The organism is Varibaculum cambriense (assembly GCF_032557235.1).
GTDB lineage: Bacteria > Actinomycetota > Actinomycetes > Actinomycetales > Actinomycetaceae > Varibaculum > Varibaculum cambriense_C.
On sequence record NZ_JAWGMB010000008.1, the window covers coordinates 57,672 to 98,644 of the forward strand.

General features: G+C 53.6%; 33 protein-coding genes (1 of these 33 only partly in view). 10 read left to right on the forward strand and 23 right to left on the reverse strand.

Annotated elements, in window-relative coordinates; translation table 11 throughout:
• The 3 genes in view from E6072_RS07165 to E6072_RS07175 are tightly spaced (at most 59 nt apart) and all read right to left on the reverse strand, a layout consistent with a single transcriptional unit that may run on beyond the window.
• Positions 1-1,013: the 5' portion of an aldehyde dehydrogenase family protein gene (locus tag E6072_RS07165; RefSeq protein WP_316694750.1), read on the reverse strand. The gene continues 397 nt to the left of window position 1, outside the view; only the first 1,013 of its 1,410 coding nucleotides appear in the window; it begins with the start codon at positions 1,011-1,013; the stop codon falls past the left edge of the window.
• 59 nt (positions 1,014-1,072) lie between these two features.
• A complete protein-coding gene (locus E6072_RS07170; protein ID WP_307738001.1) occupies positions 1,073-2,119 on the reverse strand; it encodes a class II aldolase/adducin family protein in 1,047 nt (348 codons plus the stop codon).
• Positions 2,116-3,573: an aminotransferase class III-fold pyridoxal phosphate-dependent enzyme gene (locus E6072_RS07175; RefSeq protein ID WP_307738000.1), complete on the reverse strand. Its 1,458-nt coding sequence runs from the start codon at positions 3,571-3,573 to the stop codon at positions 2,116-2,118. The genes E6072_RS07170 and E6072_RS07175 overlap by 4 nt, the downstream gene beginning before the upstream one ends.
• 262 nt (positions 3,574-3,835) lie before the next feature.
• Here E6072_RS07175 and E6072_RS07180 point away from each other — a divergent pair, with 262 nt between their 5' ends.
• From E6072_RS07180 to E6072_RS07190, 3 genes are read left to right on the forward strand one after another with little or no spacing between them, the layout of a single operon-like run.
• Positions 3,836-4,474 (forward strand): TetR family transcriptional regulator, encoded by a 639-nt coding sequence (locus tag E6072_RS07180; RefSeq protein WP_307737999.1) that lies wholly within the window; start codon positions 3,836-3,838, stop codon positions 4,472-4,474.
• Entirely contained in the window at positions 4,474-6,069 is a 1,596-nt protein-coding gene (locus tag E6072_RS07185; RefSeq protein ID WP_307737998.1) for an FGGY family carbohydrate kinase, read from the forward strand. The genes E6072_RS07180 and E6072_RS07185 overlap by 1 nt, the downstream gene beginning before the upstream one ends.
• A complete protein-coding gene (locus E6072_RS07190) occupies positions 6,066-6,560 on the forward strand; it encodes a GtrA family protein (RefSeq protein ID WP_307737997.1) in 495 nt (164 codons plus the stop codon). The genes E6072_RS07185 and E6072_RS07190 overlap by 4 nt, the downstream gene beginning before the upstream one ends.
• 296 nt (positions 6,561-6,856) lie before the next feature.
• Here the strand turns inward: E6072_RS07190 and ilvD are convergent, their stop codons facing one another.
• From ilvD to E6072_RS07220, 6 genes are all read right to left on the reverse strand, one after another.
• Positions 6,857-8,728: a dihydroxy-acid dehydratase gene (gene ilvD / locus E6072_RS07195; protein ID WP_307737996.1), complete on the reverse strand. Its 1,872-nt coding sequence runs from the start codon at positions 8,726-8,728 to the stop codon at positions 6,857-6,859.
• 105 nt (positions 8,729-8,833) lie between these two features.
• Positions 8,834-9,994, reverse strand: a complete 1,161-nt coding sequence (locus E6072_RS07200) for a branched-chain amino acid aminotransferase (RefSeq protein WP_307737995.1) — start codon at positions 9,992-9,994, stop codon at positions 8,834-8,836.
• A 114-nt stretch (positions 9,995-10,108) separates the two neighbouring features.
• Positions 10,109-11,164 carry a 3-isopropylmalate dehydrogenase gene (locus E6072_RS07205; RefSeq protein ID WP_316694755.1) on the reverse strand — a complete coding sequence of 352 codons (1,056 nt, stop codon included), beginning with the start codon at positions 11,162-11,164 and terminating at the stop codon, positions 10,109-10,111.
• Positions 11,165-11,394: 230 nt separating this feature from the next.
• The gene (ilvC, locus tag E6072_RS07210) at positions 11,395-12,420 is read right to left on the reverse strand and encodes a ketol-acid reductoisomerase (RefSeq protein WP_278606150.1); all 1,026 of its coding nucleotides are present in this window, start codon (positions 12,418-12,420) and stop codon (positions 11,395-11,397) included.
• A 2-nt stretch (positions 12,421-12,422) separates the two neighbouring features.
• Positions 12,423-12,935, reverse strand: a complete 513-nt coding sequence (ilvN, locus tag E6072_RS07215; protein ID WP_307738006.1) for an acetolactate synthase small subunit — start codon at positions 12,933-12,935, stop codon at positions 12,423-12,425.
• 5 nt (positions 12,936-12,940) lie between these two features.
• Entirely contained in the window at positions 12,941-14,725 is a 1,785-nt protein-coding gene (locus tag E6072_RS07220; protein ID WP_307737993.1) for an acetolactate synthase large subunit, read from the reverse strand.
• Positions 14,726-15,105: 380 nt separating this feature from the next.
• Between E6072_RS07220 and E6072_RS07225 the strand changes: the two genes are divergently transcribed.
• On the forward strand, positions 15,106-16,704 hold the full coding sequence (locus tag E6072_RS07225; protein WP_307738005.1) for a TrkA C-terminal domain-containing protein: 1,599 nt from the start codon (positions 15,106-15,108) through the stop codon (positions 16,702-16,704).
• Between the two features lie 126 nt (positions 16,705-16,830).
• On the forward strand, positions 16,831-18,273 hold the full coding sequence (locus tag E6072_RS07230; RefSeq protein WP_307737992.1) for a threonine/serine exporter family protein: 1,443 nt from the start codon (positions 16,831-16,833) through the stop codon (positions 18,271-18,273).
• Between the two features lie 163 nt (positions 18,274-18,436).
• Here E6072_RS07230 and hpf read toward each other — a convergent pair whose 3' ends face one another.
• The 6 genes from hpf to E6072_RS07260 form a co-directional block, all read right to left on the reverse strand.
• Positions 18,437-19,105, reverse strand: coding sequence for a ribosome hibernation-promoting factor, HPF/YfiA family (gene hpf / locus E6072_RS07235; RefSeq protein WP_307737991.1), 669 nt, complete (start codon positions 19,103-19,105; stop codon positions 18,437-18,439).
• 150 nt (positions 19,106-19,255) lie between these two features.
• Complete coding sequence (locus tag E6072_RS07240) at positions 19,256-19,732, reverse strand: hypothetical protein (protein ID WP_316694760.1); 477 nt, start codon at positions 19,730-19,732, stop codon at positions 19,256-19,258.
• A gap of 418 nt (positions 19,733-20,150) precedes the next feature.
• The gene (locus tag E6072_RS07245) at positions 20,151-21,719 is read right to left on the reverse strand and encodes an LpqB family beta-propeller domain-containing protein (RefSeq protein WP_316694762.1); all 1,569 of its coding nucleotides are present in this window, start codon (positions 21,717-21,719) and stop codon (positions 20,151-20,153) included.
• 212 nt (positions 21,720-21,931) lie between these two features.
• Positions 21,932-23,908 (reverse strand): MtrAB system histidine kinase MtrB, encoded by a 1,977-nt coding sequence (mtrB, locus tag E6072_RS07250; RefSeq protein WP_316694764.1) that lies wholly within the window; start codon positions 23,906-23,908, stop codon positions 21,932-21,934.
• A 6-nt stretch (positions 23,909-23,914) separates the two neighbouring features.
• Positions 23,915-24,598 carry an MtrAB system response regulator MtrA gene (gene mtrA / locus E6072_RS07255; RefSeq protein WP_316694765.1) on the reverse strand — a complete coding sequence of 228 codons (684 nt, stop codon included), beginning with the start codon at positions 24,596-24,598 and terminating at the stop codon, positions 23,915-23,917.
• A 104-nt stretch (positions 24,599-24,702) separates the two neighbouring features.
• On the reverse strand, positions 24,703-25,170 hold the full coding sequence (locus tag E6072_RS07260; protein ID WP_307737986.1) for a DUF3499 family protein: 468 nt from the start codon (positions 25,168-25,170) through the stop codon (positions 24,703-24,705).
• A 131-nt stretch (positions 25,171-25,301) separates the two neighbouring features.
• Here E6072_RS07260 and E6072_RS07265 point away from each other — a divergent pair, with 131 nt between their 5' ends.
• The gene (locus tag E6072_RS07265; protein WP_307738004.1) at positions 25,302-25,652 is read left to right on the forward strand and encodes a metallopeptidase family protein; all 351 of its coding nucleotides are present in this window, start codon (positions 25,302-25,304) and stop codon (positions 25,650-25,652) included.
• An 84-nt stretch (positions 25,653-25,736) separates the two neighbouring features.
• Here E6072_RS07265 and E6072_RS07270 read toward each other — a convergent pair whose 3' ends face one another.
• The 8 genes from E6072_RS07270 to E6072_RS07305 all read right to left on the reverse strand — a co-directional run bounded on the left by E6072_RS07270 (position 25,737) and on the right by E6072_RS07305 (position 36,616).
• Complete coding sequence (locus tag E6072_RS07270; protein WP_316694768.1) at positions 25,737-27,065, reverse strand: DUF5719 family protein; 1,329 nt, start codon at positions 27,063-27,065, stop codon at positions 25,737-25,739.
• Entirely contained in the window at positions 27,062-30,502 is a 3,441-nt protein-coding gene (locus tag E6072_RS07275) for a glycosyltransferase (RefSeq protein ID WP_316694770.1), read from the reverse strand. The genes E6072_RS07270 and E6072_RS07275 overlap by 4 nt, the downstream gene beginning before the upstream one ends.
• Before the next feature lie 4 nt (positions 30,503-30,506).
• Positions 30,507-30,800, reverse strand: coding sequence for a WhiB family transcriptional regulator (locus tag E6072_RS07280; protein ID WP_022864340.1), 294 nt, complete (start codon positions 30,798-30,800; stop codon positions 30,507-30,509).
• Positions 30,801-30,929: 129 nt separating this feature from the next.
• Positions 30,930-31,706: a TIGR03089 family protein gene (locus tag E6072_RS07285; RefSeq protein ID WP_316694773.1), complete on the reverse strand. Its 777-nt coding sequence runs from the start codon at positions 31,704-31,706 to the stop codon at positions 30,930-30,932.
• Positions 31,706-32,890: a mannose-6-phosphate isomerase, class I gene (gene manA / locus E6072_RS07290; RefSeq protein ID WP_307738408.1), complete on the reverse strand. Its 1,185-nt coding sequence runs from the start codon at positions 32,888-32,890 to the stop codon at positions 31,706-31,708. Before manA ends, E6072_RS07285 begins: the two co-directional genes overlap by 1 nt.
• Positions 32,891-32,909: 19 nt before the next feature.
• A complete protein-coding gene (locus E6072_RS07295; RefSeq protein WP_307738409.1) occupies positions 32,910-34,097 on the reverse strand; it encodes a cobalamin-independent methionine synthase II family protein in 1,188 nt (395 codons plus the stop codon).
• Positions 34,098-34,172: 75 nt separating this feature from the next.
• A complete protein-coding gene (lysS, locus tag E6072_RS07300) occupies positions 34,173-35,714 on the reverse strand; it encodes a lysine--tRNA ligase (protein WP_316694776.1) in 1,542 nt (513 codons plus the stop codon).
• Positions 35,715-35,764: 50 nt separating this feature from the next.
• Complete coding sequence (locus E6072_RS07305) at positions 35,765-36,616, reverse strand: pantoate--beta-alanine ligase (protein WP_307738411.1); 852 nt, start codon at positions 36,614-36,616, stop codon at positions 35,765-35,767.
• Positions 36,617-36,764: 148 nt separating this feature from the next.
• Here E6072_RS07305 and E6072_RS07310 point away from each other — a divergent pair, with 148 nt between their 5' ends.
• The 4 genes from E6072_RS07310 to E6072_RS07325 all read left to right on the forward strand — a co-directional run bounded on the left by E6072_RS07310 (position 36,765) and on the right by E6072_RS07325 (position 40,849).
• A complete protein-coding gene (locus E6072_RS07310) occupies positions 36,765-37,469 on the forward strand; it encodes a response regulator (RefSeq protein WP_307738412.1) in 705 nt (234 codons plus the stop codon).
• Positions 37,469-39,109 (forward strand): HAMP domain-containing sensor histidine kinase, encoded by a 1,641-nt coding sequence (locus tag E6072_RS07315; protein ID WP_316694777.1) that lies wholly within the window; start codon positions 37,469-37,471, stop codon positions 39,107-39,109. The genes E6072_RS07310 and E6072_RS07315 overlap by 1 nt, the downstream gene beginning before the upstream one ends.
• 98 nt (positions 39,110-39,207) lie before the next feature.
• Positions 39,208-40,341, forward strand: a complete 1,134-nt coding sequence (locus E6072_RS07320; protein WP_316694778.1) for a hypothetical protein — start codon at positions 39,208-39,210, stop codon at positions 40,339-40,341.
• 217 nt (positions 40,342-40,558) lie between these two features.
• Positions 40,559-40,849, forward strand: coding sequence for a WXG100 family type VII secretion target (locus E6072_RS07325; protein WP_024059522.1), 291 nt, complete (start codon positions 40,559-40,561; stop codon positions 40,847-40,849).
• Positions 40,850-40,973 lie beyond the last annotated feature (124 nt).

The following is a 40,973-nucleotide window of genomic DNA, read 5'->3' on the forward strand; positions in this document are numbered from 1 at the left end:
CAGGAAGGATTGTCCACAATCACCGGTTTGATCTGCTGGGTTTGCCGGTCAAGGAAATCTTCCGCTCGGCCTCCCCCATTCGAGCCCAATAGTCTTTGTTCCGCGAGCAGCTCCGACAGACGGGAAAAATGTTTGGGAGAAATGATTTTTACAAACGCAGATTTTCGGTATTGTTCGCTCGGCAAAGCCCGGGCGATTCCCGCCTGCAAAGCGGCGATTAACCGCTCCCGCACGTCCTCGTGTACATAAACATAATCGATACTGACGCATGTTTGCCCTGCGTTAAGCAGTTTTCCGAACAGAATCCTGCGCGCCGCTTTTTCGATATTGGCTGTGCGATCCACAAAACAGGGAGATTTTCCGCCCAGCTCCAAAGTTACCGGGGTCAAGTAACGGGATGCTGCCTCCATTACCACGCGCCCCACCGCCGGAGAGCCAGTAAAGAAAATATGGTCAAAGCGCTGCTCTAACAGGGCGGTATTTTCAGCGCGTCCCCCACGGATAACGCTCACCATTCCGGGCGGGAGTGCGCGGCGCAAGATTTTTTCGATCACCTCACAGGTATGCGGGGTATAGGCAGAAGGCTTTACTACCACCGTATTTCCACCGGCGATAGCGGCAGCAATGGGTTCCATAGTGAGTTGGAAAGGATAATTCCACGGGCTCATCACCAACACCACCCCGTAGGGTTCGCGTTGTACCTGCAACCACCCGGGCAGTTGAGAAAGTGCAGGCATTTTAGGGCGAGGCATCGCCAGCCAAGGTAGACGACGCCGCAGATGTTTTATTTCCGCTTTCACCAGGGAAATTTCGCTCATATAGGCTTCGGCGCGACTCTTGTTCAAGTCATGCTTGAGGGCGCGATAAATCTCTGCCTGCGATTTTTCTATTTCCCGTAACAGAGCAGTGAGATTTTTCTGCCGCCCAGATATCGGGATCGTAGTTCCGCGGTTAAAACAGCTACGCGCGGTCTCGACCGCCCGCTTAATGGCTTGCTCTTGCGAACTGCTCATGCCTGTCCCTCTCTACCGGCGAGCACCTACTTCCTACCCGGTTCCCTATTATTTTGCTATCAACTAGCCTGTTTTGAATATTTACGGCGATAGATTTCCCGCATCAACAGTGCTTCCGCCTTTTTTAACGGCTTTGCTCCGCAAACGCGGGCGTAACGCGCCGCTAATGCGTTCTTCTCTAGCACTATCTGGGCGCTGTGGGCAGCATCCAGATCCGCGCCAAGACAATAGGCCGCCGTGTTGGTCAGCACCGCATTACCGCGAGTGGTTCCATCAGCTTTCAGCCCGATAATCTGGGCATAATCATCCAGGTAGGCAGGTAGTTTTCCTCCAAAAAAGTCCGCTACCTCTGCGTGGTGGCAGGTAATGATGGCGCCGACATCGGGGCGCTCCCCATAAATCCGCAAGTGATTCGTCTGCGTGGCCGCATCAGGGGTAGTGGGACGGCCTTGTTCATCAACCCAGACTAGGGTGTCATCCTCCCTCTCGCGCCGGGAAGTAAGCGAACGCGCAGGCAAAGGCGGCAAGCAGGAAAGCTCCCGCTGATATAAATCCTTGGCTACCTTTTCCAAAGCATTCGCCAGCCTCCGCGCCTGGTCAGCGCTTTCGGCCCAAATCATGGCGCCATGGGCTTTCATTAAAATCACCTGCGCCCCGGTACGCTGCAGGGTTTCTTCCACCCCGCGGTGCAGTTTCTTGGTCGAGGGCAACCCGTAGGGAGCCACCGGCAGCACCTCTTGCCCCAACGCCGCTTGCGCTTCCTCATCCAGTGGGAAATCCTTTTTCGCCAACGACAAAGCTGACGCATAGGGCTGGTGCGTATGAATCACCCAGCGCGCCTGCGGAAATAACCGATAGGTGAGGGCGTGCATCGGATACTCCGAGGAAGGTTTATAAGGGCCAGACCAATCTTTAGAGCCGGTACATAAAGGCAGCTCCTCCGCGGTCATGGTTTCGTAGCGGCGCCCCGAGGGGGTAATCAAAAATTCGTCCCCGCTGCCTCGTACCGAAAAGTTACCCCAGGTGCGCACCACTAGCCCATCGGAGAGCAGCTGATGCGAAAGCTCGACTAGTTTCGCGCGCTTCTTGTCTTCGTCGCAGTTCACAGCTTTACCACCTTTTGGAATACCCGCTCAAAGGCAGCAAGTGCCCGGTCGATATCCTCTTCGTTATAAGCGGCCGAGGTGTAAAGACGCGAACCCGCCAAAGTCACAATGCCTTCGGCCATATAGGCTGCACCCATATGCTCCATTTCTTTCTTCCGCTGACTGGTCGCCTTCAAGACATTCGGGATCTCCCAGGGTTTCTTCCAGTTAATCGCAAAATGCATAGTCCCCACGGTCTCCAGGTGACACACGCTGCGCTGGTTGAACGCTACAAACGGCAGGCGATACTGCTTAATGAGGGCACGCAACCCATCGGTTAAGCGATCCCCCATCTTGGCGGCACGGTCACACGCCGCGGTCTCGGCGATCTCTTTAATGGTGTAGTAGCCGGCCAGCGAGGACAGCGGATTTGCGGTCATCGTTCCCCCGACCAGAGCTTTCTTCACTTTATCTCCGGTTTGAATCCCCGCGGCGAGGTAGCGCATATATTCTTTGCGTCCTCCCAGACCCCCTGCAGAGGGATAGCCACCGGCGATCACTTTACCGAACACGGTTAGATCCGGCATTACTCCGAAGTAACCTTGAGCCCCATGCTCAGAAATCCGGAAGGCGGTCACGACCTCGTCAAAAATAAGTAGCGCCCCGTATTTGTTCGCCAGCGCCCGCGCCCCTCGTAAAAATTCTTGAGTAATCGGACGGGTACCGGACTCCGGGCCGATTGGCTCGATCATAATCGCCGCGGTGCCGCCAGTGAGTTTCTTATGTTTTAACTTGCGTTCTAGATCTTCTAGGTCGCCGGGGAAAAACTCGTCAGTCAGCGACATACAACGCAGGGGAATCCCGCTGGCCTGGGTAAACTTTGATCCTGGAATGCGGATACCGTAGGCAAGCTGATCTGACCAGCCATGGTAGGCACCGCCCATTTTTAGGACGTGGCGATGCTTAGTGGCTAAGCGCGCCACCCTAATGGACGCCATACAGGCCTCGGTACCGGATCCGAAAGCCCGGAACATATCTACGGAGGGAATCAGGTCGCGCACTAGCGCGCCCAGACGATACTCATATTCATGAAAAAGCCCGGTGGAGGGGCCGCAAGTATTAAGCAAGTCAATAACTTTTTCCCGCACCTGCGGGGGGTTTGACCCCAGGACGGTGGGCCCGCCCGCTTGCAAGAAATCGAGATACTCGTTACCGTCCAGATCAGTCAGCTTGTTACCGTTAGCGCCGGTAAACACCAGGGGGAAGGGATGGTTAAACGCCAGATTATGCTGCACCCCACCCGGGATAACCTCCTGCGCTTCCCGAATCATTGTCCGCGATTTAGTGCACTTTTTTGCAAAATACTCATCCTCATACTCACGCAAAGCAGACGGAGAAATCGAGTAAACAGGTTGTTTGATTAGCTCATCTAGCTCGCGCGTTACCTGCCGCGCTCCCGGACGATTAATATCCATTTTGACCCCCATTAGACAACGTGAGCGCTTACTCACAACAACGTGACCTAGGTTAACCTTTAGGGGCGTTACTGTCAATGATTGCCGCCTGTAACTACGCCTCATCAAACCAGCTTTTAACTGCAGTAACAGCCAGTTTTAGGAAGAGCAATTCTCCCGATGTTTCCCTCTAATATCCGAAAATGCGTCTGGAGGGAACGAAAACGTGTTACTATCACGCCAGATAAGTGAGAGCTCACTCACTGGAAAGAGGAATTCATAAATGGAATGGGCAACGCAGCGGTTCCAGCAGCTAGATCCGGAGAAAGCCAGGCGGATTATCGATGCCGCAGTCAGCGAGTTCGCAACAAAGGGCTATGAAGCGGCGAACACCAACCGGATTGCTAAAGCGGCCGAAGTCTCCGTGGGATCACTGTTTCAGTACTTCAAATCCAAGGAAAATCTGTTCCGGTATGTGATTCACCTGGGAGCCGGGCTTATCGAAACCGATATTGGCGCAATTCTAAAAGCAGAAGTCAGCGGGCGGGAAAAAATCCGTAAACTGATGCTATTAACTGTAAACGCTTGCGAGGAATATCCGGAATACCAGCGGCTTTACCATGAAATCACCGCGATTGGGAATCAGGAGTTAACCCTGGATATCGCCCGTGAATTAGAAAGCTATACCGCATCTGGGCTACTCAAACTGATTAAGCAGGGGCAGGAACGCGGAGACATCCGCACGGATTTACCCGCGGAAGTCCTGGCCTTCACCGTGGATAACACCATGGTGATGATGCAATACTCACTATCTACCCCCTATTTCAAAGGGCGTTCCCAGCTGTACCAGATGGCACCCGCAAAAGAATTCGCCGAACAGATGACGGAAATGCTTTGGTCCACCCTAGAAAAGAGGCAATAATGTACTGCTTAACCTACGACGTGGGAACTACCGGCGTTAAAACCTGCCTATTTGAAGTCAGCGACCAGATTCGCCCGGTGGCCAGCGCCAGTGAAGGCTACGGGTTGCAAGTAGTTCCCGGGGGAGGCATTGAGCAAAACCCCGATGACTGGTGGGCGGCAATGGCTAGCGCTACCGCACAAATAAAGGCCCAGGCAGAAGCGGAGCTGGCGCAAATAAAGGGAATTAGCTTCTGTTCCCAAATGCAGTCCCTGGTGCTGCTAGACGAAGAGGCTCGTCCGGTACATCCTTCAATGTCTTATATGGATCAGCGCGGTGGCCGCCAGCTGCGAAAAATTGCTGGCCAGGCTCCCCGGATAGCCGGGATTAACCTGGTGAAACTACTGCGCAGTCTCTACCATACCGGCGCCGTGTCTGCCTCGGCGAAAGATCCGGTCTGGAAATATCACTGGATGAAAGAAAACCGGCCAGAGGAACTAGCCAAGGCTCACAAGTGGTTAGACGTTAAAGATGCGATCATTGCCCGGATGACCGGCGAATTTACTATGAGTGAGGACAGCGCGTTTTCTACGCTGCTGTACGATATCCGCTCAAAAGAAAAACGTTTTAGCCCCGCGATGCTGAAGATGCTGAAGGTAGACCCGCAGCTGATGCCACCGATTGTGGCTTCTACCGATATTGTGGGGCAGCTTCGCCCTCAGCAAGCCCGCGAACTCGGACTAAAAGCAGGGGTGCCGGTCTTTTCCGGAGGAGGGGACGCTTCCCTGATCCCGGTAGGAGCCGGTGCCGCTAGGAAGGGCGACACTCACGTATACATGGGTACTTCCGGTTGGGTGGAAACCGTAACCGACAAGATCACGATTGATACTTCCGCCATGATTGCCACCGTGGTGGGAGCTATCAGCGGAAACTATAACTATTTCGCCGAGATGGAAACCGCCGGAAAATGCCTCGAGTGGGTACGTGATCACCTAGCTAAAGATGAAATCCATATTTACCTGGACCAGAGAGATGTGGCGGAAGATCCCGAATCCGAGTTCCATTCCCTCTATGAATACATGTCAACCGTAATCGAGTCCGCACCCGCCGGAGCCGGTGGGGTGCTATTCGCGCCTTGGCTACACGGCAACCGCTGCCCCTTCGAAGACCCCAATGCCCGAGGAGCCTTTATCGGGATTGGTCTAGAAACCGGGAAAACTGAGCTGCTGCGCGCAGTGGCAGAGGGCGTGTGTTACCACGTGCGCTGGTTCCTGGAAACTCAAGAAAAGAAAATCAAGACTGCTCCCCGGTTGCGGTTTGTTGGCGGCGGGGCACTCAGCCCGGTAACCTGCCAGATTCTGGCTGATATTACCGGCAAACCCGTGGACACAGTAGCCAATCCGCAAGATGTAGGAGCGGTAGGAGCCGCGCTGGTGATAGCCGCCGGACTAGGGGAAATACCTTCCTTAGCGGAAGCTTCTTCCCTGGTTCCGGTAACCGCCTCCTATCAGCCGAACCTTGAGCACAAAGACCGCTACGACCAAATGTTCGCGGCTTTTAAAGATATTTACCCGGCAAATAAAAAGATTTTCGCACAATTGGAGGCGATTCGATGAACTCGGAAGGAAATCTTCCCTCGGAAACCGAGGGCGAACCCACAGCTACCACAAAAGCTCCCTTGACCGGCGAGGCCGCTAAGGGTAAAGACGCTGCCATTCAAGCCCTTAAGTTCACTTTGTTATCTATCTCCGCCGGGTTGGTGGAGGCCGCCAGCTTCTCCCTTTTAGAGTGGTTAACTCCCCTGCCCTACGCTTGGACCCACTTTATTTCCATTACTTTGTCGGTGATCTATAACTTCACCCTCAACCGGCGTTACACCTTTAAGTCCGCCAATAACGTTCCGATCGCAATGGCCAAAGTTGCGGTTTTCTACGCCTTCTTTATCCCCATCACTATGTGGCTGGGGGCGCTGGCCGCCAACGCCGGCGTCAACGATTTCATTATCAAGGGCGTAACCATGATTCTTAACTTCATTGGCGAGTTCGCCTGGTGGAAGTGGGTAGTGTTCCGCGGCACCGAAAACACCAACGACCTAGCACTTAAGTAGCTCGCCGACACCCGGGCTGGGTACCGCCGGGGGATGAAAAGCACTCGGGGGACCCCAGTGAGCCTAGCTACGCTCGGCTCAAGCCCCCTCTCGCATCTTTTCATCCCCCAGCTCAGCTACTCAGCCGTTACTACTCGTCAAAACTGCTTATCTAAACGCACGCTGGTATCGTGACGCTGGCCGCCAAAAAGCGCTCTGGGGACCCCGGTGAGTCTTGCTTCGCTCGACTCAAGCCCCCATTCGCATCTTTTTGACAGCCAGCTCAGTAATACCGGAGGTTATTGGCATTCAGAACTTTAACCTGTCACCCGACTTACATCGCGCGCGCCACCTTGGTCGGCACTTAAAGCGCAGGCAGCGTAGAGTTTCAGAGCGGCAGAAACTGTGCGTTTGCGGCTACGCGGAGTGTACGGATGAGGACGCTGCTCCATTTGCTGACGGCGGCGACCCAGTTCTGCTTCCGGCACCTCTAGGGTCAAGGATTCAGTATTGATGTCAATCGTGATTTCGTCTTCGTCCTCGATTAGGGCAATTAAGCCCCCATCAGCGGCCTCGGGAGAAATATGCCCCACCGAAATCCCGGAAGTACCACCCGAAAACCGCCCATCGGTGATTAGGGCGCACTTTTTACCCAATCCTCTCCCCTTTAGGAAGGAGGTCGGGTAGAGCATTTCTTGCATTCCCGGCCCGCCCGCCGGCCCTTCGTAGCGAATCACTACTACGTGACCAGGCTTAACACTGTGATTTAGGATTTTCTCAATGGCCTCTTCTTGGGATTCCATCACGATCGCTTTACCGCGGAAATGGTACAGGTCGCTATCGATTCCAGCGGCTTTAATAATGGCACCTTTTTCTGCCAGATTCCCCCGCAAAACCGTCAATCCCCCGTTGGCCGAATAGGCGTGAGCGGTATCGCGGATACAACCACTGACCGTATCGGTATCCAGGTCTTTCCACTGGTTAGCAGTGAAGAACGGCTCGGTAGTACGCACTCCCCCAGGAGCTGCCTTAAACAATTCTTCCGCCTGTTCAGTCGCAGAGCCACCCCGTACGTCCCAATCGGCAAGCCATTTTTCTAGCGAGGGCGCGTGAATCGAGGTGACCTCACGGTTTAATAGCCCGGCGCGGTCAAGTTCTCCCAGCAGTGCCGGGATCCCGCCGGCGCGATGCACGTCCTCCATATGGTAATCATTGTGGTTAGGCGCCGCCTTGCACAGACAAGGCACGCTGCGCCCCAGTCGGGAAATATCTTCCAGGTCAAAGCGCACCCCCGCTTCGCGAGCAACTGCCAGCAGGTGCAACACCGTATTGGAGGAGCCTCCCATCGCCATATCTAGACTCATGGCGTTCAGGAATGCCTCCCGGGAAGCGATTGCCCGAGGCAAAACTGCGTCCTCCTCCTGGCCATAGTAACGCTCGCACAGCTGCACGATTACCTTGCCCGCCTGGGTAAATAAGTCGCGGCGCGCAGCATGCGTCGCCAAGGTAGAACCATTTCCGGGCAGTGCCAACCCCAGTGCCTCAGTCAGGCAATTCATGGAGTTAGCGGTGAACATTCCCGAACAGGACCCACAAGTAGGGCAGACCGCTTTTTCGATCTCGGTCAGCTGTTGATCAGAAATCTCCTGGTCAGCAGTGGCGTTCATTACGGTAATCAGGTTGCCGTGCCCGCTTTGGGACGGCCCCACAATCATTTTGGGGTCGATCCCTCGCCCAGCCTCCATGGGACCGCCGGAGACAAACACGGTGGGAATGTTCAGCCGCATAGCGGCAATCAGCATTCCCGGGGTGATTTTGTCGCAGTTGGAGATACAGACTAAGGCGTCCGCGCAATGGGCGTTCACCATATATTCCACGCTGTCGGCGATGATTTCCCGGCTGGGCAAAGAATAGAGCATCCCCTGGTGCCCCATGGCGATCCCGTCATCAATGGCGATGGTGTTGAACTCTTTCGCCACCCCACCTGCAGCTTCAATAGCCTGCGCTACCAGCGGGGATACCTGGTTTAGATGTACGTGACCCGGCACAAATTGGGTAAAGGAGTTGGCGATGGCGATAATCGGTTTCCCAAAATCACTGTCACTCATGCCGGTGGCTCGCCACAGCGAGCGGGCACCTGCCATATTGCGGCCGGCAGTGGAAATTCTTGAACGAAGCGGATAAGCCATTTTTCTCCTAAAAAATATTGTCTATTGTTGGCGGGGGTACGGGCTTACGAGGACGAGGGGTGATTCCGCTGTTAACAGCGGAACCGGCGCCCTTCTAAACGCTAGCTAGTCACAAAGCTGATACGTCCAGCCGTAAGGATCGGGAGCTTCCCCATTTTGGATGTCTACCAGGCGCTGATGAATACTGGCAGTGACTGATCCGCAAGGCACTTCCACCTCGAAATCATCGGAACCGAGCCGCCCAATCGGGGTTACTACCGCGGCAGTTCCACAGGCAAACACTTCGCTTACTTCACCCGAGCGGATATCTTCTACCAGCGATTTTAGGGAAATATCGCGTTCAAAAACCGGAGTGCCACTATCGCGCAGCAGCCGGCAAATCGCCGAGCGAGTCCCACCCTCCAGGATTACGCCAGTCAGGCGTGGGGTGTGTACTGAACCGTCTGCCCGCACTACGAACACGTTCATGCCGCCCAGTTCTTCCAGGTTTTCTCCTCGTTTGGTGTCCAAGAAACAGACCTGTTCATAACCCTTTTCAGCCGCCAGATTTTGAGGCAGCAGGGAAGCCGCATAGTTGCCACCACATTTAGCTTCCCCAGTCCCGCCTGGACCTGCCCGATGATAGTGGCGGTCAACCCAAATAGACACTCCTTTGGCTTCCCCGCCTGAGAAATAGGCGCCAGAAGGAGAACCAATCACCAGATATTTCGCTTCATTGGCAGAATGTACCCCCAGGTAGGGTTCAGTTGCAATGATAAAGGGACGAATATAGAGGGAAGTGTTAGGGGCAGTCGGCACCCAGCGTTTATCGGCACGCACCAGGTCAACTACCGAAGCGACGAAGTCTTCTTCCGGGATTTCCGGTAACGCCAGGCGCCGCGCCGATGCATTTATGCGGGCAGCATTGTAGCGGGGGCGGAAAGCCCAGATCGATCCATCTTTGTGACGGTAGGCTTTTAGCCCCTCAAAGACTTCTTGCCCGTAGTGGAACACTACGGCTCCTGGCGACAGACTCAAGTTTTCGAAGGCTTGCACGCGGTGTCCGCTCCACCCTTCACCTGCTTTCCAGTCGGCAACCGCCATGTGATCCCCGAAATGAGAACCGAAAGACAGGGAATCCATAATCTCGCGGTATTCTTTGTCGCTAGCTGGATGCTGGTTAGTTTGCAAAGCAAAGCGCCCCGCCAACTGATCCGCGGTCGGTAGTGGAACTTGCGATGCTGCCTCTAACTGGGTTGGCTCATGGGTTAAACCATTCTCACTCATCATTGTGTTCTTTCCGGCTCCGGGGAGCCTGTTTTTGTTCCTAAACTCTGTTCCTCGGTCACTCAGTGGCCACGTTTTACTTTTTTCGCCGTAAGTAGCGATTATCCGTTTCCGTTAGAGGCGGGCAGCAATCGCATCCCCGATCTGGCTGGTACTGCGCTGCAAGGGGTGACCTTGCGCGGAGGCTAGGGCGCGCTCTTCCATATCGGCGGCTATCGCGGCGCGGATATTTTCCGCCGGTTTCCTCGCACCCTCGTTTTCTAGCAGCATCGCTACTGAAGCAATCGTAGCCGTGGGGTCAGCGATTCCCTTTCCAGCAATATCGGGAGCCGAGCCGTGCACTGGCTCAAACATGGAGGGGAAGGTGCGGTCGGGATTAATATTTCCCGAGGCTGCCAGTCCAATCCCCCCGGTAATCGCTCCCGCTTCGTCAGTCAAAATATCGCCGAACAGGTTGTCGGTGACGATTACGTCGAAACGCCCCGGGTCTTGTACCAGGTAGATAGTGGCGGCATCGACATGGGCATAATCCCAGGTGACCTCGGGATATTCTTTAGCTACCTGCTCTACCGTTCGCCGCCACAGATGTCCGGCATGAACCAGCACATTGTGCTTATGCACTAGGGTTACGTGCTGACGCCGTTTGGCAGCCTGGGCAAACGCGAAGCGCACCACCCGTTCGACTCCAAAAGCAGTATTAACGGAGACTTCGGTGGCGATTTCTTGATCAGTTCCCACCCGAATCGCCCCACCGTTTCCACAGTACAAACCTTCGGTGCCCTCTCGAACTACCACGAAGTCAATCTCTCCTGGATTAGCCAGCGGAGTGGGGACTCCCCGGTAGTAGTGGGCGGGACGCAGATTCACATAGTGATCCAGACTGAAACGTAGCTTGAGCAGCAAGCCGCGTTCTAGCACTCCCGAGGGAACCGCCGGGTCTCCGACTGCCCCCAGCAAAATCGCGTCATGCCGCTTAATGCTTTCCAGCTCTGCCTCGGGCAGAATCTCTCCGGTCTCCCGGTAGCGGGCAGCCCCCAGGTTGAACTCGGTTTTATCGACGCTAATCCCGCTACCAGCCAAGGCAGCGTCCATAACCTTTAGTCCTTCAGCTACTACCTCTTTACCAATCCCGTCCCCGGGAATAACCGCGAGCTTAATGCTATTACCCATAGTCTTTACCTACCTTCCTCCACGCTACGCGGCGGACTATCCGTCTCATTGATTTTCCTTTACCTGTTGTTTATCCCCGTAAAGGAAGTTCCTCGCTTTGCCGTAGGCTGGTTCCCGAAAAGATGCGAGAGGGGGCTTGAGCCGAGCGAAGCAAGGCTCACCGGGGTCCCCCGAACACTTTTCGGGAACCGGCCACAACAGCAGCTATGGTCATCATGAGAAGTCCGCCCTTAGCGCTGCGCCTGCCCTTCCTGGTAGTCATCATCACTTTGATTCCACGAGAACATGGCACGTAGTTCGCGCCCAACTTTCTCAATCGGGTGGGCTTCTTCAGTGGCACGCATCTGTTTAAACTCCTGAGCTCCGTTGTCTTGATCATTGATGAAACGCTGCGCGAAAGAACCGTCGCGAATATCGGACAAAATGTCACGCATAGCCTGGCGGGTCTGATCAGTAATTACTCGCGGCCCCGACACGTAGTCGCCGTATTCGGCGGTGTCCGAACAAGACCAGCGTTGCTTGGTGATCCCGCCCTCGTTAATCAAATCCACGATCTGTTTCATTTCGTGGCAAACCTCGAAGTAGGCAATCTCCGGTTGATAACCGGCCGCGGTCAATGTCTCAAAACCGGCTTGAATCAGATGCGATACTCCGCCACAGAGCACTGCCTGTTCCCCGAACAAATCGGTTTCGGTTTCCTCGGTAAAAGTAGTCTTAATTACCCCTGCCCGGGTTGCTCCCAGAGCTTTCGCATAGGCCTTAGTTACTTGCCAAGCATTGCCGGATTCGTCCTGTTCCACCGCGATAACCGCCGGGGTTCCGTAACCGGCTTCATAGGAGGCACGAACCTTATGACCAGGGCCTTTCGGCGCCACCATACACACATCGTGGCCAGCACCGGGTTGAATATACCCGAAACGGATATTGAAGCCGTGGGCGAAGAAAATCGCGGCATCCGGTTTCAGATTCGGGGCAATCTGCTCGGCATAAACAGTCCGCTGTACCTGGTCAGGCGCAAGCACCATTACGATGTCACCCTCTGCGGTTGCCTGCTCAATCGATTTGACCTCTAGCCCCTGCTCTTTAGCTTTAGCTACCGAGGACGAGCCTTCCCGCAGCCCTACGACTACCTCTACCCCGCTATCGCGCAGGTTGAGGGCGTGGGCGTGACCTTGCGAACCGTATCCGATAATGGCAACTTTCTTACCGGAAAGTGCGGATGTATCCGCGTCATTGTCATAAAAAATCTCAGCCATTGCTATTTCTCCTTTAGTTGATCGGTGATTGAACGCGGACCGCGGCCGATGGCTACCGCCCCCGATTGCACGATTTCATTAATTCCGTAAGGCGCTAAGGTTTCCATTAATGCCTCTAGTTTTGATTGCACCCCGGCTGCCTGGATAACCAGCGATTCGCGGTGAACATCTACTACCGAAGCGCGAAATAGATCCACAATCTGTAGCACCTGGGAACGGTTATCTGCATTCGCCTGCACTTTAAACAGTACAAACTTGCGGGTAACCGAGTCCTGAGGATGTAGCTCCACCACTTTTAGCACGTTTATCAGTTTGTTTAACTGTTTAGTTACCTGCTCAAAAGGTAAATTTTCCGCATCTACCTGTACGGTTATCCGAGAAATCGATGGTTCTTCGGTTTCTCCGACCGCCAGGGAATGAATGTTGAAAGCTCGCCTGGTAAACAGGGCAGCTACCCTAGCGAGGACGCCGGGTTTATTCTCTACCAGGATGGAAAGGGTGTGGCGATTCTCCATCACGATCAGTCCTCACTTTCCCAGACCGGACCTTGCCCGCCTGCATAGATAATATTGCTATTCGACTCGCCCGCCGGAACCATCGGCCAGACCTGGGAATCGGTAGAGACTCGAAAATCAATCACCACCGGACGATCATTGGTTTGCATTGCCTGCGCGATTACCTCATCAACCTGTTCTTTGGTTCGAGCCCGCAACCCTAGCGCGCCATAGGCTTCCGCCAGTTTCACGAAGTCGGGAATGTCCTTTCCGCCTTCTCCGTCTTGTAATAAAGTGCCCGAAAAGCGCGAGTCAAAGAATAGTTCTTGCCACTGATGCACCATTCCCAGCACCGAATTGTTAATAATCGCCACTTTAATCGGCAGATTCTCTAAGGTAGCGACCGCGAGCTCCTGGTTGGTCATTTGGAAACACCCGTCCCCGTCAATCGCCCAGACTTGCGCATCCGGGTTAGCTACTTGCGCCCCGATTGCCTCGGGAATTGCTACCCCCATCGTCCCTAAGCCGGCGGAAGTGAGGAAGCCGCGCGGGTTCTCGTGGGGCAAAAACTGCTGCGACCACATTTGGTGTTGTCCCACGCCGGTGCAATAAATCGCGTCCTTACCCACCATTTCCCCGATCCGTTTAGCCACATATTGGGCGGGGAGGAGACCGTCATCTGGTTCATCATAGGAAAGCGGGTAACGCTCACAGATGTAATCCAAATGGTGCTTCCAACCGGAAATGTCTCGCGGGTTTCGCTGCATTTCCTCTTTAACTTTCGGCAGTAGTCCCTGTAGGGTTTGCCGCAGGTCTCCCACGATCGGTATGTCCGCTACCCGGTTTTTCGAGATTTCGGCGGGGTCAATATCGGCGTGAATCACTTTCGCATCCGGAGCAAAAGCATCCAGGCGACCAGTTACCCGATCATCGAAACGTGTCCCTAGCGCCACCATTACGTCCGCGCGTTGCAAGGCGGTCACCGCCGGCACCGAACCGTGCATCCCCGGCATTCCCAGGCAATGGGGATCCGAGGACGGGAACGCCCCTTGCGCGGTCAAGGTAAGCACTACCGGGAAATCGGTAACTTCCACCAGTTCCTTTAGCTCTGCCGTCGCTTCGGCCGCCAGCGCTCCTCCGCCAACATAGAGGACTGGCCGTTCTGCCTTCGCCATCAGTTTGGCAGCGGCTTTTATTTGCTTAGCGTGTGGTTTACTCGGCACTTTATATCCAGGTAAATCCACTGTTACCGGCCAAGAAAAAACAAGTTCGCCAACTTGGGCATTTTTGGCGATATCTACCAGCACCGGGCCTTTACGACCAGTAGAGGCCAAATGGAAAGCCTTCGCCAAAGTAACAGGAATATCTTCCGGCTCAGTTACCAAAAAATTGTGTTTGGTAATCGGCATCGACACTCCCACTACGTCAGATTCTTGGAAAGCGTCAGTACCGATCGCACTAGCAGCCACCTGCCCCGAGATTGCCACCAGCGGCACCGAATCCATATGGGCATCCGCCAAAGCGGTCATCAGGTTGGTGGCTCCCGGCCCAGAGGTTACGATTGCTACTCCGGTTTTCCCGCTCGAGAGTGCGTAACCTTCCGCCGCATGTCCCGCGGCTTGTTCGTGACGCACGATGATCTGGTTGATCTGCGAGTCATAGAGCGCATCGAAAACCGGCATGATTGCCCCTCCGGGTAAACCAAACACATCGGTCACTCCCAGGCGTTCCAGGGTAGCGACCACTGCCCGAGCGCCACTCATCCTTTTGGGAGGAGGAGCTTCGCCTGGTGATTGCTCCTTGTTGCTCATCGTCATCCCCGTTCTGGTAAATATTTCTTTGATTTTTATAAACAAAAAAGCCCTAGGTGCTGTTACCTAGGGCTTGCTACGTCTCGAAACGTTTTTAGACGTGTCTAGCCCTCTCTGGTACCAGCAGTACTAGGGCGACTAGCTCAATGATTCGTTTCGTCATAACAAGCTAAACTCTACGTTCCACACCATTTGCACTGGGCTTCGTCTCACGTTTTGATACACGAAGCTAAGTTCGCCTACCGGACAAGTATCGAATTTTCATCGTAATGGTGACACACTCCTCGCTATTTTCACCTCTTAAATGGACTTTGGTCTGACAGTCGTAGGAGAGGCTATGACAAGATAGATACTGTCGTATGGCTTTACAAGGAGGAACCGTGCAGACAGTCTTCCAATACCTGGCAGAACAGCCAGTACTTGTACTTTTCGGGTTAATCGGGATCGGGATGTACCTGGGGCATTTCCGGATCAAAGGAATCGGATTGGGGGCGGCTGCAGTCCTTTTCCTAGCTATCGGGATTTCCGCTTGGGGTACCGCCGAGGGCTTGGATATGGTTTCCAAATTCCCGCATGAGTTCGGAAAACTCGGTCTGGCTCTATTTGCTTTTGCTATCGGGATTAACTCGGGGAATTCTTTCTTTGCTTCTCTTAAAAAATCTTTAGGGATTATGGCCGCTACTTTCGCGGTTTTAGCCGGCGGGGGCGTAGTTGCCTGCGTGCTAGGCAAAATCGCGGGAATGGATGCGGCCACTATCGGCGGTACTTTTGCGGGCGCAATTACTAACACCCCGGCTCTAGCTGCTGCCGGCGCGGCCTCTGGTGATGAACAGTCGGCAACAGTTGCCTATTCCATTGCTTACTTGTTTGGCGTTTTCGGAATGCTAATCGTGGCTACCTTAGCTCTCAACTATGGCAAGAACGATAAAGACCGCCCCGCATCTTTGGTTTCTCGCACGGTGCGGGTTGAGCGGGACGACCGCCCCTCGGTGCGCGATATCCGTGCCCATGTTGGCGAAAACGTGCGTTTTTCCCGGCTTCGGGAAACCGAGGACGGGCCGATTGTGCGTCCCACTGCCGACACTAAACTCGCTAAAGGCTGCCTGGTGACCGTAGTTGGTCCGCAAAACTTGGTGGTCGAAGTGGTTTCTGAACTGGGACATGGTTCGTCGATTTCCCTTGCTGCCGACCGGCGGGATTGGGACTATCGCCGAATCACTATTTCTGATCCGAAGCTGGCTGGACGCACTTTAGGGGAGCTTGGCCTAGAGGAACGTTACCAAGCGACCGTGTCGCGGGTACGGCGTGGCGATACCGATATGCTAGGGCGCGCTGACCTGGTACTTCAGATGGGCGACCGGGTTCGGGTAGTGGCACCCACCAAAAACCTTAAAGAGCTATCCAAGTATTTTGGGGATTCCACTACCGGCTTGACTTCTATTAATCCGGTGGCTTTAGGTGTCGGCATGGTTTTGGGACTGCTAATCGGTGAGTTCCCCATTCTTACTCCTAGTGGCGAGTACTTCACGATTGGTTCTGCAGCTGGAACGCTGCTAGTAGGGCTTATTTTCGGCCGGGTAGGACGCATTGGCCCCTTCCCCACCGCTTTGCCTTATACCGCAAGTCAGGTGCTTGCCGAGTTCGGTCTGTTGGTGTTCTTGGCTCAAGCTGGCTATAACGCTGGTGGTCAGATTATGAAAGCCTTTACTTCCGGGGCGTGGCTAGGGATTCTACTGGTGGGTATGGCAGTTACCCTCACCGTAGGCTTCGGTTTGTATTTCGTGATGCGCTACGGCTTCAAGATGGGTGGAACCCGCCTATCTGGTCTGTTGGCTGGGGCGCAAACTCAGCCGGCCGTCCTCGCCTATGCAAATAACCGCACTAACTTTGATCCGCGAGTGGCGCTTGGTTACTCCCTGGTATACCCCTTGGCGATGGTGGGTAAGATCCTAATCGCACAAATCATCGGTGGCCTGTAAACCTATCGATACTTTAGTTTTACAATGCGTCATCCCTAAGTGGGCTGGCGCATTGTAATAATTATCGCCCCTGATTTACCTCTTTCGTCCTGGATAGCCGTGAAGTTTAGGGGAGATAATTGCCTTATGCAGCAAGAATTCTCCCAAAATAACATCAATACCGACAAACACGCTTCGTCCTCAGATGACGTTTTAGGCGAGTCCAAAGCGGATACTCTTAATCCCCACGGTAGCGAGCATGACGAGCTTCGCGCCTTACGTGACCGGCTAGCTGCCCAATCTGGGGTGGTAACCCACCTGGGACGCACCTTGCTAGCGGCTGGAGCTAGTGCTTATCTGGTTAAGTTTTCGATGGCGAGGCTAGCCAACGCTGTCGGAATTGATGCCCAACACTCGCAAGTAACTTTTTCAGAAATAGTCACTTCTGTTTATGCTCATGGAACTTTCCGAACTGAATCCCATGAGCAGCGTGCATTTGGCACTAATGCTGCACGATTAGATGATTTACGCCTGTTTGTGCGCTCTTTGAAACCGGGACTACTAGTTGAAGACGTCCAACAGCGGATCGATGAGATTATCAATCACAAGCCGCCGTATCCTGCCGTTATCAACTGCTTAGCCTCCGGGGTTGCCTGCGCAGGCTTTTGTTTTCTTAACCGGGGCGGACTGGTCGAATGCTTAGTGGTGGCGATTGCGGCTCTTTGCGGGCAGATATTGCGCCGCACGATGCTAAAACGGCATGCCAACCATTTTGGGGTGTGGATGCTTTGCGGTCTCCTTGCTTCCTTGATTTACATGGCTATTAGTTCAGCATTGGTGTTTACCGGGCTAGTTTCGGTTGGACACCCGCAAGGAATTATTTCCGCAGTATTGTTTCTGGTTCCCGGATTCCCGCTGGTAACTGCCATATTAGACTTGGTAAGAATGGATTTCCTTGCCGGAATTTCTCGCATGACCTACGTTATTATGTTGGTGATTTCGGGGGGGATTTCGGTTTGGATGGTTGCTACCTTATTTCAGTGGCATATTGACCCACCCACGGCTTTCCCGGTCACCGGAGTAGTTCTATACCTGCTGCAATTTATTTGTTCAGTAGTTGCTTCGTTCGGTTTCGCCGTGCTGTTTTCAATCCGCCCGCAAGTGGCAATTTGTGCTGCCCTGGTTGCGGGATTTGCCAATGTAGGACGACTTTTTCTGGTGGCACAAGGGATGCTACCGCAGGCAGCCGTGGGCCTGGCAGCTTTAACTATTGGGATCGTGGCACATTTTATTTCTCGCCTCAGTGGTTTCCGGTTCTCCCGTACCTCACTGACAGTGCCCGCAGTGGTGATTATGATTCCCGGAGTCCCCCTCTATGCCGCTATTACTCACCTTTCGAATGGCGATATTCCCCAAGCAACCGCTGCTCTTGTCCAAGTGTTTTTCGTGGTTTTATCCATTGGGGTGGGGCTAGCGATTTCTAGAATGCTCACTGATCCCGGCTGGCGGATTGACCGTGATACCGCACAGCCCCGACTGTTGGAAAAAACTGGGTGGAATGACGGCAATCGCCGTTTCCAGATGCGCTGACTATAAGTTGGAGGGGGTCGCTGACGTCCGTCAGCGACCCCCTCCTGATTTTTCTGGGTTTACCACCTGTTCCTAGGCATCTAGGCCACGGGCTATAGACTAAAAACTAACTGTTCCAACTAGTTGGAAGTCACTAGTGGCAAATAATCGGCAACTATGGCGACTATTTCTCCCGAGGAGTCGCGGTGGCATCCAGGCGAATAACCCCATAGGTCCAGCCACGACGGTGATAAACCGCGCACGGTTGCATGGTTTCGGAATCGATAAACACGAAGAAGGGATGTCCCACCAGTTCCATTTGGTAGAGCGCCTCACTAACAGTCATCACTGATGCTTCGTGCAGTTTTTGCCGCACAACCACTGGAGAATCCCCTAATTGGCTTTCATCAGGTACCCCGATTTTCCTCTCTCGCGCAATATCGGGGGAAAACTCATCATCTTTCGGGGTGACCGCCTTCGCCGCATCTTTCAAATTAAGTTCCTCAATCTTTAAAGGCTCTTCTTGGCGGTGCAAATCCCGGTGGCGGCGATGATCCTTAGCCCGATCACGGGCGCGACGCAAACGTTCATATAGTTTGCCACAAGCAATATCTACTGAGGCATAACGGTCAGAAGAACTGGCTTCTGCGCGAATAATCGGCCCCTTTCCGAAAACTGTCAGTTCCACTTTCTCGGAAGTATCTGCTTGCCGCTGATTTGGTTCGTGAGTGAGTTCCACGTTTACCCGCTGTACACGCGGATAGAACTGTTCAACCTTAGCGACTTTTTCCTCGGCATATTGGCGGAAATTGGGGTGGATTTCAGCGTTTCGTGCTTCAACGATAATTTCCATTGGTGTCCTCCAGGGCACAGTATGGGGATCGAAGATCCCGAATCGATGCGAGCCGGATCATTCCGGTCGCGGTGATTGCAGCTACCACCCCCCTTTCGCCCATCTTTGGGCTTTTCAAGTACCAAAATTTTACCGCATTACCGGGAATTATTAAGGGGTTTTGAGGCTGCCTTCCGCTACGCTCAATGAGAACACTGCTTTCACCTGTGCTTGTTTCCCATTTATTACCCGGGCTGCCTCCCGAATGGTCGCTCCGGTGGTAATCACGTCGTCGACTAGCAGCACTTCCTTACTGAAATCTAAATCTGTCCCCACTGCTAGCCGCATACTTCCTACCCGGCCGCGAATCCGCTCTTCAAAGCTGCGCCCCGCCTGTTTTTTACTACCTGGTTTGAGTTCTAGCAAGCCCGATAACCTGACGGCTACTCCTTCGGCCTCCAAACAGGAGGTAATGCCGGCAGCCAACCTGCCAGCGGTAGACGAGATCGCAGTTTTACCAAACCGAAAGGTTGAAGGCACCGGACACACTATGACCGGCCGCCGAAAACTGGCAGCCAGGCTCTTACCGGCTGCCGCTCCAAAAAAGAATGGAAGCTCTTGATAGTAAGGAGATCGCGAGTGTTTCATCGCCAACACAACTTTACGAGCTGAGCCTCGGTAAGTACTGAGAGTCCAAATCTCATTTACATCTGCATCGAGGGGAATAGCTGCACTAACTCTTATGGGAGGGCGCAAAAACCTCCCTCTACACCGATCACATAACCGGGTATCCAATTGCCCACAGCTGGGGCAGCTTTCCGGAAATATCAGGGTAGAAAAATACCGATAGGTTTTAGCTACCTGTGCTCCGGCTAGGGTAGCTAACTTTGGAGGATGGTTGGAATAAAGATGGTCTGCCATAGGTACAGCTTGCTGTCGCCAGCTGCAGTGCTGTTTTCAAAAATAATTCTCTCAGGAAAACCGAGAGTGATTTATCTTGGTAACCAAAGCACCTCAAACCATCAAAGCTAAAAAATCTGAAATCAGAAGCGACCGGATGGGGACGTTAACTGCTTGCTGAAAACGCGGGATAAGAAACCCCATTTCCGAGTACTCGCCACGACTGTTGAATATGTCCTAGCCGGGTTCCTAGCTCGTTAACTACCTGCACATTCCCGTCGAAAGGATTAGGCACCAAGTATTGAGACTTCGGCGCCGCCTCAAAGGTTTCATCATACGAGTTCACCGCCAGAACCTGTATTTTCGGGGTGTCTGCCGGTTGCAGAACTGCTACCTGGCCCGAATCAATCCAAGCAGCCGAAGTTACGTCAGACAAGATATCGGTACCTAGGTTGCCCACTTTGAGTTGGATAGGGGTACCATCTTCCCCGCGGATCACAGTTACCATATTGCCTTGGAAACTGTAGCCCACCTGCCATACGATTAGGCCGCGCACCCCGGGAGCACTAAGCGCAAAGAACGGGATTCTCCAGTTTTCACCCTCAGGGATTTTCACTCTCGCCACCTGGAAATGGCTATTTACTGCCACCATATCCCCTGGTTTGGAAGCATCCCCAGTCCATGCCCAGCCCCAAGGGTCAACTTGCGGAACCCGCAGATTCTCGCCTCGGTAAAGGACCTGGGGGGCTTTTCCGCGTTGCAAGCGTACCAGTTCCTTACCCCCACGAATCGCAACCTGGAAATCAGTGCCGACAGGCCCGGGAGTAGGCCAAGTAATTTCCCCGCCCAAGTCTTGTGCCGTTGTAAATACCCCGGAGCGGGTATCGGATTCCTCGACTACCGCCCCATTCTTAACCCCCAGCATCATCTGCTTCTTTACCGGGGTTGACTGCTCAGCAGGATCCGGTAGAGCTTTACCGTTTTGCGAAACTGTAACCTCATCAATCCCGGCAATCCCCAACAAAGTGGCATTTACCTGCTGATACACCCTTGTCATTTCCGTTTCAGAACGTAATCGCAAAGTGTCAGGGAGTTCAACCATCGCTTTACGTCCTTGCATAGTAACCAAGTTAGAAGGAATCTTGGTGATCGGTTCTACCACACTGACCGCACCCTCAAGATCACTGGTAGGGGCAGAAAATAGTGCCGTCAATAGGTATTGAGCAATGCTTTTACGTGGCACCCACCGAGGATCTGGAATTAAAAAGCGATTATCGCTTGACCAGTAGTAAACGTTGCGTTTCGAATAAGCATTTTTAAACGCCGTATTGGTTAGCACCACTCCGTCAGGCAGCGAACTGATCCGCCACTGGCCATGTTCTTTCGCCAACTCGTATTTAAGGGTTTCCTCTTGCCGGAAACTCTGCCTCATTCCCACTTTGTTGACCCGCAATACCGGTTGTCCACTTCCGGTAGCAATCTTCGCTCCATCAGAAAAAACTATTTTTAGTTCCGTCTTAGGTTTCAGCACTGTTACTTGAGTTTTCGGTTGCCATTTGCGACGAGTACCAGAGGTTAGGAACTGTTTAGCAATTCCAAAATCATCGTAAGTACCTGCTGCACAGGCCTGTTGGAAATCCGCAATTAGTTTCTCGGGAGTTGATCCATCAATCGGTCCCGTAGCCAGCTGGGCGAGCGGGTTACGAGAATCCGGATTCACTTCGCCTTCATGCACCGGTCCAGAGTCAGGCAGGGATACGCAAGCCGCCAAACTGAAAGCTAGAAAGGTGGACAGGATCCCTAAGCGAAGCCGCTTCCTCCCGCAGATTTTCTCATTTCTTGAGGTTTTCGAGGACGCAGCAGACTTTACTAAGGGCACGGGCGATTCTTTTCGCCACCTCCGCAACAGTTGCTTTTTCTGATATCGAAGCTCACGACTAAACCAGTTCATTGAGTCTCACCCTTTCCATGCCGGCTGGTTTGCGCAGCGTCGTCACCTTCCAGATTCTTTATCCGTTCTTGAACATCAATCACCGTGTCGGGCGCTGGCATGCGGGGCAATGGCTGAGCGGCAGTGGATTCTTTCATATCGGCACCCAGCTCGGCCGGCATTCGGGGTAGGCTGTCTGCTGCGCTCACGGGGATTTCCTGCTGAGCGCTTTCACTAGTCTCCAATTGCCGCACTTGCAAAGCAGTATCCTCTAGATCCTCCGACAAAATAATGTCTTCTGGATGGTTAATAGCCCACTGGGAGCGAGCGGTAATCAAATCCTGGTTTTCAACCTGTTCTGGCAAATCCTCAATTTCTTCTCCCTGCTGGCGGGGCAATAACAGAGTAAAAGCAGAACCTTGCTGGGGGCAGGACAAAACCGTGAGTAATCCGGAATGCAAAGCAGCGTCCTCGGCAGAAATCGCGAGCCCCAGACCGGTACCGCCAGTGGTACGTTTGCGGGAAGGATCCGCCCGATAAAAACGGTCAAAAACATGTTGTGCAACCGCGTCAGTCATACCGGCACCGTGATCACGGATCTGCAAAGCCACTGCGGTTTTTGAACCGGCGACTGTAACCTTCACTGGTTTACCTTCCGCAAACTCTATCGCGTTCACCAGCAAATTTTGAGCAATTCGGCTGATCCGAGTTTCATCCACCTGCGCCACGGTATCTCCGTAGGTTTCTAAAACTACCTCTACTCCCATGTTTTCTGCCAGAGTTCGATTAGACTCTAGAATTCCGCCTGCTAAAGAACCTAGATTTACCTCGGATAATGAAAGCTTGGCCACGGAGGCATCAATTCGGGAAATCTCAATGAGATCCGCCAACATCTTGTCGAAACGGTCAACTTGACGGTGCAGAATCGTGGCGGAGCGGGCATTAGTCGGCGAAAGCTGGTCGCGTTCATCATAAATCAAATCTGAAGCCATCCTAATAGTGGCTAGCGGGGTACGCAGCTCGTGGGAAACATCAGATACAAATCGCTGCTGTAAAGTTGCCAGCTCTTCGTAGTCGCTGATCTGTTCTCGCAGATAACTGGCCATATCGTTTAACGCTTGGGATAGCTGCGCTAACTCATCGCTACCGCGTACCGGCAGATGAATCTGCAGATTACCGGCCGAGACTTTGCGTGCTGCTTTTGCTGCTCGCCGCGCAGGCGCCATAGTCGAATAAGAAACTGCCGCCATCAGGACTGTTAACACCCCGAGCAGCACCACTGTTCCAAAAATTAGTACCTGGTTTACCATATAAATGGTTTGTTGCTCATAGGCTAAGGAATAGACCATATAGAATTCGTAGCTGCCCGCCAAAGGTAGATATACTCGCGAACCCACGATGATACCGGGGATTTTCTGCTCTTGCGAGTTTTTCAAAGACACTGATTGCCAGTGGAGTCCATTCTTTTGCTCAACCGCTTTCCGTAGCTGCGCAGTGATTAAAGCGCGTTGTTCCGGGTCAATAATTTCGTTGATCGCTAGGGGGCGAGTCTCTTTGGGATCCCGCAGCAGCATCGCCCCTACCCCACCTGCACCTGTCAAGGCATCTCGTTGATCCGACATTAAGGTATAGGCCGTATCTTGTACGCCACTGACGGAATCGGTGACCGTAGCGTCAAAAGCAGATTGCAAGCTTTCTGTGCGCAAAGATGCATCTTGCAGCACAATATTTAAACGTTTTTGAAAAATCCCATTAGACACATGCGAAGTTACGGAAACAATCAAGATAACCATCATCATCGCGGTGGCTAAAGCCATCAGCGCGGTTAGTCGCGCAGAAATCGAAGACAGAAAAAAATTCACTATCGGCCAGTTCGCAATTTGGTTTCCCAGACAGCTAAAAGCCGATCGCCATTGTTTTTCCCGCAGCAATCCCCAAAAGCTGCCGGATATTTCTTTAAGCACTGCCTCCTGGGCTGGGGGTTGGCTGCTCATAGCCGCCTAGTTGCCTCCAGCACGGTAGCCAACTCCCCGCACGGTGCGCACAATCTTGGGGTGTTCCGGGTCTTCTTCAATCTTGGCTCGCAGCCGCTGCACGTGCACATTCACCAAACGAGTATCCGTATTAGCATGCCGGTATCCCCAAATATCTTCTAATAATTCTTCCCGGCTAAAAGCTTTCCACGGCGAGCGCGCCAAGGTTAGCAATAAGTCGAACTCTAAAGGAGTCAGATCGATACGTTCATTGCCACGGAAAACTTCGTGAGCCACCACGTTTATATGAAGATCTCCCAGATCTACATCCTCGTCCTGACCTTCGCTAGTGCGTCCCCGCAACCGCGCTTTAATCCTGGCTACCAGTTCTTTGGGCTTAAAAGGTTTGGGGATATAGTCATCTGCTCCCGCTTCTAGCCCTGCCACCACATCAGCAGTGTCTGATTTAGCGGTTAGCATGATGATCGGCAGATCGGATACGGCGCGAATCTGCCGGCAGATTTCCACTCCGTCTTTGCCAGGCAACATCACGTCTAACAACACCAAATCCGGTTGGCTTTCCTGAAAAATATCGAAAGCCTCATCACCGTGATGACAAAACACAGACTTATAACCCTCGGTTGACATCACAATGCCCACCATCTCCGCAAGTGCCTCATCGTCGTCCACTACCAAAATTTTCACGGTCATGAAATCTATTGTGCCACGCCGATACGTTTTTTTGCGCTATTGTTAGGCGGTTGCTTTATTTATAGGCTCGATCAGTAAAATCTATATCTGACCTATTCCCTGCGCTAATCCGGCAATCCTCCCGGTAGGAGGCGTAAATGGCCACGGCGCTGCTCTTGCACTCTCCGACGCCCCGCAGTCAGCCCCTGTTTAACGCTCGCATCGTACTCGTGTCCCACATGTCCGCTGCCTCCACTGGTGGCTTCGGGGCTCAGCCGCCCATCCCAGTTCTTATTTACTTTCGCAGTGGGAAGATGCCGACGCTTAGAAGCTTCCCGCACCACATTTGCCAAGGCCTCTAAATCATCATCACTGGGCTCGGCAGGAGTAAACTCACTGGCTAACCGAACGACCTGCCAACCCCGAGGAGCGGTCAAATTATTTGCGTGTTCGGCACAAAGATCATAGGCGTGCGGTTCTGCCTGGGTAGCAAGGGGGCCGAGGACAGCAGTGGAATCCTTATACACATAGGTTAAAGTAGCGGCTGCCACCTGGTTGCAGCCATTTTTTGAACAAGATCTAGTTACCCGCACAATTGCACGTTAGCGGCGCGGGAAATAAAACCCAAGTCTAACTCGCGGTAAGGTGCGTTCTCGTGAGGGGTTTGACACGAAATAGGCGAGATCGCCATGGGCGCGGAGCGCGAGGAGTGACTCTCTTGCCGATGATCCCAGCTTGGAAGACGCGGCGGGAAAAATTTGATCAGCTGGTAGTGGATTTGGCTACCCAGGCTGCCCGCAAGCATGAGGTAGTAAACCGTATCGAATTTGGGGTGGAAGATATTCCTCCCTCGGATCCGGCTGACTGGGAGTCGCCACAGGCTGTGTTAGGACGGTTATTTCCCGCAGATAAGGGCGGGAAGCTGGCTACTCGAATTGTGGTTTACCGCTTGCCTATACAGTGGCGCTGCCGCAGCGCCCAGGAATTAGAACAGGCAGTTAAAGCAGTGCTTGCGGAACATCTCAGTACGGAAATTGGGTGTTTACCCGAAGATGTTTTTCCCGGATACTTCTAGTTATTAGCGCAAGAATTCTTTAAATAATACATTTTGGGATAACTTTTATTCTTGGTTTACCCGATTATTATCCGTTATAGCGGCTTAGGGGTTAGTTTTTACCGTAATCGCGGCTATTTCGCGAACTGCTTTTCCGACCCCAATAGTTCTGAAAGTTCCGGCAGGATCTCCCACCAGCTGACCGGCGTGCAGCGCAGTTTCACTTTGCCATTGCCAAACACCCTCAGGTATTTTCACTAAGGTTAAGGCGCCCGGTTTTACCGCTACCTCCTTGGTTTTCCCGGCAGAAGATAAAACAATTTTTTGTTCTTTTGCGCTGTCGAAAGCGAGATGCGTCGCCTGTTGATTACTCAGAGCTGCTCCCGAAGTGTTGGTTGGCACTGAGGGATACACTGCCAAAGTGTTATGGGCAGCGAAGATCTCCTGCGCGAAGACCGCTGCCACTACCGGTTGATCTGATTTAACCTTGACCGCAGCCAGGCCGTCTTTTACTCCCCCCAAGGGAATATCGAAAACCGCGCCTGTTGACACCTGCAACTTTTTGGGGGCGGACACCGGGGTTTCCCCTGATGTATCCAGTAACGATACCTGCAAGGTCGCCACTTCCCTACTGGGATTAAGCACCCGTAAACTGGATTTACCAGTAATTTTAGCTGCCGGAATCAGCACTTCATGGGAAGGGGTGGCTAGAGCGGGCGAATGCACTGCGCCAGCCTTTTGGGCTCCAGTTGCCAAAGTGGAACTCACCCAAGAGCGCACCCCTTTCCCCTCGGCCTCCACTAGTACCCCGAGCCGGTTATACCCCGGAGCTTGCCCATCTAAAACCAGAGAACTACTAGCGCGGGCAGGGATTTTTTGCGTGACTTTAGTTGCCAAAGGACCCTGTTCAGTCCAAATCTGGATCCGCGCAGTAAGGGGCGCTCCAGACGGGTTAACCAAATGCAAAGTAGAGGCATTGCCGGTGGTAGTGCCGGGAGTCAAAAAATAGGCGCGATTAGTGGGGGCAGCGCACACGCCGGCGAAAAATCCGTTCTCGCCCTCTTTCCCGCTACTGCTAACGTATCCCAAGGCAGCCGCATTTTTACCTGCTACTGGTTTTACCTTTAGCGTCAACCCAGATTTTCCCACTGAGTGAGCACTTTCCTTTGCCAGCGCGTTCCCGGATGCATCGGTTAGTGGCGCGGATCCCGCTTCCGAGATCCCTTCCACCCAAGCCGTCGCGCCCTCCCCGGGCAAACCCGGGCATACAACTTGTTGGATTCCTGCCGGAACTGCCACTTCGCGGCCACTATTTTTAGGGCTAGAGGTGGCGAGAAGCGTTTTGGGAATCACCAAGGCAAGAGCCACGGCAGCTAGCAGAATCGCTAGCGCCGAGAACAGGGAAAGCCAAGATTTATAGGCGGGTTTTTTCATTTTTGTTTCCTCCTGTCCCCCAAAGGCAGGCAGGTGTCTGCAGCACCTAGGTAAACCAGCAGGAATAGCCCGATCACCAGATAACGTCCAGGACTAGCGAAGTACACTTGGAGATTTCCGGAAACACCGGCCGGAATCGTAAAGCTTTGCAGCCCTCCGCCAGATCGAGCCTGAAGATCCTGGCCAGCTATTTGGGCTTTCCAGGCCGGTGAAGCTGATTCTGCCAGCAAAAGCTCACGTTCCTTCGGGGAGGCAGCGAGAGATTTCTGGGCATTTAGCACTCCTGCTGGAACCGTTTCTTGACGTTTGCCGTTACTAATTCTCACGCGTGCATCTGAGCGAGCAGGAACGAAACTGGAAGTGTCCAGGCGCCACACGCTGTATTCATCATTGGTAGATACCGGATGAAAATAGCTGGAAGAGATGAGTTTGGAGTCCAGTCCGTCAGCGGCGGCCTGCTTAGTAATCAACAACTGTTCTACCGCTAAATCTGCACACTCGGTTGCAGCTTGGCGATCATTTCCCGCTATTAGCGCCGCCAGCACCCCACTTTCGGGGGTAGCATGTTGGCCAGGTGATTGGGTTCGAATTTGCCAGTTGGTGGCCAATAGTCCCGGTCCGGCTTCCCGGCGCATCGCCACCTGGTAGCGATCCCCCTCTTTATCTAGCAGCAGCATCCGGGTTCGTTTTTCCGATGCCGATAAAATCGAAAAAGCCACTGGTGAGCGGTCAGAACCTGCCTTCAAGGGAGTATTCGCTGAGGGTAGAGCCCAGGTAGCTATGGTAGCCAGAGGGAGCACCAGCGCCACTGTAACTAGGCTTGCCAGCAGGTAACGGAGCCGTTTGGGAGGCTGGATTGCGCTCCATCCCAGCGCGGTGGCCACCAGTAGTCCCATGAGCGCTACCGAAAATACCGAAAGCAGCCAGGGGCATTGTCCGGGAGCCACCGTTTGTGTCAGCGCAAACATTCCGATCACGAGGCTTGCCAGGCTAAATAGCCACGCTATCCGGGTGGCGAGTAACTCTCGTCCGGTAAATAAAGCTCCGGCAGCGGCTATTGTCACGCAGGCGAGAGCAGCTATTCCAAAGTATAAAGGAACGCCGGATAGGGTTTGCCCCCAGAGGTGTAACTGAGAGCGCATTGCTATTGGGGTAGCGGCCGAGGGCGTCAGGAACAGGTAGGCTCGCAGGCTATGGGTGCGTAGTGCCCAAATAAAAGACGGTAATAGAGTTACCAAGGCCGGTACCAGTATAGCTAGTCCGCCTCCCAGGTACGCGCAGCTACGCCGCCAGGATAAATGCTTCTTCACCGTGACACTCAGGGCGCAGGCCAAGACGAAAGCTAACGCCACTAGCCACAGCCAGGGGGCGGCGGCGCTCACCACCACTAAAGACAGCGCGGCGAGGCCGGCGGCGCTGCGGCGCGAATAGTTTGGTAGATAAGTCTCTGTGCCCAGCACTCCCGCCAGCCGGTAGGGACGGCGCAGCTCAAAAAACGAAACAATTCCCCCTACTGCCGCAGGAAGGAAAACATGACCGAGGACAGCATAAAGATTTCCTGCCTGCACAGAAACCAAGAACGGGAGCGCTGCCCCCCAGCTGAGAGCGATTAGGACACGCACAGAATTTACTCGCGTCAGTGCGGCCGATGCCATCCAGGCACCCATTCCAGCTCCCAGGGGAGACAAAATCATTAGCCAACGCAATACAGTGGTGGGAGCGATACCGAAAATCGCGAAAGGTGCGGTGATAACCAGCAGCGGATAGGCAATCGGATCCGGGAGGCCATTTGTCCCCGTAGAAAAGGTACGCCAAGAATTGGTTGCCAATACCCAAAAGTCATGCCAGCTTCCGGGCAGAACGCTCCAGAATCCTCCGTGCATTCCCCCGAGGAAATTTCGCATCCCGAATAAACTAATGCAGAGGAAAAATAGGACGAGTAGCCAGGCGATGATTTGGGCGTGCCAAGTTACCTTGTCCAACTGGGATTTGGCTACTGTCCCTAGTTTGAGCACTTCCTGTCCGCTTTCGCGGTCTACCCGCCGGATCAGTCGACGGTTTTCCCGTACCCTGCTAGCTGGTACTTCCAGGCGGGCAAGTTCGCGCCGAGAGATCTGGGATTGTCGCCGCTGAATCCGCCGCGCCGCCAGGATTTTCCCTAGCGATCCCCATACTCGGTTCGCCGCTTTGATCTCTATTGCTGCTCGCTGGCCTTCAGAGCGTAGCACCCATAATAGGGCTATCAGCAGTGATTTTAGAGGTAGCAAAAAAAGCCATAATGGCAGGAGCACCGAGCTGATAGTGAGGGCACGATAGAGGTACTTATCTGCGCGTCGCGCAGGCTCGGATTTTTCTTTTTCCCGGGGAGCTTTTTGAGCCAAGGGGGTAACCGGAGCCGGATCATAAACGTAAACTGGCTGGTGGGGAACGGGACCGTCTGGGTCTGATAGTTGCCTGCCCTCCTCGGTTTCCAGCTGTTCGTTATCCTCAGCGGTGTTTTGCTCTTCCCCTGGGATACGCTCTTTTGGTCGAGCGTCCTGACTGTTCACTTTCGGGGCTGCGGGTGTCTTTGCTGTCGGCAGGTTTTCCGTTATCGCCGCGGACTTACCCGCTTGGGTTTCTATCGGGTTACCTGTTTCGGCAGACTTTGCAGCCTGCTTCCCCGCGGTATTTTCGTCCCCGGTATCGGCGGCAATTAGACTAGCGGAGTTTTGGGGCTCTAGATATTCGCGTAGCCCGAAGAGTCCGGCTTGCGCGTGGTATATACGGGCTGTTGGCACCAGGCAAACGCGGTAGCCAGCCATTCGAGCACGCCGTCCCAGCTCTAATCCTTCAGTAAATTTTCCTAGCAGGGGGCTAGTTCCCCGCAAACGATCCCAAAGCTGGGCTTTTATCAATAGTCCCGCGGTTCCTACCGCCAGCACATCACTGACACCGTCATATTGCCCCTGGTCAACTTCGCCCGGATCGAAAGGCGTAAGGCGCTCGCCACCCCGAGTAGCGTGGATACCTACCGAGGCTAGCGTTTCTGGTTTATCCCAATCCAGGGCTTTCGGACCGGCGATCCCCAGGGTGGTCGAGTTCTCGAACGCTTGGACGAGTTGCCCCAGACATTCCGGGTCGGGGGCAGAATCATCATGCAGGATCCACAGATAGTCGACGGCCTCCAGATTGTTGGCCCGGGCAAGGGTTACTGCCTGCCCCAAGTTAGGGGCTTTTACCTGGGAATAATGCAGAGGCGCGTAGGGAAGCAGCTGAGCGGGAGTAAGGGTAGTATCAACGGCAGTATCTACCACCACCAGGGAGGTTATGGGGTAACGGCACGCACGCAGCGCTGTTAAAGTTTGTTTCAGGTAGGGAGTAAGACCCTGCGTGGCAATAAAAACCTGGACGCTGGGATGCTGGTAGGAAGCGGATGGTTCAGAGGCAGAGGCCACTGGGCTACCCTACATTGCGCCGCAATCTGCGCCGTTCCCGTTCTGAAAGACCGCCCCAGATTCCGAAGCGTTCATCATTTTCTAAGGCATAACTGAGGCATTCATCGCGAACCTCGCAGAGCTCACAAACCGCTTTCGCTTCCCGAGTAGAACCGCCTTTTTCAGGGAAAAACGCCTCGGGGTCGGTTTGGGCACATAACGCTTGTTCTTGCCAGGAGAGGGGGCCTTGGTCATCCTGCCCAATTTGCCAGGATTGCGGATTAGACGAGATGGGTCCCTCGCCAAAAATGTTCCACATATTGTTCTCCTCGCAAAAATAGGTGTCTATAAGAGTATAAACTACAAGCGTGTCATTCGGGGAAGTCACCCAAAAAAATGGTATAGATTTTTTGTAGCTTCTGCTCTTCTTAAAGATTAGAAATCTTATCTACCTGCAGTTCAGTTCAATAAATTCCGCAATATTTTCCACAGAAGAAATCTTCTCGATTTCCCCACAATTTGGCTCTAGGACTACCGCTGCGCCCTGATAACGCCAAATCTGCCCGATAACCAGTGCCAAGGATTGCGGGGTCGAATCCTCAGCTACTTTGATTAAGATTCGGCGCCCCGGGACCTTTTGTTCACACCAGCGGGAAAAATCGGCTATTGCTTTCCCGTCAGCACTTACCCGAAAAGCGGTGTCTGCCAGTGCAAAGTTTTCCCTAGGTAAAGGGGAAAGTATTTGATCAGCTTGGGCGAGCACTTCCCGGTTACCGTCTAGAAATCCGGCAGGCAAGTCACCCGGGTAACGCCAAGCTAGCGGAGACAGGCTCACAAGATAGGTTTCAATTCCACTATCCACAAAACCGGAGCCGGCAGCCGGGTCGCTGATTGCACAGGCAACCAGATCCGGATCTGCAATCAGATCTGCCAGCTCTTTACTGTCAGGTGCATAAGCTGTCAGATTCTTCACCGTTAGCCCTAACCCCCACCCGGCAATTCGCCACAGGAGATCACGCCAGGAAAGCCCCAATCCCAGAGCCAACACTCCTCCAGATTCGGCGGCTAGGTCACCGGCCAAAAGATTTTGAGTCTTAGTTACCCAGTTATTGACTACCTGCCCCGATAGCTCTATGCGATCCTGCCCGTACCAGGTAAGACAAGGAGAAGAATAACCAGACAGGTCACTGACCCAAGAGTTATCCCAATAAGATTCGACATCCATTACGGCACTCCCGCCTGCACTAGTTTTCCGTTTCCTCGCACCCGCACTGTTCCCTCAGCCGCCGAAACAAAAACGGCCTGACCGGTACAGATAGTTTCCACTTCCCCGCCGACTCCGACTTCCAGATCACCGTAAACCCCTAATAGTATTCGCGGACCGAAACCGGGAATCGGAATCCATTCCCCACCGGTTATCTCGGACACTGAAAGTTCGAAATCATCCACTGGCGCATAGTAGATCCCGGTACCCCGACCATTCATTTCCGGAGCGATCCGCACCGGGGGCGCGCCGTGAAAATCCATACATCGCAAGGCCTCACCGGCATCAATATGTTTAGGGGTAAGTCCGGCACGCAACACATTATCCGAGGCAGACATGATCTCAATCCCCAATCCTGATACATAGGCGTGCACCGCGCCGGTAGGGATAAATAACGCCTCCCCTACGCGTAAAGTAACCGGGTTAAGCAGCAAGGATAAGACGGCTCCCGGATCACCTGGATAGGTACGCGCGAGGGCTACTGCCTGGCGGTCTACCCTAAGTGAGGGAGAAGTGCCCCGATCTAGGCGATCTTGACAAGCGGTGATTACCGCCTCTATTTGAATTCGGCGCTCCTCATCTAAGGGCGCCAAAAGTTTACGCGCTACTGCCCGTAAACCACGATAACCGGGATAGGCACGCAAGGTTTCTAGCATTTCTCGTGCTAGTGGCGCATTCAAATTGTCTAATACCTCTTTCGCCCGGCGAGGCGCGCGAAACCCGGCAAAGGCCTCAAAGGTGGTAAGCGCGAAAATCATTTCCGGCTTATGGTTACGATCTCGATAGTTTCGCCGCGGACTATCTAGAGGAATTCCTGCTTCTTCTTCCGCTTGAAAACCGGCCTCCGCCTGCTGTTTACCGGGATGTACTTGCAAAGATAGCGGCTGCTCGGGAGCAATTATCTTCAGCAGAAAGGGAAGCTGGACGTCAAAGCGCTCCGAAACGTCCTCCCCTAATATCCCCGCAGGATCAGCGGCGATTACTTCCGAAAGGGGAGTAGATTCCGCCAGTGTCTGCGCGCCTTTATGAGCACCGAACCATAGCTCGGCCACTCGCCGGCCTCCAAAATCAATCCCCGTGAAATCACTGATAGCGCAGGGAGATCCCCAAGCGTAATCCTTAACCGCCCCGGAAAGCCTCAGCAAGGTAGGAACCCTCCTGGCCTTAAACCAGCTGTGCCCCAGCCACCAGGGACTGTAGTTTCGCCCAGGCGATCGAGGAATGCAGACGTCCGCCCAGTCCGCAGTCAGTAGAAGCGATTACCCGTTCCGGGCCAACTGCCGCCACGAAACGCGACAATCTATCGGCTACCAGCTGGGGATGCTCCACGATATTTGTAGAATGACACACCACGCCCGGGATGAGCACCTTGTCTGTAGGCAACTGGTATTCGTGCCAGATGCGCCATTCATGGGCGTGCCGCGGGGAGGAAGCTTCGAAAGTGTAGCCTCTCGCATCTACCCGCAACACGTCCTCCACAATATCGGCGAAGGGAATATCTGTAGTGTGCGGCCCATGCCAAGAACCCCAACACACGTGGAAACGGGTAAGTTCAGTAGGAATATCCTTTAATGCCCAGTTCAAAGCCTCTATGCGAACCCCGATGAACTTTTTGTAGTCCTCTAAGGAAGGTTCCGGATTAATCTGATCCCAGGATTCCGCGATAGAAGGATCATCGATCTGCACCGTAAGACCGGCATCGGTGATGATCTTGTATTCTTGGCGCATCGCATCGGCACATGCCCAAACAACTTCCTCATCGGTGCGGTAATAACGGTTATCTACCCGCGCGCAAGACCCGGGCGAAAGAGCGGCGATAAATCCGGAAGAAGCATCTAGGCCATTAGCTTGCAGCCCTTTGAGCAGTAGATTTACGTCCCGGCGGGCAGCTTCAGCCCCTATATAGCTAAGCGGGCCGGTAATCACCGGGTTACCTACGGAGTTGCGGTTACCGAGAACTCCCGAATCCGGATCTTCATAGGCTTCGCGGAACAGGTTGCGGTCACGGCGATCAGTGAAGGTGGTGAGCCGGATATTGCCGGGTTCAGAGCGAATAACCTCGGTTTTTGCCCAACGATCCTCATCGGTTTGGGTAAGTCCCCCCAGGCGAGAGAAAGAATAGTTCCACCAGGCACCATAGTCGACCGCCCCCGAGGTGACGTGCCCGTACTCGCCCTCGTTGACAATATCGATCCCGATTTCGCGTTGCTTGGCCACCACTTCCGCGGAGGCGCGTTCGATAATTTCTTCGAACTGCTCCGGGCTGATTTTTCCGGCAGACAGCAGGTTATTGGCTTCTAAAAGCTGCGGAGTTCGCGGCAGTGAACCCACATGGGTAGTCTTTACGGGCATCATTATCCCCTTCCCTAGTTACTTAAAATACGAATTTCGGAGGGCGCCGGCGGACTTCCACCACAACCAGACTATTTAAATCCGCTTTACCAGCGGGAAAGTAATAGTCTCGCGAATCCCCAGACCGGTAATCGCCATCAGCAGACGGTCAAGACCCATTCCCATGCCCCCAGCTGGCGGCATTCCCGCTTCGATTGCCTGCAAGAACTCTTCATCTACTTGCATAGCCTCTGGGTCTCCGTTAGCGGCATCTAGGGATTGTGCTTCAAAACGTTCTCGCTGAATTACCGGATCGTTGAGTTCCGAGTAGCCGGTAGCCAGCTCGAATCCGCGCACATACAAATCCCATTTTTGCACCTGTCCGGGTTTTTCGGGATGGGATTTAACCAGTGGGGAAGTGTCTTCGGGGAAGTCCGCTACGAAAGTGGGGGCATAGAGGTCGTCGCCTACTTCCTCTTCCCACAGCAGTTCCACGATTTTACCGGGAGAATAGAATTTTTCGACTTCAATCTCCCGTTCCTTGGCCAGTTTCACCAATTCTTCCCGAGGAGTGCGCGGAGAGATTTCTTGTCCCAACGCCTCTGATAGTGAGCCGTAGAGGTCAATCCATTCCCACTGTCCCCCCAGGTCATAGGATTCCCCGTTTGGCAAAGTGGCAACGGTAGTTCCCAGGGCAGCCTGCGCCGCATTTTGCACCAGCTGGCGGGTAAGTTCAGCAATCTGGCGATAGTTCCCATATGCCTGGTAAGCCTCAAGCATGGTGAACTCGGGAGAATGGGAGGAGTCCGCGCCCTCGTTACGGAAATTGCGGTTGATTTCAAAAACCCGATCGATCCCGCCCACTAGGCAACGTTTTAAGAATAGTTCTGGGGCGATCCGCAAATACAGGTCAGTGTCATAGGCGTTCATGTGAGTGACGAAGGGGCGGGCAGCTGCCCCACCGTGCAGGGTTTGCAACATCGGGGTTTCCACCTCGATAAAATCTTCCCCACTCAGGGTCGCACGCAGGGAAGCCACCACCTGCGCGCGGGTACGCACCATTTCCCGAGCCGCTTCCCGGGTGATCATATCTACTTCCCGGTGACGCACTCGCTGGTCTTCAGAAAGAGAAACCTCTTGCCCGTCCTCGGTCTTAAAAGTTTTCGGCAGCGGACGCAAAGATTTAGCAGTGAGCTGCCAGGCGGGTTGTCCGTCCTCTCCGGGCTGCGCCATTACCGAAAGCTCCCCGCGTTTGGAAGCGATCACCCGTCCGTAAACAAACAGGTGATCACCCAGATCCACATCGGCTTTGTAATCGCTTAGGGAGTCTTTACCCACTTGGGCAGCAGATAGCATCGCTTGCAGGCGAGTACCATCGCCTTGCTGCAAAGTTACGAAGCAGAGCTTACCGGTATTGCGGGAAAACACTACCCTCCCGGCGACCCCCACAAAGTCTTCAGTTTCTTCCCCAGCCGCTAGGTTCGGGTATTCTTCCCGCACCTGGCTAAGGGTATGGGTAATAGGTACTGCAATGGGATAGGGGTTACGACCATCGTCAATCAGACGCTGACGTTTTTCAGCGCGAATACGAATCTGTTCCGGCACACTTTGGTTATTAGCTTCACTCACGCATTCCATGTTAGCTATGAGCGGTTAACCGGTTCAATCTCGCTAGCTTAAACCCGAGTTTAAGGACGGGAAAGTACCACTAACTGGTTATCGCTCAAACGGATGTCACCTAGCTTTACCGCTGCGATAAGGCAGGCAGTACTGGGGCCATCTGCCTGCCAGGATTCAAAGGAAATCGGATCAACCAAATCCAGATACTCAATTTCGGCACCGCTTTCCCCCAGAGCCTGCCGGGTTGCGGCGAGAACTGCCGCCCCCGAGCCTGAGGACGCCGCCTCCCGCACTCCCGCAAAAAGGGCTTTCGCGAAGCAAGTAGCATCCTCGCGCTGCGTAGCAGAAAGAGCCTGGGTGGTTTGGGAAACAGTGAGTCCATCTAAATCCCGGAAAGTAGGAACTACCTCTACCGACACTGGAATATCCAAATCGCGCACCACCAGGCGCACCGCCGCTAAAAACTGGGCATCGCATTGCCCGATAAATACTTTATGAGGACGGACGATACCCAACATTTTCACCAATTGGGTTAGGCGATCCCGTGCCTGCCCTAGGTGATGGGCACCTTCATATTGCCGGATAATCTGCCCGGGATCTAACAGCGTTAGCGCCGCCCCGAAAGGATAAAAAGCCTCAGTTGAGGGCGCGAAAATAATATCTACCCCGCTGCGCGCCGCTAACTCTAAATCGGCAGCGCTAATCATATCGGAGGTAGTCTCAAAGGCCGGCCCTACCGGATCGGTATAAACCGAAGCCACCAGGGTATCTACTCGCCCGCTGGCCTCAGTAAAAGCAGCCTGATGCCCGGGATGCCAGTTACCCCGGGTGACCACCAGCCCCACGGTTCCGGCATTTCTTTCTACCCGCTCCAAGGTTTGACGATCATGTACTACCAGCGGTTCTTTCGCTTTATTCACGCTATTTCCCTCAGGTTATCTTTTTGTTGCTGGCTTGATTCTACCTGTCGCGAGCCGAGATTAACACCTGCCCGCCCTAAGCTTTTACCCACCTACCTGCCAGAGTTCATTCAGCTATTATCCAGTTTTCTTGGTAATAATTCACGCTATGACTGCTAATGACACTGCTCGCCTACTGGTAGTAGACGATGAACCTAATATCCGTGATCTACTAGCCTCTTCCTTGCGCTATACCGGATTCGAAGTTTTCACTGCCGCTGACGGCTCCGAAGCGATAAAACAGGCCGAATCCACCGATCCGGATTTAATCGTATTAGACGTAATGCTGCCCGACGTGGACGGCTTCACTGTCACCCGCCGCCTGCGCGAAAATGGCTTCACCACTCCCATTCTTTTCCTGACCGCAAAAGACGATATGAGTGATAAAGTCCAGGGTCTGACCGTAGGCGGGGACGATTATGTAACCAAACCTTTCGGGCTAGAGGAAGTGGTGGCGCGAATTAACGCTATCTTGCGGCGCACCCGGGGGCTTGCGGGTGAAGACGCGGTCATCCGGGTGGCCGATATTGCTTTAGACGAGGACGCTCATGAGGTACAACGCGCCGGCCAAGTAATCGACCTCTCCCCTACTGAGTTCAAATTGCTGCGCTATCTGATGATTAACGAAGGACGAGTAGTTTCGAAAGCCCAAATCCTCGATCACGTGTGGGAATACGACTGGAATGGCGAAGCGGCGATTGTGGAATCGTATATTTCCTATCTACGCCGCAAGCTAGATGTGCCGGGATCGTGTGGAGATATCATCACCACCCGCCGAGGCATCGGCTACATGATTCGCACCGGAAAGCACTAATGACCCCAGCATCCCCCGGTAAAACAGAGCAGTTTTCTGCAGATAATCCGGCGCCAAAAGACAGCAAGCACCACCGCACCTATTGGCAACGAATCCCGCTCACCTGGCGTTTAGTGCTGGTTATCATGGCACTGCTGGCTGGCGGATTGGGCGGAACTGGTGCCGCCATGCTCGGGATCTTGCATTCGCATTTGGCCGCGCAGATAGATTCCAATCTGAAGGCTACCGCCTCGCGGATTAAAACTAACGATTTAGTTGATCTGCTTGATAAAGGAACATTCCAAGGCAATCAGCCCACCAATTATTTTGTGAGAGTCAACTACGCCGGACAGGTCGCCGAAGCTACCTCTTCTGCGGCGGCAGTAGATAGAGGACGCCCAGACTCTAAGGCTCTAGAGTTGGCAGAGCGTTCCCGCGATATCAAGTGGGAAAAGCCCTTTACGATCGCAGGCGAGTCCTCCTCGTCCTGGCGCGCCATTATGCTGCCAATTCGTAGCGGCCAAACCCCTAAGATCACCGGAACCTTAATAGTGGCGCTTCCGCTGCAAACCGTTACCCAAACTGTTACTGCTACCGGCATTAATGTTCTGGGTACTTCGCTCATCATTATTTTGATCGGCGGGGTTTTGGCCTACGTATTAGTGCAAGTCTCCCTGCGCCCTCTGCGGCAAATGGAGGAAGTTGCCGGAAAAATCGCCTCCGGTGACCTGCACGAACGTATTGATTTATCCCAGGTGCGTGCCGGAGAGGTGCTTTCGCTGGCTTCTGCGCTTAACTTCATGCTTTCGCGAATTGAAGAAACTATTGTTACTCAAAAGCGTAATGAACAAAAAGTACGCCAGTTTGTTTCCGATGCTTCTCATGAGTTACGCACCCCCTTAGCAGCTATCCGCGGATACGGGGAACTGTACAGAATGGGCGGGGTACCTCCCGAGCGGGTGGAAGAAGTTATGGGGCGGATCGAGTCAGAAGCCACCCGGATGGGACTTCTGGTAGAGGATCTACTAAAGCTTGCGCGTCTGGACGAAGGACGGAAAATAAAAATGGGGGCGGTAGATCTTTACCGGATAGCGGCGGCAGGAGCTTTAGATTTATCGGCACTTTCGCCCGAGAGAGAAATCAGTTTACTCCATCTGGATGGATCCGCCTTGGAGTTAGATGAGGGAGAAAGCGCTCTGGTGCTAGCCGATCGCGATCAACTAACCCAAGTGATGACCAATCTAATCGGTAATGTGGAACGCTACACCAATCCCCAGGTACCGGTAGAAATCTTAACTGGCATTCACTCTGGTGAGGCAGTGTTAGAAGTACGTGATCACGGCGAGGGGGTTCCCGAAGAAGAACTTGAGGAGATTTTTGGTCGCTTTTACCGCCGTGACGGTTCGCGTTCGCGAGAAACCGGCGGCACCGGTCTGGGTCTCTCGATCGTGGCGGCTATCGCCGCGGTGCATGGGGGAACTGCCCAGGCGCTACCCACTGCCGGCGGGGGACTAACGATACGAATATCTTTCCCCGCACTGCCTCCTCCTGCCGTCCAGAAAAAACCGAGTAGGAAAATCGGCAAAGTTTTTAAGAAAGGCACGGGAAAGAAAGCTACGCGAAACACCGGGTCCGATGTGCCGAAAAACATAGAAGAATAGTCGCAGCTGCGGGGGCTGTTTTTGATTGTATTTTCCCTAAAGCGGTTTTAGCCGTAGGATAACCACTGCAACACTCAATCGTCGGGGGTACGAAGGCTATGCCAGGTGCACCATCTTGGCTGCAGACGGGATTCGTCAAAGCTATGCGAGAGCTGGGGATCACCGACGATACCCTATTGCGTGAAGAAGCGGATAAGCTGCTGCAAATGTGGCAGTCAGCCGGGCGCCAATTCCATACCAAGAATCATTTAATCCGTTTACTTACCTGTTTGGATCATTTTACAAACACTTCCCAACAGCCAGCGGTATTAACGGTTGCTGCCTGGTATCACGGAGTAATTACCCAGTCGCAAACACGCGCAAAAAACACGACTAACTACGAAAACTATCCCGCCTCGGCTGATTTTGCGCTGGATCGCCTCTTGCACCTGGGGGCGCAAAAAGAAAACGCGATTCGGGTCGGTGAACTGATTTTGATGTTGGAGGGGCGACAGCCTCCTACTGACGATTTAGACGCCTGTGTTTTTGTAGATGCCGCTATTTCATATTTGGGTGCCTCCCCTCAGGATTATCGCAGTTACTGCCAACTAATGAGGGCGGAGATGGCTGCTATGGATCAACTCCGCTACGCCCGGCTGCGGCGCTCGCTAATCTCGAAGCTACTGGCGCGCGATGCTATTTTTCTTTCTCCTTTGGGTAGCGACAATGAAAATGCTGCCCGTCAAAATTTAGAGGGCGAATACGCGAAGCTATCGACATTGATCCCCGGGGATACTGCTGGAAAAGAGCGCTCAGGCCTGCGTCCTCGCACTAAAGAAAAAACCCGCAGCGCAGATACTTCCGAGACTGTGGTTATCAAGGGGGCATCCTCGCGCACAGTTGCGCGACGGCCTATTCTCAACGGGGGAGAAAACCCGAGTTCTTTAAAGACTCCCCTAAGAAAAATTTCGGCGACCGAGCGAAAAGACCTGGAAGCACGCAGCGCTCGTTTGCAAGCTGAAAATGCCGGTAATGATAGCGAGAACGGCCTTTCTTCCATGGAAAATGTGGCTGACCAGTTTTCCACTTTGACGATGCGGAAAGTCGCTATTAACAATGCAGATTATCGCCACGCCGAATCTGAGGAAGCAGAATTTGAAGAGGAAGAAACGCCGACTACCTCCCCAGATGAGGATGCAGAAGAGACCATGTATTCTTCCGCTGACGACGAGGATTCGCTGACCGAGTTTTAGGGATCCCCTTTCTGGTCTTCCAAAATTACGGGTACCGGGAGCTTCGATCTCCCGATGGTTACTGCTATGAACCCTGCCCCTCGCTATTCTATTGTCCCCAAGAGCGGCTAAGGAGTTAGTTTTCTGAAACTATTATCGTGCAGATTCTAGCAGGACTAGTCAGGTTCTAGATTGAGGGCGACAGCCAATCAATCAGTTATTTTAAGGAGAAACCAAGATGGCACAGTTCAATGTAGATTCCGGGCAAGTATCGGCAGCCGGCGCTCAGGCAGCAGCAATCGCCGGGCAGCTGCGCACCGATGCCGCTGCCATGATGGCTCAAGTGCAGGCTCTGCAAGGATCTTGGACCGGGGCAGCTGCTAGCTCCTTCGCGGATTGCGCAACTCGCTGGCGCGCGGCGCAAGCCCAGATGGAGGCGGCTTTAGATTCTATTGGTCAGGCCTTGCAGGCTGCCTCTGTAAGTTACGAAGAAGCTGAAAGTGGGGCTGCGGCCATGTTTGCCGGTTAAGACCTGATCGCGGGTTGATTTGGGCATTAACCCGAAAATGGAGCCGGAAATGGGCATTAGCCTCATTTTCTCGCATACACCCCAAAATGGATAGACAAGGCGGGGACGAACCTCACGGTTCGTC

Coding starts and splice junctions, on each gene's coding strand:
- E6072_RS07175 (WP_307738000.1), bottom strand. CDS start 3,573: ATGGATATTAATCGTCCGGGAGCGCGGCAGGTAACGCGCGAGCTAGAT.
- E6072_RS07180 (WP_307737999.1), top strand. CDS start 3,836: ATGGAATGGGCAACGCAGCGGTTCCAGCAGCTAGATCCGGAGAAAGCC.
- E6072_RS07185 (WP_307737998.1), top strand. CDS start 4,474: ATGTACTGCTTAACCTACGACGTGGGAACTACCGGCGTTAAAACCTGC.
- E6072_RS07190 (WP_307737997.1), top strand. CDS start 6,066: ATGAACTCGGAAGGAAATCTTCCCTCGGAAACCGAGGGCGAACCCACA.
- ilvD (WP_307737996.1), bottom strand. CDS start 8,728: ATGGCTTATCCGCTTCGTTCAAGAATTTCCACTGCCGGCCGCAATATG.
- E6072_RS07200 (WP_307737995.1), bottom strand. CDS start 9,994: ATGAGTGAGAATGGTTTAACCCATGAGCCAACCCAGTTAGAGGCAGCA.
- E6072_RS07205 (WP_316694755.1), bottom strand. CDS start 11,164: ATGGGTAATAGCATTAAGCTCGCGGTTATTCCCGGGGACGGGATTGGT.
- ilvC (WP_278606150.1), bottom strand. CDS start 12,420: ATGGCTGAGATTTTTTATGACAATGACGCGGATACATCCGCACTTTCC.
- ilvN (WP_307738006.1), bottom strand. CDS start 12,935: ATGGAGAATCGCCACACCCTTTCCATCCTGGTAGAGAATAAACCCGGC.
- E6072_RS07220 (WP_307737993.1), bottom strand. CDS start 14,725: ATGAGCAACAAGGAGCAATCACCAGGCGAAGCTCCTCCTCCCAAAAGG.
- E6072_RS07230 (WP_307737992.1), top strand. CDS start 16,831: ATGCAGCAAGAATTCTCCCAAAATAACATCAATACCGACAAACACGCT.
- hpf (WP_307737991.1), bottom strand. CDS start 19,105: ATGGAAATTATCGTTGAAGCACGAAACGCTGAAATCCACCCCAATTTC.
- E6072_RS07240 (WP_316694760.1), bottom strand. CDS start 19,732: ATGAAACACTCGCGATCTCCTTACTATCAAGAGCTTCCATTCTTTTTT.
- mtrB (WP_316694764.1), bottom strand. CDS start 23,908: ATGAGCAGCCAACCCCCAGCCCAGGAGGCAGTGCTTAAAGAAATATCC.
- mtrA (WP_316694765.1), bottom strand. CDS start 24,598: ATGACCGTGAAAATTTTGGTAGTGGACGACGATGAGGCACTTGCGGAG.
- E6072_RS07265 (WP_307738004.1), top strand. CDS start 25,302: ATGATCCCAGCTTGGAAGACGCGGCGGGAAAAATTTGATCAGCTGGTA.
- E6072_RS07270 (WP_316694768.1), bottom strand. CDS start 27,065: ATGAAAAAACCCGCCTATAAATCTTGGCTTTCCCTGTTCTCGGCGCTA.
- E6072_RS07280 (WP_022864340.1), bottom strand. CDS start 30,800: ATGTGGAACATTTTTGGCGAGGGACCCATCTCGTCTAATCCGCAATCC.
- E6072_RS07285 (WP_316694773.1), bottom strand. CDS start 31,706: ATGGATGTCGAATCTTATTGGGATAACTCTTGGGTCAGTGACCTGTCT.
- E6072_RS07295 (WP_307738409.1), bottom strand. CDS start 34,097: ATGCCCGTAAAGACTACCCATGTGGGTTCACTGCCGCGAACTCCGCAG.
- lysS (WP_316694776.1), bottom strand. CDS start 35,714: ATGGAATGCGTGAGTGAAGCTAATAACCAAAGTGTGCCGGAACAGATT.
- E6072_RS07310 (WP_307738412.1), top strand. CDS start 36,765: ATGACTGCTAATGACACTGCTCGCCTACTGGTAGTAGACGATGAACCT.
- E6072_RS07315 (WP_316694777.1), top strand. CDS start 37,469: ATGACCCCAGCATCCCCCGGTAAAACAGAGCAGTTTTCTGCAGATAAT.
- E6072_RS07320 (WP_316694778.1), top strand. CDS start 39,208: ATGCCAGGTGCACCATCTTGGCTGCAGACGGGATTCGTCAAAGCTATG.
- E6072_RS07325 (WP_024059522.1), top strand. CDS start 40,559: ATGGCACAGTTCAATGTAGATTCCGGGCAAGTATCGGCAGCCGGCGCT.